The sequence below is a fragment of the Agromyces sp. Root81 genome (assembly GCF_001429165.1).
GTDB lineage: Bacteria > Actinomycetota > Actinomycetes > Actinomycetales > Microbacteriaceae > Agromyces.
Genome location: NZ_LMIR01000004.1, coordinates 1 through 56,862 on the forward strand (window position 1 = coordinate 1; position 56,862 = coordinate 56,862).

General features: G+C 70.3%; 52 protein-coding genes (1 of these 52 only partly in view). 6 read left to right on the forward strand and 46 right to left on the reverse strand.

Going from position 1 to position 56,862, the window contains the following annotated elements:
- Positions 1–393 precede the first annotated feature (393 nt).
- Entirely contained in the window at positions 394–1,683 is a 1,290-nt protein-coding gene (gene tyrS, locus ASE14_RS16845) for a tyrosine--tRNA ligase (protein ID WP_056657834.1), read from the reverse strand.
- Between the two features lie 120 nt (positions 1,684–1,803).
- On the opposite strand from tyrS, the gene ASE14_RS16850 reads away from it, so the two are divergent.
- Together ASE14_RS16850 and ASE14_RS21295 are read left to right on the forward strand one after the other, a co-directional pair.
- Positions 1,804–2,409, forward strand: a complete 606-nt coding sequence (locus ASE14_RS16850; RefSeq protein WP_056657839.1) for a hypothetical protein — start codon at positions 1,804–1,806, stop codon at positions 2,407–2,409.
- Positions 2,406–3,011 (forward strand): hypothetical protein, encoded by a 606-nt coding sequence (locus ASE14_RS21295; RefSeq protein ID WP_056657842.1) that lies wholly within the window; start codon positions 2,406–2,408, stop codon positions 3,009–3,011. Before ASE14_RS16850 ends, ASE14_RS21295 begins: the two co-directional genes overlap by 4 nt.
- 77 nt (positions 3,012–3,088) lie before the next feature.
- On the opposite strand, the gene ASE14_RS16860 is transcribed toward ASE14_RS21295, so the two are convergent.
- The 17 genes from ASE14_RS16860 to infC all read right to left on the reverse strand — a co-directional run bounded on the left by ASE14_RS16860 (position 3,089) and on the right by infC (position 20,316).
- Complete coding sequence (locus ASE14_RS16860; protein WP_056657845.1) at positions 3,089–3,706, reverse strand: DNA-3-methyladenine glycosylase; 618 nt, start codon at positions 3,704–3,706, stop codon at positions 3,089–3,091.
- A complete protein-coding gene (gene argH / locus ASE14_RS16865; RefSeq protein ID WP_056659154.1) occupies positions 3,703–5,163 on the reverse strand; it encodes an argininosuccinate lyase in 1,461 nt (486 codons plus the stop codon). The genes ASE14_RS16860 and argH overlap by 4 nt, the downstream gene beginning before the upstream one ends.
- A gap of 8 nt (positions 5,164–5,171) precedes the next feature.
- Positions 5,172–6,101 (reverse strand): ornithine carbamoyltransferase, encoded by a 930-nt coding sequence (argF, locus tag ASE14_RS16870; protein WP_056657847.1) that lies wholly within the window; start codon positions 6,099–6,101, stop codon positions 5,172–5,174.
- A 31-nt stretch (positions 6,102–6,132) separates the two neighbouring features.
- Complete coding sequence (locus ASE14_RS16875) at positions 6,133–7,320, reverse strand: acetylornithine transaminase (RefSeq protein ID WP_056657850.1); 1,188 nt, start codon at positions 7,318–7,320, stop codon at positions 6,133–6,135.
- The gene (argB, locus tag ASE14_RS16880) at positions 7,317–8,219 is read right to left on the reverse strand and encodes an acetylglutamate kinase (protein ID WP_056657854.1); all 903 of its coding nucleotides are present in this window, start codon (positions 8,217–8,219) and stop codon (positions 7,317–7,319) included. Before argB ends, ASE14_RS16875 begins: the two co-directional genes overlap by 4 nt.
- Positions 8,220–8,221: 2 nt before the next feature.
- A complete protein-coding gene (argJ, locus tag ASE14_RS16885; protein WP_056657857.1) occupies positions 8,222–9,373 on the reverse strand; it encodes a bifunctional glutamate N-acetyltransferase/amino-acid acetyltransferase ArgJ in 1,152 nt (383 codons plus the stop codon).
- Positions 9,370–10,413 (reverse strand): N-acetyl-gamma-glutamyl-phosphate reductase, encoded by a 1,044-nt coding sequence (gene argC / locus ASE14_RS16890; protein WP_056657859.1) that lies wholly within the window; start codon positions 10,411–10,413, stop codon positions 9,370–9,372. The genes argJ and argC overlap by 4 nt, the downstream gene beginning before the upstream one ends.
- Positions 10,414–11,005: 592 nt before the next feature.
- The gene (pheT, locus tag ASE14_RS16895) at positions 11,006–13,546 is read right to left on the reverse strand and encodes a phenylalanine--tRNA ligase subunit beta (RefSeq protein WP_056657862.1); all 2,541 of its coding nucleotides are present in this window, start codon (positions 13,544–13,546) and stop codon (positions 11,006–11,008) included.
- Positions 13,547–13,549: 3 nt separating this feature from the next.
- Positions 13,550–14,590 carry a phenylalanine--tRNA ligase subunit alpha gene (gene pheS / locus ASE14_RS16900; protein ID WP_056657865.1) on the reverse strand — a complete coding sequence of 347 codons (1,041 nt, stop codon included), beginning with the start codon at positions 14,588–14,590 and terminating at the stop codon, positions 13,550–13,552.
- A gap of 60 nt (positions 14,591–14,650) precedes the next feature.
- A complete protein-coding gene (locus ASE14_RS16905; protein WP_056657868.1) occupies positions 14,651–15,589 on the reverse strand; it encodes an amino acid ABC transporter permease in 939 nt (312 codons plus the stop codon).
- The gene (locus ASE14_RS16910) at positions 15,586–16,233 is read right to left on the reverse strand and encodes an amino acid ABC transporter permease (protein WP_056657871.1); all 648 of its coding nucleotides are present in this window, start codon (positions 16,231–16,233) and stop codon (positions 15,586–15,588) included. Before ASE14_RS16910 ends, ASE14_RS16905 begins: the two co-directional genes overlap by 4 nt.
- A 66-nt stretch (positions 16,234–16,299) precedes the next feature.
- Positions 16,300–17,169, reverse strand: coding sequence for a glutamate ABC transporter substrate-binding protein (locus tag ASE14_RS16915; RefSeq protein WP_056657874.1), 870 nt, complete (start codon positions 17,167–17,169; stop codon positions 16,300–16,302).
- Between the two features lie 54 nt (positions 17,170–17,223).
- Complete coding sequence (locus ASE14_RS16920) at positions 17,224–18,012, reverse strand: amino acid ABC transporter ATP-binding protein (RefSeq protein WP_056657879.1); 789 nt, start codon at positions 18,010–18,012, stop codon at positions 17,224–17,226.
- Positions 18,013–18,068: 56 nt separating this feature from the next.
- Positions 18,069–18,881: an RNA methyltransferase gene (locus tag ASE14_RS16925; RefSeq protein WP_056657882.1), complete on the reverse strand. Its 813-nt coding sequence runs from the start codon at positions 18,879–18,881 to the stop codon at positions 18,069–18,071.
- Positions 18,882–19,028: 147 nt separating this feature from the next.
- Positions 19,029–19,415, reverse strand: a complete 387-nt coding sequence (gene rplT / locus ASE14_RS16930; RefSeq protein ID WP_056657885.1) for a 50S ribosomal protein L20 — start codon at positions 19,413–19,415, stop codon at positions 19,029–19,031.
- A 32-nt stretch (positions 19,416–19,447) separates the two neighbouring features.
- A complete protein-coding gene (gene rpmI / locus ASE14_RS16935; RefSeq protein ID WP_056657888.1) occupies positions 19,448–19,642 on the reverse strand; it encodes a 50S ribosomal protein L35 in 195 nt (64 codons plus the stop codon).
- 53 nt (positions 19,643–19,695) lie between these two features.
- A complete protein-coding gene (infC, locus tag ASE14_RS16940; RefSeq protein ID WP_082601005.1) occupies positions 19,696–20,316 on the reverse strand; it encodes a translation initiation factor IF-3 in 621 nt (206 codons plus the stop codon).
- Between the two features lie 263 nt (positions 20,317–20,579).
- Between infC and ASE14_RS16945 the strand changes: the two genes are divergently transcribed.
- Positions 20,580–20,930: a DUF1844 domain-containing protein gene (locus ASE14_RS16945; RefSeq protein WP_056013514.1), complete on the forward strand. Its 351-nt coding sequence runs from the start codon at positions 20,580–20,582 to the stop codon at positions 20,928–20,930.
- A 27-nt stretch (positions 20,931–20,957) separates the two neighbouring features.
- On the opposite strand, the gene ASE14_RS16950 is transcribed toward ASE14_RS16945, so the two are convergent.
- From ASE14_RS16950 to ASE14_RS16990, 9 genes are all read right to left on the reverse strand, one after another.
- Positions 20,958–21,734, reverse strand: coding sequence for a DNA-formamidopyrimidine glycosylase family protein (locus ASE14_RS16950; RefSeq protein ID WP_056657891.1), 777 nt, complete (start codon positions 21,732–21,734; stop codon positions 20,958–20,960).
- The gene (locus tag ASE14_RS16955; RefSeq protein ID WP_056657894.1) at positions 21,721–26,247 is read right to left on the reverse strand and encodes an ATP-dependent helicase; all 4,527 of its coding nucleotides are present in this window, start codon (positions 26,245–26,247) and stop codon (positions 21,721–21,723) included. The genes ASE14_RS16950 and ASE14_RS16955 overlap by 14 nt, the downstream gene beginning before the upstream one ends.
- A 46-nt stretch (positions 26,248–26,293) precedes the next feature.
- Positions 26,294–27,745, reverse strand: a complete 1,452-nt coding sequence (locus ASE14_RS16960; RefSeq protein ID WP_082601006.1) for an aminotransferase class V-fold PLP-dependent enzyme — start codon at positions 27,743–27,745, stop codon at positions 26,294–26,296.
- A gap of 89 nt (positions 27,746–27,834) precedes the next feature.
- On the reverse strand, positions 27,835–28,632 hold the full coding sequence (locus ASE14_RS16965; RefSeq protein ID WP_200953376.1) for an SseB family protein: 798 nt from the start codon (positions 28,630–28,632) through the stop codon (positions 27,835–27,837).
- Positions 28,633–28,640: 8 nt separating this feature from the next.
- Positions 28,641–29,387, reverse strand: coding sequence for a bifunctional 1-(5-phosphoribosyl)-5-((5-phosphoribosylamino)methylideneamino)imidazole-4-carboxamide isomerase/phosphoribosylanthranilate isomerase PriA (gene priA, locus ASE14_RS16970; RefSeq protein ID WP_056657900.1), 747 nt, complete (start codon positions 29,385–29,387; stop codon positions 28,641–28,643).
- Positions 29,388–29,487: 100 nt separating this feature from the next.
- The gene (hisH, locus tag ASE14_RS16975; RefSeq protein ID WP_056657903.1) at positions 29,488–30,126 is read right to left on the reverse strand and encodes an imidazole glycerol phosphate synthase subunit HisH; all 639 of its coding nucleotides are present in this window, start codon (positions 30,124–30,126) and stop codon (positions 29,488–29,490) included.
- Positions 30,123–30,737 carry an imidazoleglycerol-phosphate dehydratase HisB gene (gene hisB, locus ASE14_RS16980; protein ID WP_056657906.1) on the reverse strand — a complete coding sequence of 205 codons (615 nt, stop codon included), beginning with the start codon at positions 30,735–30,737 and terminating at the stop codon, positions 30,123–30,125. The genes hisH and hisB overlap by 4 nt, the downstream gene beginning before the upstream one ends.
- Positions 30,734–31,828, reverse strand: a complete 1,095-nt coding sequence (locus ASE14_RS16985; protein WP_056657910.1) for a histidinol-phosphate transaminase — start codon at positions 31,826–31,828, stop codon at positions 30,734–30,736. Before ASE14_RS16985 ends, hisB begins: the two co-directional genes overlap by 4 nt.
- Positions 31,829–31,882: 54 nt before the next feature.
- Positions 31,883–32,296, reverse strand: a complete 414-nt coding sequence (locus ASE14_RS16990; RefSeq protein ID WP_082601007.1) for a LysM peptidoglycan-binding domain-containing protein — start codon at positions 32,294–32,296, stop codon at positions 31,883–31,885.
- 266 nt (positions 32,297–32,562) lie between these two features.
- On the opposite strand from ASE14_RS16990, the gene lexA reads away from it, so the two are divergent.
- Entirely contained in the window at positions 32,563–33,240 is a 678-nt protein-coding gene (lexA, locus tag ASE14_RS16995) for a transcriptional repressor LexA (protein WP_056659168.1), read from the forward strand.
- Positions 33,241–33,276: 36 nt separating this feature from the next.
- On the opposite strand, the gene ASE14_RS17000 is transcribed toward lexA, so the two are convergent.
- The 4 genes from ASE14_RS17000 to hflX form a co-directional block, all read right to left on the reverse strand.
- A complete protein-coding gene (locus ASE14_RS17000) occupies positions 33,277–34,044 on the reverse strand; it encodes an alpha/beta fold hydrolase (protein WP_056657911.1) in 768 nt (255 codons plus the stop codon).
- An 86-nt stretch (positions 34,045–34,130) separates the two neighbouring features.
- Entirely contained in the window at positions 34,131–36,482 is a 2,352-nt protein-coding gene (gene metE / locus ASE14_RS17005; protein ID WP_056657913.1) for a 5-methyltetrahydropteroyltriglutamate--homocysteine S-methyltransferase, read from the reverse strand.
- The gene (locus ASE14_RS17010; protein ID WP_056657916.1) at positions 36,479–37,465 is read right to left on the reverse strand and encodes a methylenetetrahydrofolate reductase; all 987 of its coding nucleotides are present in this window, start codon (positions 37,463–37,465) and stop codon (positions 36,479–36,481) included. The genes metE and ASE14_RS17010 overlap by 4 nt, the downstream gene beginning before the upstream one ends.
- 308 nt (positions 37,466–37,773) lie before the next feature.
- Entirely contained in the window at positions 37,774–39,303 is a 1,530-nt protein-coding gene (gene hflX, locus ASE14_RS17015) for a GTPase HflX (protein ID WP_056657919.1), read from the reverse strand.
- A 42-nt stretch (positions 39,304–39,345) separates the two neighbouring features.
- Between hflX and ASE14_RS17020 the strand changes: the two genes are divergently transcribed.
- Positions 39,346–39,960 carry a class I SAM-dependent methyltransferase gene (locus tag ASE14_RS17020; protein ID WP_056657922.1) on the forward strand — a complete coding sequence of 205 codons (615 nt, stop codon included), beginning with the start codon at positions 39,346–39,348 and terminating at the stop codon, positions 39,958–39,960.
- Positions 39,961–39,991: 31 nt separating this feature from the next.
- On the opposite strand, the gene dapF is transcribed toward ASE14_RS17020, so the two are convergent.
- From dapF to pgsA, 9 genes are all read right to left on the reverse strand, one after another.
- Positions 39,992–40,873 carry a diaminopimelate epimerase gene (gene dapF, locus ASE14_RS17025; protein ID WP_056657925.1) on the reverse strand — a complete coding sequence of 294 codons (882 nt, stop codon included), beginning with the start codon at positions 40,871–40,873 and terminating at the stop codon, positions 39,992–39,994.
- A gap of 4 nt (positions 40,874–40,877) precedes the next feature.
- Positions 40,878–41,798, reverse strand: a complete 921-nt coding sequence (miaA, locus tag ASE14_RS17030) for a tRNA (adenosine(37)-N6)-dimethylallyltransferase MiaA (protein WP_056657929.1) — start codon at positions 41,796–41,798, stop codon at positions 40,878–40,880.
- Position 41,799: 1 nt separating this feature from the next.
- Positions 41,800–43,377 carry a tRNA (N6-isopentenyl adenosine(37)-C2)-methylthiotransferase MiaB gene (gene miaB / locus ASE14_RS17035; protein ID WP_056657931.1) on the reverse strand — a complete coding sequence of 526 codons (1,578 nt, stop codon included), beginning with the start codon at positions 43,375–43,377 and terminating at the stop codon, positions 41,800–41,802.
- 45 nt (positions 43,378–43,422) lie between these two features.
- Positions 43,423–44,094 (reverse strand): regulatory protein RecX, encoded by a 672-nt coding sequence (locus ASE14_RS17040; protein WP_056657934.1) that lies wholly within the window; start codon positions 44,092–44,094, stop codon positions 43,423–43,425.
- 35 nt (positions 44,095–44,129) lie between these two features.
- On the reverse strand, positions 44,130–45,194 hold the full coding sequence (gene recA / locus ASE14_RS17045; RefSeq protein ID WP_056657938.1) for a recombinase RecA: 1,065 nt from the start codon (positions 45,192–45,194) through the stop codon (positions 44,130–44,132).
- Positions 45,195–45,516: 322 nt separating this feature from the next.
- Positions 45,517–45,762, reverse strand: coding sequence for a DUF3046 domain-containing protein (locus ASE14_RS17050; RefSeq protein ID WP_056657943.1), 246 nt, complete (start codon positions 45,760–45,762; stop codon positions 45,517–45,519).
- 70 nt (positions 45,763–45,832) lie between these two features.
- Complete coding sequence (locus ASE14_RS17055) at positions 45,833–46,141, reverse strand: helix-turn-helix domain-containing protein (RefSeq protein WP_022893434.1); 309 nt, start codon at positions 46,139–46,141, stop codon at positions 45,833–45,835.
- Positions 46,142–46,286: 145 nt separating this feature from the next.
- Complete coding sequence (locus tag ASE14_RS17060) at positions 46,287–46,805, reverse strand: CinA family protein (protein WP_056657944.1); 519 nt, start codon at positions 46,803–46,805, stop codon at positions 46,287–46,289.
- Positions 46,806–46,818: 13 nt separating this feature from the next.
- Positions 46,819–47,421 (reverse strand): CDP-diacylglycerol--glycerol-3-phosphate 3-phosphatidyltransferase, encoded by a 603-nt coding sequence (gene pgsA / locus ASE14_RS17065; protein ID WP_056657947.1) that lies wholly within the window; start codon positions 47,419–47,421, stop codon positions 46,819–46,821.
- A 590-nt stretch (positions 47,422–48,011) separates the two neighbouring features.
- Between pgsA and ASE14_RS17070 the strand changes: the two genes are divergently transcribed.
- Positions 48,012–48,398, forward strand: a complete 387-nt coding sequence (locus ASE14_RS17070) for a hypothetical protein (RefSeq protein ID WP_157373072.1) — start codon at positions 48,012–48,014, stop codon at positions 48,396–48,398.
- A gap of 13 nt (positions 48,399–48,411) precedes the next feature.
- On the opposite strand, the gene ASE14_RS17075 is transcribed toward ASE14_RS17070, so the two are convergent.
- The 6 genes from ASE14_RS17075 to ASE14_RS17100 form a co-directional block, all read right to left on the reverse strand.
- Complete coding sequence (locus ASE14_RS17075; RefSeq protein ID WP_056657954.1) at positions 48,412–51,312, reverse strand: DNA translocase FtsK; 2,901 nt, start codon at positions 51,310–51,312, stop codon at positions 48,412–48,414.
- Between the two features lie 119 nt (positions 51,313–51,431).
- Positions 51,432–51,923, reverse strand: a complete 492-nt coding sequence (locus ASE14_RS17080) for a GNAT family N-acetyltransferase (protein WP_056657957.1) — start codon at positions 51,921–51,923, stop codon at positions 51,432–51,434.
- Between the two features lie 54 nt (positions 51,924–51,977).
- The gene (locus tag ASE14_RS17085; RefSeq protein WP_056657960.1) at positions 51,978–53,219 is read right to left on the reverse strand and encodes an ABC transporter permease; all 1,242 of its coding nucleotides are present in this window, start codon (positions 53,217–53,219) and stop codon (positions 51,978–51,980) included.
- Positions 53,216–53,947, reverse strand: coding sequence for an ABC transporter ATP-binding protein (locus ASE14_RS17090; protein ID WP_056657963.1), 732 nt, complete (start codon positions 53,945–53,947; stop codon positions 53,216–53,218). Before ASE14_RS17090 ends, ASE14_RS17085 begins: the two co-directional genes overlap by 4 nt.
- Complete coding sequence (locus ASE14_RS17095; protein WP_056657966.1) at positions 53,944–55,020, reverse strand: efflux RND transporter periplasmic adaptor subunit; 1,077 nt, start codon at positions 55,018–55,020, stop codon at positions 53,944–53,946. Before ASE14_RS17095 ends, ASE14_RS17090 begins: the two co-directional genes overlap by 4 nt.
- A 194-nt stretch (positions 55,021–55,214) precedes the next feature.
- Positions 55,215–56,862, reverse strand: the 3' portion of a protein-coding gene (locus ASE14_RS17100) for a ribonuclease J (RefSeq protein WP_056657969.1). Its footprint extends 29 nt past the window's final position; the window shows 1,648 of its 1,677 coding nt (coding positions 30–1,677); its start codon lies off the right edge, out of view; it ends in the stop codon at positions 55,215–55,217.

Consider the following 56,862-nt stretch of genomic DNA (forward strand, 5'->3'; position numbering starts at 1 on the left):
TCAATAATTTGGCATTGAACATAGTGCACGCTGTTGAGTTCTCAAGGAACGGACGCACCCGACACACAACCCTCAACGGATCGAGCAGCCGGAGCAATTTCGTTCTCATCCGGCCATCCAAAAGGACGCATCCGAACGCTTCAAACACAAGAAGACGATGTCATCAAGGTTTGGGATCTTCGTGCCACTTGAGGAGGAGAACCAGACGCTTTCTCAGCAGTCCCGCTCTTCCGCTCCTGTGGGGCAACGAGTGATTACATTACGGGGAATCCGACAACCACGCAAACTCCACCAACATCCCGGGCGTGTCGCACCACAAAGCCCCGAAACACCGGGAGCCCCGGCCTCCCACCGAAGTGAGCGACCGAGGCCCCGGAACGCCGTTCCCAGCAACTATTCGACGAAGACACCTGCAAGCGTCTTCTTGCCACGACGAAGCACCGCCATACCGCCGGCACCAACACGACCACCAAGCGTCGCCGCCTCATCGTCGATGCGCACGTTGTCGAGCGACACTCCCCCTTGGGCGATGGCGCGCCGGCCCTCGCTCTGGCTCGAGACCAGCCCGGTGTCGACGAGGAGCTGGATGATCGAGGCATCCGTCGTCGCGGTGGTGTTCGGGAGTTCGCGAAGCGCGGCCTCGAGCGTCGTGCGGTCGAGGCCGGCGAGATCGCCCTGCCCGAACAGCGCGCGCGATGCGGCGATCACGGCTTCCGTGGCATCCGCACCATGCACCAGGGTGGTCACCTCGGTGGCGAGCACTCGCTGCGCCTCGCGCTTGAACGGCTCGGTCGCGACGAGCGCTTCGAGCTGCTCGATGCGCTCCCGGCCGAGGAACGTGAAGATCTTCAGCCGCGAGATGACATCGGCATCGTCGGTGTTGAGCCAGAACTGGTAGAACGCGTACGGGCTGCACATCGCGGGATCCAGCCAGATCGCGTTGCCCTCGCTCTTGCCGAACTTCGTGCCGTCGGAGTTCGTGACGAGCGGCGTGCCGATGGCATGCACGCTCGCGCCCTCGACGCGGTGGATGAGATCCGTGCCGCTCGTGAGGTTGCCCCACTGGTCGCTGCCGCCCGTCTGCAGCGCGCAGCCGTACTGACGGTAGAGCTCGAGGTAGTCGAAGCCCTGCAGGATCTGGTAGCTGAACTCGGTGTAGCTGATGCCGGCGTCGGAGTTGAGGCGCGAGGCCACCGCGTCCTTCTTCAGCATCGTGCCGACGCGGTAGTGCTTGCCGATCTCGCGCAGGAAGTCGATGGCGGAGAGCCCGCCGGTCCAGTCGAGGTTGTTGACGAGCCGAACCGCGTTCTCGCCCTCGCCCGAGAGGAACCTCGAGACCTGCCCTTGCAGGTACCCGACCCACTCGGCGACGGTCTCCTTCGTGTTCAGCGTGCGCTCCGCCGTGGGCCGCGGATCGCCGATCAGGCCGGTGGATCCGCCGACGAGGCCGAGCGGCTTGTGGCCGGCGAGCTGGATGCGACGCATCGTGAGGAGCTGCACGAGGTTGCCGAGGTGCAGACTCGGCGCGGTGGGGTCGAACCCGCAGTAATACGTGATCGGCTCGCCCGCGAGCAGCTCTTTCAGCGCAGCCTGGTCGGTCGACACATGCACGAGGCCGCGCCAGACGAGCTCCTCCCAGACGTCCGCGAAGGAGGCGTCGTTCTGCTGGGTGCTGAGGATCATCGGGTCTGACACTCCGTCAGAGTATCAGCGAGTGGATTAGGTTCCATCTCTAACCCGATCGTGATTAAGGATGTATGCTTATTCACGCCTCGATAAAGTCTGCACACTGAAGGAGCTGACATGATCGTCGTCACGGCCGACCAGGTCTCCAGTCGCACGCAAGCCGATCTCGCCGGCGCCGAGCGCGACCGGATCCAGCGCGAACACGGCGCGAGGCTCCTGCTGCCGGTCGCCCGCAACGCGGGTGACGAGATCCAGCTGCTCACCCGCGACGCCCGGACCGTCGTCGAGGTCGTGTTCGAACTCACCCGCGACGGCGCGTGGAGCGTCGGCATCGGCTGCGGCGAGGTGCGCACTCCCCTGCCGAGCGACATCCGAGAGGCGAGCGGCGAGGCGTTCTTCGCCGCCCGCGATGCGGTCGAGCGGGCCAAGAAGAGTTCGCCGCGCCTCGCGGTCGAGGCAGCGCACGACGACGCCGCGCACGTCGAAGCCCTGTTCAAGCTCGCCCTCCTCCTCCGCGAGCGCCGGTCCGACCAGGGCTGGGAGGTCTACGACCGCATCGTCGCAGGTGCCATGCAGTCGGAGATCGCCGACGAACTCGGAGTGAGCGCGCCGGCGATCAGCTCGCGCATGAAATCGGCCAATATCCGTGCAGAGCTCGACGCCGTGCCGGCGCTCGCTAGGCTGCTCGAGAACCTCGACAGCTCGACGGGAGCCCGCGCATGATCCACTTCGACGTCATCGCCGACGCCATCACCTGGTCGGCTCTCGTGATCTCGCTGGTCGCCGCGGCGGCGCTCTCGGTGCTCGCATACCTGCGCCCGCGCCGCGCGTACATCTGGTTCGCCGCAGGCGCCCTCGGCGTGGCACTGCTCGCGGCGGCATCGGCGGGCGAACCCGCGCAGTTCGGCCTGGCCCCGCTCATCACGGTGCTCGGCCTCACCGTCGCCGTCTTCGGCGGCAGCCCGGCCGCCGCCACCGCGCTCGACCTCGCGATGGGCGGCACCGTGGCACCGGGCCTCCACGGCGGCATCATCGTCGCCGAGAAGCGCTCGGCCGACGAGGAGCACCGCGGCGTGCAGTCGACCGCCAAGCGCGAGGTGCTGCGCGGCGGACTCACGATCGGCGTGCTCGAACGCCTCGCCTCGGCGGGCGCCATCATCGCCGGCTTCCCCGAGGCGCTCGCGATCGTGGTCGCCGTCAAGGGCGTCGGCCGCTTCACCGAACTCGAGGCGCCCGAAGCGCGCGAACGCTTCATCATCGGCACCTTCGCGAGCCTCATCTGGGCGTGTGCCGGCGCACTCGTCGTGCACCTCGCGCTGCGCTGAGTCATCTCGCGCCGCACTGACCAGCGACCATGCCCTGACCGGCATCGAGGGCAGCGGATGCCACGTGGTGGCCGCGGTCACTCCGCTGCGAGCTTGTGCCGCCGATACGGCGAGACGCCCTCGTCACCGGGCAGCCAGAACCGCCACGGATACTGCAAACCACCGCCCGCGCCGCCGACGCCCGTGCGCGGGCCGCTCGCGGCATGGAGCGGCGCCTGCAGCACCTGCAGGGTGAACGGCCGTGCGAGCAGGTCGCTGCCGCCCGCGTCGAGCGGCACTCCGAGCGCCTTCGCGAGCCGGCCCGGCCCCCTCGCGAGGTCGCGATCGTTCACGCCGGGACGACGGCGCCTCGCCAGGTCGAGTCCGTCGACGACCGTGGCCCCGCGCATGAGCACGCCCGACGAGGAGCCCTCGGGTCGCGCGACGATGTTCAGGCAGACGTGCATGCCGTAGCTGAAGTACGCGTAGAGGTGCCCGGGCTCGCCGAACATCACCGCATTGCGCGGCGTGCGACCCCGGAACGCGTGCGAGCCGGGGTCCTCGCCGAGGCCACGGTACGCCTCGAGCTCCGACAGACGGATCGACACCCGCCCGTCGGGCGCGTCGTAGCCCAGCACCGCTCCGAGGAGGAGCGGTGCCAGCACCACGGGGTCCTGCTCGAAGAACTCCCGGCCGGGGGTGACGAGTCCGCTCAGCTGCGCGCCTCCGGAAGGCCCGCCACGAGGTGGCGAACGCGATCTGCGAGGCGGGAGAACTGCTCGGCGACCCGCACGGGGGCGGTGCCGCCGATGCCGTCGCGGCTCGCGACCGATCCCTCGACCGTGAGCACCTCGCGCACGTCGGGCGTCAGGTGCGGCGAGATCGCCGCGAGCGCGGCATCGTCGACGGCGTCGAGCTCGAGCCCGTGCTCCTCGGCGTACCGCACGAGCGAACCGGTGATCTCATGGGCATCGCGGAACGGCACCCGGCGCTTCACGAGCCACTCCGCGACATCCGTCGCCAGCGAGAAGCCGGCCGGCGCGAGCTCGGCCATGCGCTCGGTGTGAAAGGTGAGCGTCGCGACCATGCCGGTGTATGCCGGCAGCAGCACCTCGAGCGTCTCGACGGAGTCGAAGACGGGCTCCTTGTCCTCCTGCAGGTCACGGTTGTAGGCGAGCGGCAGGGCCTTCAGGGTCGCGAGCAGGCCCGTGAGGTTGCCGATGAGTCGGCCGGACTTGCCGCGCGCGAGCTCGGCGATGTCGGGGTTCTTCTTCTGCGGCATGATCGACGACCCGGTCGAGTAGCCGTCGTGGAGCGTGACGAAGCCGAACTCGCGGGTGTTCCAGAGGATGATCTCCTCGGCGAAGCGCGACAGGTCGATGCCGATCATCGCCGTGATGAAGGCGAACTCGGCGACGACATCGCGGCTCGCGGTGCCGTCGATCGAGTTCTCGGCGGGGCTCGCGAGGCCGAGGTCGCGGGCGACGGATGCCGCGTCGAGACCGAGCGTCGAACCCGCGAGCGCTCCCCCGCCGTAGGGCGAGACATCCGCTCGCTTCGTCCAGTCGACGAGGCGTTCGAGGTCGCGCGACAGCGCCCAGGCGTGCGCGAGCAGGTGGTGCGCGAGCAGCACCGGCTGGGCGTGCTGGAGGTGCGTGCGCCCAGGCATGATCGCCGTGCGGTGGGCGTCGGCCTGCGCGGCCAGCGCGTCGATGAGGTGCACGAGATCGCGGCCGATGGTCGCGGCGTGGTCCTTCAGGTACAGGCGCACGAGCGTGGCGATCTGGTCGTTGCGACTGCGCCCCGCGCGGAGCTTGCCGCCGAGTTCGGGGCCGACGATGGCGATCAGCGCGGACTCGAGCGCGCCGTGCACGTCTTCGTCGGCCTCACCGGCGACGATCTCACCCGAGACGACGCGGGCTTCGAGCGTGTCGAGGCCGGCGAGCATGGCGTCGAGCTCGTCCGCCTCGAGGTATCCGGCCGCGGCGAGCGCACGGGCGTGCGCCCGGGAACCCGCGAGGTCGTAGCCCGCGAGCTGCCAGTCGAAATGCGTCGACTTCGAGAGCCGCTGCAGTTCGGGCGAAGGCCCTGATGCGAAGCGTGCGCCCCAGAGCGAGCCTTCGTTGGTGCCGTGCGCCTCGGTCGTGCCGTCGGTGGCGTCGCTGCCTGTCATGTCGCTCATCAGGCGTCCTTCCTCGCGAGCAGCCAGACGAGCAGTGCCTTCTGCGCGTGCAGTCGGTTCTCGGCCTCGTCCCAGATGATCGACTGCGGGCCGTCGATGACGTCGGCGCTGACCTCGTAGCCGCGGTCGGCGGGCAGGCAGTGCATGAACACCGCATCGGATGCCGCGAGCGACATGAGTTCCGCGTCGACCTGGTAGCCGCCGAAGGTGGCGACGCGATGCGCCTTCTCCTCCTCCTTGCCCATCGACACCCAGGTGTCGGTCACGACGACGTCGGCACCGGTCACGGACTCGCGCGCGTCGGTGACGACGGCGACGGAGCCCCCGGTCGTCGCGGCGATGCGCTCGGCATCGGCGACGACGGATGCCTCGGGGGCGAACTCCGCCGGAGCGGCGATGCGCACGTGCATGCCCGCGGTCGCGCCGGCGAGCAGGTACGACTGCGCCATGTTGCTGCGGCCGTCGCCGAGGAAGGTGACCGTGAGTCCGGCGAGCCGGCCCTTGTGCTCGCGGATCGTGAGCAGGTCGGCGAGCAGTTGGCACGGGTGGAAGTCGTCGGAGAGCGCGTTGACGACGGGAACGGTCGTGCCGGCCGCCATCTCTTCGAGCCCGGACTGCGCGTAGGTGCGCCAGACGATCGCGGAGACCATGCGCTCGAGCACGCGTGCGGTGTCGGAGGGCGTCTCCTTGCCGCCGAGCTGGCTGTTCGCGGTCGAGATGATGAGCGGGGAGCCGCCGAGGTCGGCGATGCCGACGGCGAACGAGACGCGCGTGCGCGTGGACGACTTGTCGAAGATCACGGCGACCGTCTGCGGGCCGGCGAGCGGGGTCTGCGACCAGCGGTCGGCCTTCAGCTGTTCGGCGAGGTCGAGGATCTCGGTCTGCTCGGCCTGGGTGAGGTCGTCGTCACGGAGGAAGTGGCGGGTCATGGATGTGGTCCGTTCGTGGAGGTCGGTCGGGTCAGTACGGGTGAGCATCGGCGAGGGCACGCGCGAAGCGCACCTCGAACTCGTCGATCTCGGCGTCGCCGATGATGAGCGGCGGCGCGATGCGGATGGTGGTGTCGTTCGCGGCGTTCACGATCAGGCCGTGGCTCATCGCGTGTGCGACGACATCACCGGCGACCGGATGGGTGAGGGCGACGCCGATGAGGAGGCCGCGGCCGCGCGTGCCTGCGACGAGCGGGGAGCCCATCGCCTCGATGCGGTGCCGCAGCTGCGGGCCGCGCACGGCGGCGTTCTCGACGAGGCCGGCACGCTCGATCTCGCCGAGGACGGCGTTCGAGACCGCGGTCGCGAGCGGATTGCCGCCGAACGTCGAGCCGTGCTGGCCCTTCTGGTAGAGCCCGGAGGCGTGGCCGAACGTCACGAGACCGCCGATCGGCATGCCGCCGCCGATGCCCTTGGCGACGGTGATCGCGTCGGGCGTGATGCCGTCGTGCTGGAAGCCGAACCACTCGCCGGTGCGCCCGGCGCCGGTCTGGATCTCGTCGACGATGAGCAGCGCCCCGTGGCGGAGCGTCAGCTCGCGTGCCGCCTCGAGGAAGCCCTCCGGCAGCTCGACGACACCGGCCTCGCCCTGGATGGGCTCGACGAAGACGGCCGCGACCGCGTCGTCGATGGATGCCTCGAGCGCCGCGATCGTCGCCGGGATGTGTTCCACTCCCCCGGCCATCGGCTCGAACGGCGCCCGCATGTGCGGCTTGCCGGTGAGGGCGAGCGAGCCCATCGTGCGCCCGTGGAAGGCGTCGACGAGAGCGATCACGCGCGTGCGCGCACCGCCCGAGTTGTTCAGCCGGGCGAGCTTGAACGCGGCCTCGTTGGCCTCTGCGCCCGAGTTGCCGAACCAGGCGCGCCCCTCGGGGCCGGCACCGGCGAGCCGGACGAGCCGTTCGGCGAGCTCGAGCGCGGGCTCGGTCGTGAAGTAGTTCGACACGTGTGCGAGCTTCGATGCCTGTGCGGTCACGGCCTCGACGAACACGGGATGGGCGTGCCCGAGTGAGTTGACCGCGATGCCGGCGAGGAAGTCGAGGTACGTCGTGCCCGCGGCATCCGTCACCCAGGCGCCCGAACCGTGCTCGAGCTTCGCGAGCGGCATGCCGATGGAGCGCATGATGCGCTGGTCGAAGCGCTGCTGCCAGTCGTTCATGCGGCCACCACCTCAGTGCCGATGCCGGACTGTGTGAAGACCTCGAGCAGGATCGAGTGCGGGACGCGGCCGTCGATGATGGCGGCCTTCGCGACGCCGCCCTCGACGGCGGCGAGGCACGCAGCCATCTTCGGGATCATGCCCGACTCGAGGCTCGGCAGCAGTTCGACGAGCGAGGGCACGTCGATGACGGAGACGAGCGAGTCGCGGTTCGGCCAGTCGCGGTAGAGGCCGGCGACGTCGGTGAGGATGACGAGCTTCGCCGCACCGAGCGCGACGGCGAGTGCCGCAGCCGCGGAATCGGCGTTCACGTTGAGCGACTGCCCGGTCACATCGCCGTCGGGGGCGATCGAGGAGACGACGGGAATGCGCTCGGCAGCGAGTTCGGCGAGCACCGCGGCGGGGTCGACCGCGACGACGTCGCCGACGAGACCGAGGTCGACCTCTTCACCGTCGACGACTGCGCCGCGCCGGCGCCCGGTGAAGAGCCCGGCGTCTTCACCCGAGAGCCCGGATGCGAGCGGGCCGTGCTCGTTGATGAGCGAGACGAGCTCGCGATTGACCTGGCCCGAGAGCACCATGCGCACGACGTCCATGGTCTCGGGAGTCGTCACGCGGTAGCCGCCGCGGAACTCGCTCGGGATGCCGAGGCGCTCGAGCATCGCCGAGATCTGCGGGCCGCCGCCGTGAACGACGACGGGCTTGATGCCCGCGTAGCGCAGGTAGACCATGTCCTCCGCGAACGCGCGCTGCAGCTCGGGGCTCACCATGGCGTTGCCGCCGAACTTCACCACGATCGTCTCGCCGTGGAATCGCTTCAGCCAGGGCAGCGAATCGATGAGCACCTGCGCTTTCGCGCCGGCCTCGTTGGTGTCTTCGGCTTCTGTGTCGTCGCTCATGCTCAACTCGCGTAGGCGCTGTTCTCGTGCACGTAGTCGTGCGTGAGGTCGTTCGTAAAGATGGTGGCGGATGCCTCGCCGGCGTGCAGCTCGATGAGCACGTGCGTCGCGCGCGGCGTGAGGTCGACCTCGTCTCGAGGGGCGTCGGGACGTCCGGCGTGGCAGACGCGCACCCCGTTCATCGAGACGTCGACGAGGTACGGGTCGAACGGCGCGCTCGTGGTGCCGATCGCGGCGAGCACCCGGCCCCAGTTGGGATCGTTGCCGAAGATCGCCGCCTTGAAGAGGTTGTTGCGGGCGACCGATCGGCCGACCTCGACCGCGTCGTCTTCGGTCACCGCACCGACGACCTCGATCGCGATGTCGTGGCTCGCGCCCTCGGCGTCGGCCTGCAGCTGCAATGCGAGGTTGCGGCAGGCCTCGGTGAGGGCGGCGGTGAAGACCTCGAGGTCGGGCGTGACACCCGATGCACCCGAGGAGAGCAGCGAGACCTGGTCATTCGTCGACATGCAGCCGTCGGAGTCGAGCCGGTCGAAGGTCACGCGAGTGGCGGCGCGGAGCGCGGTGTCGAGGTCGAGCGCCGGCAACGCGGCATCCGTCGTCACGACCACCAGCATCGTCGCGAGGCCGGGGGCCAGCATGCCGGCGCCCTTCGCGATGCCGCCGATCGACCAGCCGTCGCCTTCGACGACGACCTGCTTCGGCGTGGTGTCGGTCGTCATGATGGCGCGAGCCGCGTCGTCGCCGCCGTCGGTCGAGAGTCGGGCGATCGCCGACAGCACGCCCTCTTCGAGCACCTCGCCGTCGAGCTGATCGCCGATGAGCCCCGTGGAGCAGACGAGCACGTCGCCCGCTGCGACGCCGAGGCCCGCGGCCGCGGCCTCGGCCGTGCGGTGCGTCACCTGGAAGCCCTCCGGGCCGGTGAAGCAGTTGGCGCCGCCGGAGTTCAGCACGATCGCCGAGACGATGCCGTCGGCCGCGACCTGCTTCGACCAGATGATCGGATTCGCCTGGGCGCGATTGGAGGTGAACACGACCGCCGCCTGCTGCGCCGGGCCGCGGTTCACGACGAGCGCGAGGTCGAGCGCACCCGAGCGCTTGATGCCCGCGGCGATGCCCGCCGCCTCGAATCCCTGCGGGTGGGTGACGGTCACGGGGCGACTCCGTTCACGGGAAGTCCGGTCGACTCGGTGAGGCCGAGTGCGATGTTGGCGGACTGGATGGCGGCACCGGCGGTGCCTTTCACGAGGTTGTCGACGGCGGCGACCACGACCACACGGCCGGCGTTCTCGTCGATCTGCAGGCCGAGCAGCGCCGTGTTCGCACCGAGCACGTCGGCCGTGCGCGGGAACTGGCCCTCGGGCAGGAGCTGCACGAAGCGCTCGCCGGCATAGGCGTCCTCCCACGCGGCGCGGACCGCAGCGGCATCCGTGCCCGGCACGATGCGCGCGGTCGAGGTCGCGAGGATGCCGCGCGACATCGGCACGATGACCGGCGTGAACGAGATCGTCGGATCCCCGCCGCCCGCCCAGCGCAGCGCCTGCCGGATCTCGGGGATGTGCCGGTGCACGCCGCCCACCGAGTACGGGTTCGCCGAGCCGAGGATCTCGGAGCCGAGCAGGTGCGCCTTGAGGCTCTTGCCCGCTCCCGAGGGACCGACCGCGAGCACCGAGACGATGTCGACGGCCTCGATGACGCCTGCGCGGATGCCGGGCGCGAGCGACAGCGTGACGGTCGAGGCGTTGCAGCCCGGCGCCGCGATGCGCTTGGTCTTCGCGAGCCGGTCGCGCTGCGTGCCAGACAGGCGCGGCAGCTCGGGGACGCCGTAGGTCCACGCGCCGTGGAACTCGCCGCCGTAGAACGCCGCCCAGTCGGCCTTGCTCTCGAGCCGGTGATCGGCACCGCAGTCGATCACGAGGGTCTCGGCCGGCAGCTGCGCGGCGATCGCACCGGATGCCCCGTGCGGGAGCGCGAGGAACACGATGTCGTGACCGGCGAGGTTCGCGGCCGTCGTGTCCTTCAGGGTGAGATGCGTGTAGCTGCGCAGGTGCGGCTGCACCGCGATGAGCGGCTGGCCGGCGTTGGAGTGCGCGGTCACGGTGCGCACGTCGAAATCGGGATGATCGGCGAGGAGGCGAAGGATCTCGCCTCCGGCATAGCCGGACGCGCCGGAAACGGCGACGGTGAACGTCATGGTTCCACCTTAAAGGTCGAAGCGGTCGAGGTTGGCTCCCGGCGGCGCTCGCGACCTGAAAGGTCGAAGCGGTCGAGGGATGGCTCCGGCGACACCTGCTGACGGCCTCGTTGCCGCATGCGGGGTCGCCTAGAGTCGGCGCTCGCCACGACGTCGGCTGCGCACCACGACGACACGCGAGACGCGTGCGGGGGCGGCGAACCGAGCGGCGGACATACAGCGACCCTATCCGGGGCGGGTCGTGCCGCGCAAACGCGCGGTCGCGAGGGCGGAGTCGCGGCGGCGACATGCCGTCGTCGTAGCGGCGGCATCCTGAGCCTGAGTCAACGGGGGCGGCCCAGGGTTCACCGCCGACGCGAGGAATTCGGCCATTCCGAGGGGTGGTCGGGTCTCCACCATCCTCGGGATTGCCGATCTCCTCGAAATCGCGCAGGCTCAGCGGATGCCGCAGGAGTGCTTGGCTCACATCAGAGGTGGGCTTGCCTGCGCCGCCGAAACCCGACACCCCGAACCACGAGCGGCCGACCGGCGAGTCGCGCGGCCACCGAATCGATGGCCGCGACGACGTCGCCGACGGATCGCGCCCTGGCGGTCATTCGCGGATGGTGGCCCCGAAACGGTCGTTCGCGAGCGCGGCGCCCGCGAGCTTCGCCTCGCTCGCCTCCGCAGCGGTGAGCGTGCGGTCGTCGGCGCGGAACCTGAGCGCGAACGTCAGGCTCTTCGCCCCGGCGGGCACACCCTGACCGCGGTAGTCGTCGACGAGCGCGACGTGCTCGAGCAGTTCCCCGGCACCCTCGCGGATCGCGGCGGCCGCCTCGGCCGCGGCGACCTCGACGGGCACGATGAGCGAGAGGTCCTGCGTCGCGGCGGGCATCGTGTCGATCGTTTGCGCTTCGACGGTCGGCTCGGTCAGGGCGATGACCGCGTCGAGGTCGAGCTCGACGACCGCCACGACCCGCGGCAGGTCGGCATCGGCCGCAAGGGCCGGCAGCAGTTCGCCGGCGTAGCCGACGAGCGTGCCGTCGACGCGCAGTTCGGCCGTGCGGCCGGGATGCATCGCCTGGTGCGAACCCTGCGAGATGTCGATGCGGGCACCGGTCGCGAGCTCGACCTGACGCACGACGTCGAGCGCGTCGGCGATGCCGGCGGCCACGGCGGGCTGACGCGGCTGCTTCGCCACGACATCGCCGACGATGAGCGCGCCGAGGTGGCGCGGCTGCGGCGGGATGCCGGCGTCGAGCGCTGCGAGCACCTCGTCGCTCGGCTTCTCGTTGCCGACGGGCAGCTCGAGCGAGCCGTAGGTGCGACCCGGCTCGGGCAGGAAGACCGTGCCGATCTCGAAGAGGTCGAGATCGGTGAGTCCGCGCGAGAGGTTGCGCCGTGCAGCACCGATGAGGCCGGGGACGAGCGAGCGCCGCAGGAACGGCACCGTCTGGTCGAGGGCGTTCGCGATGCGCACGGAGACCACGGGCGCGCCGTCGGCGCTGCCGAACACGGCGTTGTCGGCCTCGGAGACGAACGGGAACGAGAGCACCTCGGTCGACCCGGCCGCCGCGAGCGTGTCGGCGGTGCGCCGACGCAGCCGCTGCGAGCGGGTGAGGCCGCGGCCGGGAGGCGCGACGGGCAGCACCGAGGGGATGCGGTCGTAGCCGATCAGGCGGGCGACCTCCTCAGAGAGCTCTTCGCGACCGGTCAGGTCGGGGCGCCACGCGGGCGGCACGACGGAGAAGCCACCGTCGACGGCGGTGATCGCGCCGCCGATCTCGGCGAGTGCGTCGTGCACCTCGTCTTCGGTGTACTCGACACCGATGATCGACGAGACGAAGCCCTCGGGGAGGAAGATCGCCTCGCGCGCCGGAGCCGTCGAGATCAGGGAGCCCCCCGCATCGGCGGTGCCGCCGGCGAGGTCGACCATGAGCTGGGCGACGCGCGACACGGCCGCGGCCGCGATCTCGGGGTCGACACCGCGCTCGTAGCGCTTGGCCGCCTCGCTCGGGAGCTTGTGGCGACGTGCGGTGCGCGCGATCGACACCGGGTCCCAGTTGGCAGCTTCGACGAGCACGTTGCGCGTCTCGTCGCCCATCTCGGTCTCGGCACCGCCCATGACGCCGCCGAGGCCGATCGGCCCGCGGTCGTCGGTGACGACGAGGTCCTCGACGTGGAGCGTGCGCTCCTTGCCGTCGAGTGTGGTGAACTTCTCGCCGGCCGTCGCGCGCCGCACGACGATGCCGCCGCGGAGCTGGTCGAGGTCGTAGCCGTGGATCGGCTGGCCGAGTTCGAGCATGACGTAGTTGGTGATGTCGACGAGTACCGAGATCGAGCGGATGCCGGCGAGCTTCAGCCGCGCGATCATCCACGCCGGCGTCGGGCGGGCGGCGTCGACGTCGCGCACGATGCGCGTGGCGAAGACGGCGGAGCCGACCTTGCCGCGAATCGGAGCCGCGTCGTCGATCACGACGGAGAACACGGCGGCCGAGCCGGGTCCGGTGGGCACAGGCGCCGGCGCCGACTGCTCGACCGGGTCGCGGAAGCGCGCCCCCGTGGCGTGGGCGTACTCGCGCGCGACACCGCGGATCGAGAAGGCGTAGCCGCGGTCGGGCGTGACGTTGATCTCGATGGCGGCATCGTCGAGGCCGAGCAGCGCGATCGCGTCGGTGCCGACGGGCGCGTCGACGCCGAGGGTCGAGAGGCGCAGGATGCCGTCGTGGTCCTCGCCGAGGCCGAGCTCGCGCGCCGAGGCGATCATGCCGTCGGAGACGTGCCCGTAGGTCTTGCGGGCGGCGATCGGGAACGGACCGGGCAGCACGGCGCCCGGCAGCGTCACGACGACCTTGTCGCCCACGAAGAAGTTGCGGGCGCCGCAGACGATGCCGTGCACGGCTTCGCCGCCGTCGGCCGCCGTCTGTCCTTCAGGGGCGACGCGCACCTGGCACCAGCGGATGGTCTTGCCGTTGGACTGCGGCTCCTCGACGAACTCGAGCACCTCGCCCACGACGATCGGACCCTCGAGGTCGAACGTGTGCACGTCCTCCTCTTCGAGACCGACCTTGACGAGGGCGGCGTGCACGTCTTCGGGCGTCGTGCCCGGCACGAGTTCGACGTACTCGGCGAGCCAGCTCAGTGGAACCCGCATGTCTTAGACCACCATTCCGAACTGCTGGGAGAAGCGGATGTCTCCCTCGACCATTTCGCGCATGTCCTGCACGTCGTTGCGGAGCATGAGCCCGCGCTCGATACCCATGCCGAAGGCGAACCCGGTGTAGACCTCGGGGTCGATGCCGGCGGCCTTCAGCACGTTGGGGTGCATCATGCCGCAGCCGCCCCACTCGATCCAGCGCGCGCCGCCCTTGAAGGTCGGGTGCCAGAAGTCGAGCTCGGCCGACGGCTCCGTGAAGGGGAAGAAGCTCGGGCGCAGGCGGATCTTCGCCTCGTCGCCGAAGATCGACTTCACGAAGTGATCGAGGGTGCCCCTGAGGTGCGCCATCGTGAGGCCCTTGTCGACGGCGACGCCCTCGAACTGCATGAAGACCGGCAGGTGCGTGGCATCGAACTCGTCGGTGCGGTACACGCGGCCCGGTGCGAGCACGTACAGCGGCAGCTCGCGCTCGAGCATCGAGCGGATCTGCACGGGGCTCGTGTGCGTGCGCAGCACGAGGTGCGACTCGGGCGGGTCGACGAAGAAGGTGTCCTGCATGGCGCGCGCCGGGTGGTCGGCGTCGAAGTTCAGCGCGTCGAAGTTGAACCACTCGCTCTCGACCTCCGGGCCTTCGGCGATCTCCCAGCCCATGCCGGTGAAGACGTCGCACACCCGGTCCTGCAGGAGCGAGAGCGGATGCCGCGAGCCCGGCCGGTACCGCGAGGCGAGTGCCGTGACGTCCACCGTCTCGGCGGCGAGCTGCGCGGCGGCCTCGGCCTCGACGATCTCGGCCTCGCGCGCGGCGAACGCCTGGTTCACCCGGCCGCGTGCGCCGCCGACGAGCTTGCCGAGTGCGGCCTTCTGCTCGTTCGGGACGTTGCGCAGTTCGGCGTTCAGGAGCGCGAGGGCGGACTTGTCGCCGGTGTGCTCGGTGCGGACCTGTTTCAGCGCGGCGGAGTCGCCGGCCGACGCGATGGCCGCGAGGGCTGCGTCGACCGCCGCTTGGACGGCGCTCTCGGTGATTTCACGGGGCTCGGACACGAAGACCGAGTCTAGTCGTCCCCGGTGCCGAGCTCGGGCTCGGCGGGCATTCCCACTGCGTCAGAGGCTGCCCGGCTGCACGTACGACTGCTTCGCCGCTGCAGACGCCTGCACGACGAGCAGACCCTGAGTGGGGTCGACCGGCTGGCCGCCCTTCGGGCCACGCCGCCCGCCCCCGCCACTCGCCGTGCGCCGTGAGAGCCAGCGCGCGAACCACGACAGCGAGAGGTTGATGACGAGGTAGACGACCAGCGTCACGAAGAAGAGCGAGAAGAGGTAGCGGTTGCCGTAGAACGCCGAGAGGTTGTACATCGTCGTGCGGATGAGCTCGTTGTACCCGACGATGAAGCCGAGCGCCGTGTCCTTCAGCAGCACGACCAGCTGCGCGACGATGATCGGCAGCATCTGCCGGAACGCCTGCGGGAACTCGATGAGCATCTTGGACTGCATCTCACGCATGCCGACGCTCAACGCGGCTTCACGCTGGCCCCGGGGCAGCGACGCGAGGCCGGCTCGCAGCGCCTCGCCGATGATCGCACCGTTGTACAACGCGAGCGCGCTGACGACGGCCCAGTACTGTCCGGTCGAGGCGACCAACAGGATGAAGAGCATCATGAGCAGCACCGGCATGCCCCGGATGAATTCGAGCAGCACGGCGGTCGGCACACGCACCCAGGCGATCGTCGAGCTGCGCAGCAGGGAGAACACGACGCCGAGGATGAGTGCGAGCACCGCGGCGACCGCCGCCGCCTGCAGCGTTCGGGTGATGCCCCCGACGATCGCGCCCCACACCGCCGGATTCGCGTAGATGTCCCAACGCGTCGGATCGAACTGTCCGGGAAGGACGAGGCCGCCCGACGCCTCGCGCGGTGCGGCGAGCATGCTGATGACCCAGACGAGGCCGCCGAGCACCAGGACTCCGGCGATGATCGAGATGATGAGCGAGCGGCGGCGGGCCCGAGGTCCGGGCGCGTCGAACAGGACGTTGGCTCCGGTCATCGCGCGACCACCCACTTCTTCTCGAGCTGCACGGCGAGGAGGCCGAGCGGAATGGTGATGGCGAGGTAGAACATCGCGACGCCGACGAGGATGGCGATGACCGCGTCGCCGTTCGCGTTCGCGAGTTCCTTGCCGATCGTGAAGAGCTCGGCGACGAAGAAGCCGCCCGCGACCGACGTGTTCTTCGTGAGGGCGATGAAGACGTTGATCAGCGGGGGCACCGTCATGCGGAACGCCTGCGGCAGGATGATGAGCCCGACCGACTGGGAGAATCCGAATCCGAGGCTGCGGGCGGCCTCGGCCTGCCCCACCGGTACGCCGTTGATGCCGGATCGCAGTGCTTCGGCGACGAACGGCGACGTGTAATAGGAGAGCCCGATGATCGCGAGGATCATGTAGTCGAGGTCGACCCCGAAGTACGGGAGGATGAACGCGCAGAAGAACAGCACCAGCGTCAGCGGCGTGTTCCGCGCGAGTTCGGTGTAGGCGGTCGCGAACCAACGCAGCGAGGCGATCGGCGAGATCCGCATGGCGGCGACGATCGTGCCGAACAGCAGCGAGAGCAATCCCGAGGCGGCCAGCAGCGTCAGCGTCTTGCTGAATCCGTCGAGGTACCTCGGAAGATTGTCGATGACGACGTCCACGCACGTCCCTTCGTCGTTCGGTGGAGACGGACGCGGTCCGGGCGGATCGCCCGGACCGCGCACCGATCAGTAGCGGTCGACTGCCGGCGGCTCGACGTAGGGAAGCACGGCGCCGGCCGTGGAGTTCCACGCCTCCTCGTAGCGGCCGTCCTCGTACGCCTCTTCGAGCACGTCGTTGATCCAGTCACGGAACTCGGTGTCCTCGAGCGCGAGCCCGATACCGTACGGCTCCTCGGTGAACGGCTCTCCGACGACCTTGAACTCGCCTTCGTTCTGGGCCGCGAGACCCGCGAGGATGACGTTGTCGGTCGACACCGCGACGACCTGCCCGCTGCGCAGCGGCTCGAGGCAGTTCGAGTAGGTGTCGGTGAGGAACGGAACCGCACCGATCTCGGTGAGCTTCGCGGCCGGGGTCGAACCCGTCACGGAGCAGACCGGCTGACCGACGAGGTCTTCCTCGCTCTTGATGTCGTCGTTGTCGGCGAGCACGAGGATCGACTGACCGGCCATGTAGTACGGGCCGGCGAAGGAGACGACTTCCTTGCGCTTGTCGTTGATCGTGTAGGTGGCGACGACGAAGTCGACCTCGCCGTTCTGGATGAACGGCTCCCGGTTCGCTGAGACCGTCTCGACCCACTCGATGTTCTCTTCATCGATGCCGAGTTCGCTCGCGATGATCTTCGCGATCTCGACGTCGAACCCGACTGGGCTGTTGGTGTTCGGGTCGAGCAGGCCGAAGAGCGGCTGGTCGAACTTCGTGCCGATCGTGACCTCGCCCGCCTCGGCGAGCGTCGCCATCGTGGTGCCGGCCTCGAACGTGGGGGCGGGCTCGGCCGAGGGCTCCTCCGCACCGCCACCGTCACCGCCGGCGCAACCGGCAAGTGCGAGCGCCGACACCGCGGCCGCCGCGACGAGTGCGATTCTCATGCGTTTCATGTCTCTGCCTCTTCTCCTGTGTGGTGGTTCCTCGCCGCTCGTGGCAGCGCAGGTCTAGTGCTCGAGGATCTTCGAGAGGAAGTCCTTCGCACGGTCGGTCTGCGGGTTGTCGAAGAACTCGGCGGGTGCGGCCTCTTCGACGATCTTCCCGTCGGCCATGAAGAGCACCCGGTCGGCCGCCTTGCGGGCGAAGCCCATCTCGTGCGTGACGACGATCATCGTCATGCCGTCCTTCGCGAGGCCGACCATGACGTCGAGCACCTCGTTGATCATCTCGGGGTCGAGGGCGCTCGTCGGCTCGTCGAGGAGGATGAGCTTCGGGTTCATGGCGAGCGATCGCGCGATCGCGACGCGCTGCTGCTGACCGCCCGAGAGCTGGGCCGGCATCTTGTTCGCCTGGTTCGCCACGCCGACCCGCTCGAGCAGCTCCATCGCCTTCGACTCGGCGTCTTTGCGCGACATCCGCTTCACCCGGATCGGCGCGATCGTGATGTTCTCGAGCACGGTCTTGTGCGCGAACAGGTTGAACGACTGGAAGACCATGCCGACGTCGGCGCGAAGCTTCGCGAGCGCGGCACCCTCTTCGGGCAGCCGCTCGCCGTCGATCGAGATCGTGCCCGAGTCGATGGTCTCGAGCCGGTTGATCGCTCGGCAGAGCGTGGACTTGCCCGAGCCGCTCGGACCGATGACGACGACGACCTCGCCGCGGTTCACGACCGTGTTGATGTCGTTGAGCACGTGCAGCTCGCCGAAGTGCTTCTCGACGTGGTCGATGACCACGAGCGGCTCGCCGCGACGCACCGAGATGTTCGAGGTCGGCGGGGCAGGCTGCGTTGGCTCCATAACCCCCAAGTTAGGGCCAGCAACGGCCGGGCGACAAGGAGTTGGGCAGTGGTTACCTAACCGTGATCAGCAGTGCGCTGGGCGAAGGCGCTCTCGTACAGGCAGACGGATGCCGCGGTCGCGAGGTTCATCGACTCCGCATGCCCGTAGATCGGCACCGTGACGACCCGGTCGGCGAGCTCGAGCTGCTCGTCGGGCAGGCCCCGCGCCTCGTTGCCGAACAGCCATGCCGTCGGCCCGGCGAGCACGCCGTCGTTGCGGGCGGACAGCAGGTCGTCGCCCTTCACGTCGGCCGCGAGCACGGTGAGGCCGGCGGCGCGGGCGCGCACGAGCACGTCCTCGAGTTCTGCGCCGATGGCGACGGGGAGGTGGAAGATCGACCCCGTCGAGGAGCGGACGACCTTCGGGTTGTAGAGGTCGACGGTGCGACCGGTGAAGATGACCGCGTCGGCGCCCGCTGCATCGGCGGCGCGCACGATGGTGCCGGCGTTGCCGGGGTCGCGCACCTCTTCGAGGATGGCGACGAGCTTCGGCTTCGCGGCGAACACGTCTTTCACCGCGGTCGGGAACTGGCGGCAGATCGCGATGAAGCCCTGCGGCGTCACGGTGTCGGCCATCGAGTCGAGCACCTCTTCGGTGACGTATTCGATTTCGACGTCGGCCGAGGCGGCGGCCTCGACGATCTCGGCGTGCCGCTCGAGGGCGGTCGGCGTCGCGAACAGCTCGACGACGAGCTGAGGGCGGAAGGTCAGCGCCTCGGCGACGGCCTGCGGGCCTTCGAGCAGGAACAGCCCGCTGTCGACACGTGCCGCCTTCTTGGCGAGCTTCGCAACGGCGCGGACACGCGGCGAACGGGGATTCTCGAGCATGGTCCCAGTCTATTGCCGGGATGCGGAACGGCCCGGCACGCCCCGCTCGTTCGAGCAGAGGGTGCCGGGCCGTTCGAAGCTGAAGTCGCTGCTGACGCGGCGGTCTTCGGAGCCGAGGTGTCGGCTGCCGAAGAATGCAGCGCCTTCTTACGCTGCGGTCTTCGGAGCCGAGGTGTCGGCTGGGAGGGCCTTCTTGGCCGACTCGACGAGCGCGGCGAACGTCGCGGGCTCGTTGACCGCGAGGTCGGCGAGGATGCGACGGTCGACCTCGATGCCTGCAAGGCCGAGGCCCTGGATCAGGCGGTTGTACGTGAGGCCGTTCGCGCGCGACGCGGCGTTGATGCGCTGGATCCAGAGACGACGGAAGTCGCCCTTCTTCTGGCGGCGGTCGCGGTACGCGTAGACGAGGGAGTGGGTGACCTGCTCCTTGGCCTTGCGGTACAGACGCGAACGCTGGCCGCGGTAACCCTCGGCGCGCTCAAGGATGACCCGGCGCTTCTTGTGGGCGTTGACCGCCCTCTTCACTCTTGCCATGACTCTGTTTCTTCCTTAACGGGTCTCGCGGCTCAGTGGCCGAGAAGCTTCTTGATGACCTTGGCGTCGGGGGCCGACACGACCTTGTCCTGGTTCAGACGGGCCTTGCGCTTCGAGGACTTGACCTCGAGGTTGTGGCGCATACCGGCCTGCTGCTTCTTGATCTTGCCGCTTCCGGTGATCTTGAAGCGCTTCTTGGACCCGGAGTGGGTCTTCTGCTTCGGCATCTCGTATTTCTCCTTGGTTCTGCCGTCACGAGTGACGGACGGGGATGTTTGGCTCAGCCCTCGACGGGCTCTGCCGTCTGCGCGTCACCCTCGGCCGGGGCATCCGCCGCCGGTCGGGACTTCGTCGCAGCACGCTGTGCGTTCGCCTCGGCCTTGGCCTCGGACTTGTTCTTGAGCGGCGCGATGACCATGACCATGTTGCGGCCGTCGATCGTGGGGTTGTGCTCGACGGTGCCGTACTCGACCACGTCTTCGGCGAAGCGCTGCAGCAGGCGGACGCCCATCTCGGGACGCGACTGCTCGCGACCGCGGAAGAGGATCATCGCCTTGACCTTGTCGCCGGCCTTGAGGAAGCCGATGGCGCGCTTCATCTTGGTCTCGTAGTCGTGCTTGTCGATCTTGAGACGGAACCGCACCTCTTTGAGGATGGTGTTCGCCTGGTTGCGCCGGGCCTCTTTCGCCTTCTGCGCAGCCTCGTACTTGAACTTGCCGTAGTCCATGATCTTCGCGACCGGCGGCTTCGAGTTCGGAGCGACCTCGACGAGATCGAGATCGGCCTCCTGCGCGAGCCGCAGGGCCACCTCGATCTTCACGACGCCGACCTGCTCTCCGGCAGGCCCCACGAGTCGAACCTCGGGGACGCGGATACGGTCGTTTGTACGGGGATCGCTGATGCGTGTTCTCCTCTACTCAAGCTGTTTCGCTCTGTCGGAAGGCGGTTGCCGCCCGACGACGAAAGGAGAAATTCACGCATCCGCGCACGGAATCCCACCGTGCATCTCATGCGGCACCCTACCTACTCTCACGTCTTGCGACAGGAGAGCGGAGTGCAATCGACCCGGTAACCTTGATGAAGCGGTATGCGCGGGTGGGAGAATCTCCACTTTCGTACCGGGGTGAAGCCCCGGAGCCCGAAGTAGTCTAGCAGAGGAAGTCCGTGAACAGTAGTTCAGACGAAACCACGGTCGAGGGCGCCACCCGCGACATCGCCGAGGTCCCCGCAGTCGAGATCATCACGACCGCCGCAGTGCACCTCATGAGCGCCGCCGCCGTGAAGGTCGGACTGGCCGAAGACCCCGAAGACCAGATCGACCTCGACGAGGCGCGCAAGCTCATCAACGCCCTCGCGGGGCTCATCACCGCCGGCGCGCCCGAGATCAGCGACATGCACGCGCGCTCGCTGCGCGACGGGCTCCGTTCGCTGCAGCTCGCGTTCCGCGAGGCATCCGTCATCCCCGACCCCATCGGCAAGGGCCCCGGCGAGAAGTGGACCGGTCCGGTCAGCTGAACCGACCCGACCTGATCCGCCCGTGCACTAGCGCTGGCAGTTCGGGCACCACCAGGTCTCACGCAGTTCGAGCTCGGTGCGCCCGAGCCTCCCGTGCTCGATGAGCGTGCCGCAGCGGCGGCAGGCCTCGCCGCCTCGGCCGTGGACCCAGAGCTGCCGGCCTCGATGGGTGTCCCCGGTCGTCGTGCGCGCTGCGCGATCGCGATTGGCACGGATGACCCGGCTCGCGAGCGCCACGAACGGCTCGAGTTCGACTTCGCCGACGGGCCGGTCCGGCAGGATGCCCCGGAGGAAGCAGACCTCGTTGACGTAGACGTTGCCGAGCCCGGCGAGGTTGCGCTGCTCGGCGAGTGCGACCGCGATCGGCATCTCGGGCGCGCTCGCGAGCCGGCGCACGGCCTCCGCGGCGTCCCAGTCGGGGCCGAGCAGGTCGGGGCCGAGGTAGGCGAGCCGCCGCGCTTCTTCGGCCGCACCGAAGAGCTCGAGGGTGCCGAGGTCGAAGCCGACGGCCGTGGCATCCGGTACCTCGATGATCGCCCGCGCCTGCCATGCCGGCCGTCGCCACGCCTCGCCGTGTCCGAACACGCGCCACTCCCCCTCCATCTTGAGGTGCGAGTGCACGACGACATCGCCGATGCGCATCAGCAGGTGCTTGCCGCGGCTCGCGACGGAGTGCACCGGCTCACCGGCGAGATCGATCTCGGCGAGCGCGGGCACCCGGAAGTCGGTGCGGGTGACCGTGCGCCCGGCGAGGGCTGCGTCGAGCAGTCGCGCGGCCCGGAAGACGGTGTCACCCTCTGGCATCGAAGCGGAGCCCTCTCGGCGTCTCACGGAAGCCTGCGGCGCGGAGCGGCCGGTCGAGTACGGAGCCGAAGACCGCCGCGCCGTTCACCGTCTCGACGCGGAGGCGCTCGGTGCGGCCTCGGGTCAGCGCGGCGGCGAGCGCCGCGGCCCCTGCCTCGAGCGATGCCTCGTCGTCGGTGAAGACGAGCGTCGTGCGCCCACCGCGTTCGAGGTAGAGCACCGTCTCGCCGTCGACGATGACGACGAAGGCGCCGGCCTTGCGCCCGGGCCGGTGCGCACTCTCGCCGGCGAGCTCCGGCCAGTCGAGTGCGGCGCCGAACGGATTCGCCGGATCGGTCGCGGCGAGTGCACGGGCCTCGCCCTTCGGCGCAGCCCGGAGCCGGTCGACCGCCGCACCGGTCGCGAACTGCGCACCGCCCTGGCCGTCGATGAAGTAGCCGCGGCGCACCCGCCCGGAGTCTTCGAAGCCCGAGAGCGTGCGGTAGGCGAGCGCGAAGCCGCCGACGTGGGCCTCGGCCATGACCGAGCCACGCGTGACGATGCCGTATCGCTCGAGCAGCGCCTCGCCGAGCGCATGCGCCCGGGGCGTCGCCGCCGAGCTCGCGAGCGGCAGCACCGACCATCGGCCGGCCGCCCGAGGCGGATTGGCGCGCGCCGCTGCCGTGCGGCCGGCCTGTACGCTCGCCGCGAGCGAGCGTCGTGAGAGCGATCCCGCCCTGAGCCGGGCCCGTGGGGTCGGCGCCGCGGTCTTGTGCGCTCCCCCGCCCGCGAGCAGGCCGCGCACCGGCGCGAAGGTGTCGTTGGTGACGAGCCCGGCCCAGACGAGCCGCCAGAGCGCGTCGGCGAGCGCGCGGTCGTCGTCGGAGCCGACCGCCTCGGCGAGCTGCCGGAAGAAGAATCCGCCTCCGCCGCCGAGCACCGCGATGAGCTCGGATTCGAGCGGATCGAGCGGCGCGGCAGCGGGCGCCGGCAACGTGAGCTCGGCCGTCTCGGCGAGGTGCAGGCTGATCCAGCCGTCGTCGCCGCCGAGTGCCCCGTTGCCGGCCCAGAGCACCTCGCCCGAGGCGGTCAGCTCGTCGAGCATGCCCGGCCGGTAGTCGGCGACACGTGCGGGCAGCACGTACGCCTCCCACGCCGAGGCGGGGATGCGTGCACCCTCGAGCTGCTCGATCACCGCGGCGACGCCGTCGACCCCCGCGAGGCCGCCGCCCACGTGCTGCCACGCCGGCAGGAAGCGCGCGAACTCGCGGGGCTCGACCGGTTCGACCTCGTTGCGGAGCACGGCGAGCGAACGACGCCGGATGCGCCGGAGTACCCCGCTGTCGCACCACTCCATGCCCGAGCCGTGCGGCAGGAACTCGCCTTCGACCACTCGGCGCTCTCCGCCGAGTCTCGCGAGTGCAGCGGATGCCACGACCTGGCCGATGCCGAAGCGTGACGCCACGGACTGCGCCGTGAACGGCCCATGGGTGCGGGCGAACCTGGCGACGAGATCGCCGAGCGGGTCGCGCACCGCCTCGCCGAACACCTCGGGCAGCCCGGGCGGGATCGGCACCCCGAGGGCGTCGCGGAGCCGACTGACGTCTTCGACGGCGACGAACCACGACTCCCCCGCGAAGCGCACGGGCGCCGCCCGACGCGCTGCGATGAGCGCATCGAGGGCCGCGGCGGCATCCGTCTCGTCGTCGACCCGGGCCGCTACCTCCTCGCCGGTGAGCGGCCCGAGATCGCCGAGCAGGTCGGCGACCCCCTCTTCGCCGCGCGCGACGCGCTCGGGGTGGAGCCGCTGGAGCATGCGCTCGACCTCGTCGACCACCTCGGGGTCGAGGAGCTCCCGCAGCTCGACCGTGCCGAGCAGTTCTGCCAGGAGTGCCGGGTCGAGCGAGAGCGCCGCGGCACGCCGCTCTGCGAGCGGCGCGTCGCCCTCGTACATGAACGCGCCGACGTAGCCGAAGAGGAGGCTCGAGGCGAACGGGCTCGGCGACTCGGTCGTGACATCGACGAATCGCAGCTCGCGGCGCTCGATGCGCTCGGTCAGCCGCGTCAGTGCCGGCAGGTCGTAGACGTCCTGCAGGCACTCGCGCACCGCTTCGAGCACGATCGGGAACTCGGGGAAGTCGCGCGCGACCTCGAGCAACTGCGACGCCCGCTGGCGCTGCTGCCAGAGCGGCGACCGCTTGCCGGGGTTCGAGCGCGGCAGGATGAGCGCCCGCGCCGCGCACTCGCGGAACCGGGCCGCGAACAGCGCTGAGCCGCCGACGTTGGCCGTGACGAGCTCGGTGAGCTCGGCCGGTTCGAAGGCGAACAACTCGGCGCCGGGAGGTTCGTCGCCCGTGTCGGGCATGCGCAGCACGATGCCGTCGTCGCTCGCGACGGCGTTGGCATCGACGCCGCTCTGTTCGCGCACCCGTGCCCCGATCGCGAGCGCCCACGGCGCGTGCACCCGCATGCCGTACGGCGAGTGCAGCACGATGCGCCAGTCGCCGAGCTCGTCGCGGAACCGTTCGACCACGAGATTCGTCGCGTCGGGCACCACGCGGGTCGCGTCGCGCTGGTCGTCGATGAACTTCACGAGGTTCGCCGCGGCTCGTTCGTCGAGTCCGGCTGCGCGGCTGCGGGCGAGGGCGCCGGATGCCGGTGCGCCCGAGAGCTCGGCGATGAACCCGCCGATCGCCGCCCCGAGCTCAGCGGGGCGGCCGATGCCGTCACCCCTCCAGAACGGGAGCCGCCCGGGCTCGCCGAACGCGGGAGCGACGAGCACCCGATCGTGCGTGATCTCCTGAATGCGCCAACTCGTGGCGCCGAGTGCGAAGACGTCGCCCACCCGCGACTCGTAGACCATCTCCTCGTCGAGCTCGCCGACGCGGCGGCCCGGGCCGGCCTCGCCGACCATGAAGACGCCGAACAGGCCCCGATCGGGGATCGTGCCGCCGCTCGTGACCGCGAGGCGCTGCGCCCCGCGACGGCCCACGACGGTGCCGGCGTCGCGGTCCCAGACGATGCGCGCACGCAGTTCGCCGAAGCGATCGGACGGGTACCGCCCCGCGAGCAGGTCGAGCGTGGCGTCGAACGCCGACCGGGGCAGCGCCGCGTAGGGCGCCGCCCGTCGCACGAGCTCGAACCAGGCCTCAACGTCCCACTCGTCGAGCGCCGTCGCGGCAATGGTCTGCTGCGCGAGCACGTCGAGCGGATTCGCCGGGATGCGCAGCTCTTCGATGGCCCCGCCGATCATGCGTTCGGCGACGACCGCCGAGTGCAGCACGTCGGCGCGGTGCTTCGGGAAGATGAGCCCCTTCGAGACCTCCCCGACCTGATGGCCGGCTCGGCCGAGTCGTTGCAGGCCGCTCGCGACCGAGGGGGGCGATTCGACCTGCATGACGAGGTCGACCGCGCCCATGTCGATGCCGAGCTCGAGGCTCGAGGTCGCGACGACGCAGCGTAGCCGACCCGACTTGAGGTCGTCTTCGACGAGCGCGCGCTCCTCTTTGCTCACCGAACCGTGATGCGACCGCGCGATCACGGGCGGCGCCCCACCCGTGATGCCCGAGGCGCCGACCAGGTCGGCCGGCGTCCGCTTCGCAGCAGCCGCGGGCACGGCGAGCGCCTCGACCGGCACGGCCGTGCGATCGGCCCACAGCTCGTTGAGTCGCGCCGTCAACCGCTCGGCGAGGCGACGGGAGTTCGCGAAGACGATCGTGGAGCGATGCGCGAGCACCTCGTCGAGGATCGCCTCCTCGACGTGCGGCCACACCGTGCCAGCCCCCGTCTCGCCGGCGAGATCGGAGAGGTCGTCGACCGGCACCGTGACCCGGAGGTCGAACCTCTTGCCGGAAGCCGGCGCCACGATCGTGACCGCTCGCGTGCCGCCGAGGAACCGGGCCACCTCTTCGTGCGGACGCACCGTCGCCGACAGGCCGATGCGCTGCACAGGCTCGGCCGTGAGCTCGTCGAGCCGCTCGAGCGAGAGCGCGAGATGCGAACCGCGCTTCGTGCCGGCGAGCGCGTGGATCTCGTCGACGATGACCGTCTGCACGCCGCGGAGGGTCCCACGGGCCGCCGAGGTGAGCATCAGGAAGAGCGACTCGGGCGTCGTGATGAGGATCTCGGGCGGGTGCGTGACGAGCCGACGCCGTTCGGCGGGTGGCGTGTCGCCCGAGCGCACCCCCACCGAGACCTCGGGCACCTCGAGGCCATGTGCGGCGGCCGTGCGGGCGATGCCGACGAGCGGCGCCCTGAGGTTGCGTTCGACGTCGACGCCGAGGGCCTTCAGCGGCGACAGATAGATGACGCGCGTGCCGGTCGTGGCCGCCTCCGCCCCCTCGTGATGCAGCCGATCGATCGCCCAGAGGAATGCGGCGAGCGTCTTGCCCGAGCCGGTCGGTGCGACGACGAGCGAATGCTCGCCGCGCGAGATCGCCTGCCACGCGCCGTTCTGCACCGTCGTGGGCGCGTCGAAGGACTCGGTGAACCACGCCCGTGTCGCGGGCGAGAACGCGTCGAGCGCCTCAGTCATGCCTCCATTCAAGCGGATGCCGCCGACGTCGCGTCCGCCGGAGGGTCTACGACTCTCGGGCCGGGCCGGGCTCCGCCTGGACCACGGCGAGCGCTCGAGCGACGGCGTCGACCGTGCGTCGCACCTCTGCGGCATCCGTTCGCCAATTGCTCACCGAGAACCGTACGACGGCGCGGCCCCGCCAGCGGGAGGTCATCGCGAGCACCTCGCCCTCGTTCCAGAGCCGCTCGCTGAGCGCCTCGGTCGCCTCGTCGCTGTCGAGGGCGATGCAGACCTGGGTGAAGACGACCTCGTTCAGCACCTCGACGCCCGGCAGCGCGCCGACCCCGTCGGCGATGCCGCGTGCCGCCTCGGCGAGGCCGTCGACGAGTCGCGCGACACCGTCGCGGCCGAGCGAGCGGAGTACCGCCCACGTCGGCACGCCGCGGGCACGCCGCGACAGCTCGGGCGCCTTCTCGTGCGGGTCGGCGCCGACCTCGGTGGCCTGCAGGTAGCTCGCATGCATGCCGAGAGCGCGGCGCATCGCCGCAGGGTCGCGGACGATCGCGATGCCGCAGTCGTACGGCACGTTCAGAGTCTTGTGCGCATCGGTCGACCACGAGTCGGCGGCCTCGAACCCGAAGGTCAGGTGCCGGAGCCTCGGCGACGCCGCCGCCCACAGTCCGAACGCGCCGTCGACGTGCACCCACGCGCCGGCCGCGTGCGCGACCTCGATCGCGGCCGCGAAGTCGTCGAACGCGCCGGAGTGGATGTTGCCGGCCTGGAGCGCGACGATCGCCGGGCCCTCGCCCGAGGCGAGCACCGCCGCCAGCTCGTCGACGCGGATGCGCCCCTGCTCGTCGGCCGGCACCGTGATCGGGGCGCCGAGACCGAGGTAGCGCGCCGCGAGATCGACCGTGCCGTGGCGCTCCTCGCCGGCGATGTACCGCACGGCCGGCGCCCCCGCGAGCCCATCGGCCTCGACGTCCCATCCGACCCGGTGCAGCACCTCGTTGCGCGCGGCCGCCATGCACGAGAACTGCGCCATCGTGGCACCCGTCGTGAAGCCGACATCGCTCTGCGTCGGCAGGCCGAGCAGCTCGAGCAGCCACTCCCCGGCGAGCTCCTCGACGGCGACCGCGCCCGGCGTGATCGCCCGCAGCCCCGTGTTCTGGTCCCACGCGGAGACGAGCCAGTCGGCGCCGAGTGCGACGGGCTGCGTGCCGCCGATCACCCACCCGAAGAAGCGCGGCGAGCCGATCGCGATGAGCCCGGGCTCCACGCTCTCGGCGAGCCGGGCGATCACCTCGAGGTCGGGCTCCCCCGCCTCTGGCAACTCACGACCGAGCCGGTCCTTGATGTCGTCGGCGGTCGCCTGCGGAGGGATCGCCCGTTCGCGCACACCCGACAGCCACGCCCGTGCGTGGCGGCCCGCCGCCGCGATGACTGCGTCGTACGAGGCATCCGCTGCTGGAGCGGCCTCGACGAGGCCGCCCGTCGTCGTGTCCTGATCGCCCATGACCCACCTGGATTCCGTGCGCCGCGCGCACACCACCGATTGTGCGCCGCTTCGCAGGCGTGGTCAACGGCCGATCGACCGCGGCGGAGCTAGTGCGCCGGTGTGCCGACGAGCTTGACCGTGAGCGAGTCCACCGACGTGGCGATGACGTCGTCGGCCGCCCAGCGCCTGGCGAGTCGTGCGGTGATCGCGTCGAGCTCCTCGCGGCTGAGCCCGCCGACGAGTTCGAGCCGCACCACGAGCTCGGGCCCGGTCAGGCGAGCGGTCGGATCGCCAGGGAGCAGGGTCACGCCGAGCACGGCGAGTTCGCGCTCGATCGAACTCCGGAACGCCGCACCGACCGTCGGCGATTCGAACGGCGGCTGCCAGTCGTGGGACTGCGCGACCGACCAGACCGCGGGGCGCCGAAGCACGAACTCGGTCGGCGAGCCCGGGTCGAGCACGACGAGGTCGGTGCCGTCGTCGGCGGCCGCGAGGGCGACGCGCACGCCGTCGGCGGGTACGGGCCGTGCGAGCGGATTCCAGCGCGACATCGCCTCGACCGAGGCGAACACGGGCAGCACCTTGCGACCGTCGGGACCCTGCACGGTCACGATCGAGAGCTCCTGGCTCTTGTCGACCGCGAGGCCGTGGGCGCCGACCTCCGACCCGCCGTCGCCGAGTTCGGCGAGCAGCGGGATCAGGAGGCGTGAACGGGCGAACTCCGCGACGACGGGCGCCTGACCGGCTTCGCCGGAACGGAACGCGTCGAGCGCGGCGAGGAGGGCCTCCGGCGCCCTGCCGTCGTCGGAGGCGTGCGTGTTCGGCTGGAACGAGCGCCCCGCCCACGGCACTCCCGCCGAGTCGGCGGCCGCTGCGGCGTTGTCGCCGGGGTGCCCATCGCCCACGTCGCGGCTCACTGCGAAGCGACGTCCAATGCCTCGACGAGCGTGAAGGCACCTGCGTACAGGGCCTTGCCCACGATCGTGCCCTCGAGGCCGAGCGGTACGAGCTGGCGGAGCGCCACGATGTCGTCGAGGCTCGAGATGCCTCCGGATGCCACGACCGGACGGTGCGTGCGCTCCATCACCTGGCGGAGCAGGTCGAGGTTCGGGCCCTGCAGCGTGCCGTCCTTCGTGACGTCGGTGACGACGTAGCGGGCGGCGCCGGCCTCTTCGAGCCGCTCCATGACCTGCCAGAGGTCGCCGCCGTCCTTCGTCCAGCCGCGGGCGGCGAGCGTCGTGCCGCGCACGTCGAGTCCGACCGCGATCGCCTCGCCGTACTGCGCGATGACGGAGGCGGCCCACTCGGGGTTCTCGAGCGCTGCGGTGCCGAGGTTGATGCGCTTGGCGCCGATCTCAAGTGCGTGCTCGAGCGACTCGTCGTCGCGGATGCCGCCGGAGAGTTCGACGTTGACACCGCGCACCTGACGGATGGTCTTCTTCAGCACGCTCGCGTTCGAGCCGCGTCCGAACGCGGCGTCGAGGTCGACGAGGTGGATCCACTCGGCGCCCTGATCGGCCCACTCGACCGCAGCGTCGACGGGGTCGCCGTAGCTGGTCTCGGTGCCGGCCTCGCCCTTGGTCAGGCGCACCGCCTTGCCGCCGGCGACGTCGACCGCCGGAAGCAGCACGAGGCGGAGGGTCTTGTTGAATTCACTCATTCACTGTCCTAGTCATCGCGGTCGCGCCTTGCGAGTCGGCACAGTCACAGCATCCTAGTCCCGCCGGTTCGGAGCGGACTGCACATGACGGCCGAACGGCTCAGCCGAGGGTCCCGATCCAGTTGGCGAGCAGGCGGATGCCCGCCTCGGCCGACTTCTCGGGGTGGAACTGGGTGGCCGTCAGCGGGCCGTTCTCGATGGCGGCGAGGAATCGACCGCCGTGTTCGGCCCAGGTCAGCGTGGGCGCGGGGAACGGCGGCTCGACGTCGAGCAGCCACTCCTGCGCCGCGAAGGAGTGCACGAAGTAGAACCGTTCGTTTTCGATGCCGGCGAAGAGCGCCGAGCCTTCGCCTGCCTCCACGGTGTTCCAGCCCATGTGCGGCAGCACCGGCGCCGGCAGCTCGGTGACGGTTCCCGGCCACTCGCCGAGGCCCTCGGTGTCGACGCCGCGCTCGACGCCGCGCTCGAACAGCACCTGCATGCCGACGCAGATGCCGAGCACCGGACGCCCGCCGGCGAGGCGGCGATCGATGATCTCGCCGCCGCGCACCGCGTGCAGCTGGTCCATGACGGCCTTGAACGCGCCGACGCCGGGGACGAGCAGCCCGTCGGCTTCGAGCGCCGCGGTGCGGTCGGCAGTCACCGTGACCTCCGCGCCGGCGTGCTCGAGCGCCTTGGCGGCCGAGTGCACGTTGCCCGAGCCGTAGTCGAGCACCACGACACGAGGGCTGCGGGTCACAGCGCGCCCTTGGTCGACGGCACGCCCGACACCAGCGGGTCGAACGCCTTGGCCTGGCGGAAGGCGCGTGCGAAGGCCTTGAACTCGGCCTCCGCGATGTGGTGCGGGTCACGGCCGCCGAGCACCGTGACGTGCACGGTGAGCGCCGCGTTGTAGGCGATCGCCTCGAAGACGTGCCGCACCATCGAGCCGGTGAAGTGGCCGCCGATGAGGTGGAACTCGAAGCCGGCGGGCTCGCCCGTGTGCACGAGGAACGGGCGACCCGAGATGTCGACGACGGCCTGCGCGAGCGCCTCGTCGAGCGGCACGAGCGCGTCGCCGTACCGGGAGATGCCGCGCTTGTCGCCGAGGGCCTGCCTGATGGCCTGCCCCAGCACGATGCCGACGTCTTCGACCGTGTGGTGCACGTCGATCTCGAGGTCGCCGCTCGCACGCACCGTCAGGTCGGTCAGCGAGTGCTTCGCGAACGCCGTGAGCAGGTGGTCGTAGAACGGAACGCCGGTCTCGATGTCGCTCGTGCCGGTGCCGTCGAGGTCGATCGAGAGGTCGATGCTGGATTCGCTCGTCTCGCGCTGCACCCGGGCAGTGCGCGAAGGGCTCGATGCGGTCATGGATCCATCCTATTCGGGGCCGAAACGGCGATCGCTTCGAGGAACGCGGTGGTCTCGGCCTCGGTGCCCGCCGTCACGCGCAGGTGGCCGGGAATGCCGATCTCCCTGATCAGGATGCCGCGCGCGAGCAATTGCTCGAAGACGGCGTGGGGGTCGTCGACCCCGCCGAACAGCACGAAGTTGGAGCCGCTGCGGTACGGACGGAACCCGAGCCGGGCGAGCTCGTCGGAGATGCGCTCGCGCTGCCCCCTGATCTCGTCGACCATCGCGAGCATCTCGGCCGAGTGCGCGAGGGCGCCGAGCGCCGCCGCCTGGGTCAGGGCCGACAGGTGGTACGGCAGTCGCACGAGCCGGAGCGCGTCGATCGCGGCGGGGTCGCCGGCGAGGTAGCCGACGCGGGCACCGGCGAAGGCGAAGGCCTTGCTCATCGTGCGCGAGACGAGCAGGCGCGGCCGGCCCGCGAGCAGCGTGAGTGCGCTCGGGGTGCCTGGGGCGGCGAACTCGATATACGCCTCGTCGACGACGACGATGCCGCGGGCGGCGTCGGCGACCGCTTCGATCGTCTCGATCGAGAGCGGGGTGCCGGTGGGGTTGTTCGGTGCGCAGAGCAGCACGATGTCGGGGTCGTGCTCGCGCACCGCCGCGACGGCGGTCTCGGGGCTGAGCTCGAAGTCGTCGTCGCGGTCTGCGGTGATCCACTCCGTGCCGGTGCCCGAGGCGAGCAGTCCGTACATGGAGTACGTCGGGGCGAAACCGAGGACCGAACGGCCGGGTCCGCCGTACGCCTGCATGATGTGCTGCAGCACCTCGTTGGAGCCGTTCGCGGCCCAGATCTGCGCCGGGTCGAGCCCGTGCCCGAGATATCCGGCGAGCGCTCGGCGCAGGGCGCTGAATTCGCGGTCGGGGTACCGGTTGAGCGTCAGGATCGCTGCGGCGACCCGGGCGACGACATCGTGAGCGACGTCTTCGGGGATCGGATGCGTGTTCTCGTTGACGTTGAGCGCGACCGGCACGGCCTGCTGCGGAGCCCCGTACGGGGTGCGACCACGGAGGTCGTCGCGGATGGGGAGGTCTTCGAGACTCGTCACCATGCAAGCCTAACGAGGCTCACCCGAGTGTTTCAGCCGGTCGTCACGGAGCGGTCGTCACTGGGCGAGCGGCAGCGCGAGCCGCTGTCCGGGCTCGACCACGGCATCGTCGAGGCCGTTGAGCAGGATGATCTCGTCGATGACCTCGCGCACGTCGCCGCTGGGATCGATCGACTCGGCGATCGCCCAGAGCGAGTCGCCCTGACCGACGGTCACGTACTCGAAGACCGCGCCGGCGGAGTCGACATCGGCGGCAGCAGCCCCCGAGCCGAGCACGACGACGAACGCCCAGATGACGAGCGGCAGGGCCGCGAGGCCGGTGAAGACGATGCGCCCGCGGCGGGTCAGACGGAGTCGGGTGCGCACCACCGCCCTCTGCAGCTGCGCCGTCTGCACCTGCGCTGTCTCCACCTGCTCACGCGGGAGTGCCCGCGAGGGCTGGAAACCGGTCGTTGCGATCGCTGCGCTCATCTCACACCTCCTGTAGGAGTCGCATCCGGCTCTCGGCCGGGAGAGCCGGATGCGAAACTCTGTTCCGAACATACATTCGAATTTCGTGCATTGCAAGGATGAAACTCCGGAAACCCGGGAAACCGGATCTCCGACACACTCGAACAGATGTTTGCCGCACGCACGCGAGACGGATACAGTTTCGAATGTCTGGGAGACAGTCGACCAGACACCACCGACATCCGGCCGCTTGGCCGTTACGAGGGGCGGAGACGTTGAGCACCGACATCGACGACGTGCAGGCAGCAGGCAGGCCCCGCCGCCGCAAGAGTCTGAGCGCCAAGCAGATCGCCATCCTCGAAATGATCCAGCGCTCGGTCTCGAGCCGGGGCTACCCGCCGAGCATGCGCGAGATCGGCGACGCGGTCGGCCTCTCCTCGCTCTCGAGCGTGACCCACCAGCTCAACCAGCTCGAGCTCGCCGGCTACCTGCGTCGCGACCCCAATCGCCCTCGCGCCCTCGAGGTGCTCATCGAGCTGCCGGGCGTCACCGACCGCACGGCGACGTCGTCCGATCCCACCCCGGTCGGCGACGCGGCGATGGTGCCGCTCGTCGGGCGCATCGCGGCGGGCGTGCCGATCACCGCCGAGCAGCAGGTCGACGAGGTCTTCCCGCTCCCCCGCCAGCTCGTCGGCAAGGGCGAGCTCTTCATGCTCAAGGTCGTCGGCGAATCGATGATCGACGCCGCGATCTGCGACGGCGACTGGGTGGTCGTGCGTTCGCAGCGCACCGCCGAGAACGGCGAGATCGTCGCCGCGATGCTCGACGGCGAGGCCACCGTCAAGGTGTTCCGCCAGCGCGATGGCCACACCTGGCTGCTGCCGCGCAACAGTGCGTTCGAGCCGATCGTCGGCGACCACGCCGAGGTGCTCGGCAAGGTCGTCGCCGTACTGCGCGCGGTCTGACGCCGCGGCGTCGGTCGAGCGAGCGGATGCCGCCCGCTACGCGGCGGAACGTGCGACCGCGTGCGTGCCGTCGCCGCCGGCCGGCGCGTGTTCGCGCAGCCACCCGAGCACAGCGTCCATGAAGCCGGCGTGATCGTCGCGGAACACGGTGTGCCCGGTGCCCTGCACCGTCTCGACGGTCATGCCCTGGCGCCGCAGCTGCCGGGCGACCTTCGCCGTGATGAGCAGGCTCTTCTCAGCGAGCACGACGAGCGTCGGCGCCACGAGCCGCGCCGGCGGCACGAGCGGCCGGGTGTCGGTGAAGCCGAGGATCGTGCGCTTGTCCCAGTCGCGCAGCGTCGCGAGCTCGATGTCGACGTCGGCGGCGCTCCACTTGGGGTTCATCCGCACGAGCGCGGAACGGCGCGGCCTCGGCGCCACGGCGAAGAAGGCCTTGAACGCCCAGCCCTTCACGCCCTTGGGGAACGAGAACGCGGGGTCGATGTAGATCGCCGCGCGCGGCGCGAGTCGATCGGCCACGATGCTCGCGACGAGTCCGCCGAGCGAGTGCCCCATGACGATGTCGGGCGGGCCGTCGAGGAGCGGCTCGAGCGTCTCGACGACGTCACTCGCCCAGGCGGCGGGCGAGTAGCGCACCGCGCGGGGGCTGCGCCCGTGTCCGGCGAGGTCCACCGCGAGCACGCGGAATCCCTGCGCCTCGAGTTCCGCGGTGACGCGATGCCAGGCTCGCGAGTCCGACATGATGCCGTGGATGAGGATCGCGGTGCGCGCGCCCCCGCCGGATTCGTGGACCGCGAGTTGCATGGCCCCGACGATACGTGCCGCTCCTGTGCATCGCCCCGGCGGGAGCCGAGCGGATGCCGCGAGCCGCGACATCCGCTCGACCGTCGTCACCCGACCGGAACGGGTGACGCGATGCTCGCCCGCACGGCCCGCGTCGCCTGGACGATGTGCCGCAGCGATTCGACGGTCTCGTCGTACCCGCGCGTCTTCAGTCCGCAGTCGGGGTTGACCCAGAGCCGCGTGGCCGGGATCGCCCCCGCCGCTCGCTCGAGGAGCGACTGCACCTCGGCGACGCCGGGAACGCGCGGCGAATGGATGTCGTAGACGCCAGGGCCGATGCCGTGATCGAAGCCGCTCGACTCGAGGTCGTCGACGACCTCCATGCGGCTCCTCGCTGCCTCGATCGAGGTGACATCGGCGTCGAGGTTCTTGATCGCGTCGATCACGACGCCGAACTCCGAGTAGCAGAGGTGCGTGTGCACCTGCGTCTCGGGAACCGCACCGCCCGTCGCGAGGCGGAACGAACCGACCGACCAGTCGAGGTAGGCGGGCTGGTCGGCGCGCTTCAGCGGCAGCAGCTCGCGCAGCGCCGGCTCGTCGACCTGGATGATGCGGATGCCGGCGGACTCGAGGTCGGCGATCTCGTCGCGCAGGGCGAGCGCCACCTGGCGGGCGGTGTCGCCGAGCGGCTGGTCGTCGCGCACGAACGACCAGGCGAGGATCGTGACCGGTCCGGTGAGCATGCCCTTCATCGGCTGCTCGGTGAGCGACTGGGCGTAACTCGACCACTCGACCGTCATCGGCGCGGGCCGCGAGACGTCGCCCCAGAGGATCGAGGGCCGAGTGCAGCGCGAGCCGTACGACTGGACCCAGCCGTGCTTCGTCACCGCGAAGCCGTCGAGCAGTTCGGCGAAGTACTGCACCATGTCGTTGCGCTCGGGCTCCCCGTGCACGAGCACGTCGAGGCCCAGGTCCTCCTGCAACCGCACGACGCGTTCGATCTCGTCGCGCATGAGACCCGTGTACTCGGCGGTCGACAGCTCGCCCTTCACGAGACGGGCCCGTGCACGGCGGATCTCGGTGGTCTGCGGGAACGACCCGATCGTCGTCGTCGGCAGTTCGGGCAGCCCGAGGGTCTCCTGCGCGGCGACACGCTCTTCGTAGCCGACTCGGGCGAAGTCCTGCTCGCCGAGCCCGGCGAGCCGGTCGCGCACCGAGGGCACGCGCACGCCGGGTGCCCCGTCGCGATCGGCGAGGGCAGCGGATGCCGCGGCCAGCTCGTCCTCGATCGCGTCGCGCCCCTCGACGAGGCCGCGACCGAGCACGGCGACCTGGCCGACCTTCTGATCGGCGAACGCGAGCCAGGAGGCGAGGCGGGTGTCGAGCTCGTCCTCGTCGGCGACGTCGTGCGGCACGTGCTGGAGCGACGTCGAGGTCGACACGGCGACAGCCGACGAGAGGTGCTGCAGCGCCGTCACGCGGTCGAACGCGGCAGCGAGGTCGCCGCGCCAGATGTTGTGGCCGTCGACGACGCCGGCGACGAGGGTCTTCGCGGCGAGCGACTCCGCCGTCGCGGGGTCGAGCCCGCCCGGCAGGCCGCCGCGCACGAGGTCGAGGCCGATCGCCTCCACAGGGGTCGCCGCGAGCGCCGGCAGGGCATCGTCGAGCGAACCGTAGGGCGCGGCCACGAAGATCGCCGGACGGCGCTCGAGCGCACCGAGGGCGTCGTAGGCGACGGCGACCGATTCGACCACGCGGGCGCGATCGACGTCGATGCTCTCGCTCACGAGGGCGGGCTCGTCGAGCTGCACCCACTCCGCGCCGGCCTCCGCGAGCTGATCGAGCAGCGCCGCGTAGACGGGCACGAGGTCGGCGAGCCGCTCGATCGGTTCGAAACCGGCGGCGGCGCCGTCGGCTGCCTTCGCGAGGAGGAGGAACGTCACCGGGCCGACGACCACGGGACGGGTCGTGAAGCCGGCCGCCTGCGCCTCGGCGAACTCGGCGAGGATGCGCTCGGCGTGCAGCGTGAACTCGGTGTCGGGGGCGATCTCCGGCACGAGGTAGTGATAGTTCGAGTCGAACCACTTCGTCATCTCGAGCGGGGCGTCGTCGCCGACGCCGCGGGCGATGGTGAAGTACCCGGCGAGGTCGACTCCGCCGTGCTCGTCGGCCAGCCCGGCGAATCGGGTCGGCAGCGCGCCGACCGTGACAGCCGTGTCGAGCACCTGGTCGTAGTACGAGAACGTCTCGGGGATCGCCGAGTCCGTGCGGCTGAGGCCGAGTGCAGCCAGGCGCTCACGGGTCGCTGCTCGCAGTTCGGACGCTGTGCGTTCGAGCTCCTCGGCCGTGATCGATCCGGCCCAGAACGACTCGACGGCGCGCTTCAGTTCGCGGCGGCGCCCGATGCGCGGGTACCCGAGGATCGTCGCGTTCGGGAATGCGGGTGCAGGGGTGGTCATCGTGCGGTGTTCCTTTCGTCGGCGAGCCGGTGTGCTCGAAGCCCGAGGCGGTCGACGACGTCGAGCACCGCCTCGTGGCGGTTGAAGGTGTACAGGTGCAGTCCGGGTGCGCCGCCCTCGATGACGTCGGAGGCGAGGCGGGTGGCGAAGGCGATGCCGAGTTCGGTTTGCGCCGCGGCATCCGGCTCGATCTCGAGGTCGATGGCGAGCTCGGCCGGGGGCTCGACGCCCGTCAGCTCGGTCAACCGCGCCAGCCGTGCCGGGGTCGTGACCGGCATGATGCCGGGCAGGATCGGGATCGTGACCCCGCCGGCGCGGGCGCGCTCGACGAATCCGAGGTAGTCGTCGGCGCGCCAGAAGAGCTGGGTGATCGCGAGGTTCGCCCCGGCGATCTCCTTTGCGAGGAGCGTGTCGACATCGTGTCCGAGGTTTCGCGACCGCGGATGCCCCGTCGGGAACGTGGCGACCGCGACCCGCTCGGGACGCGGTCGCGCCCTGATCCGCGACGCACCGGGGTTGCCGGGCACGTCGACCTGCCCGAAGGGCTCCCGCTCCTCCTGCACCCGGTGGATGAGCTGCACGAGCTCGGCTGCGCTGCCCAGGTCGCCGATGCCCGCGTCGGGGTCGGCGTCGGCCGGCGGGTCGCCGCGCAGCGCGAGGAAGCTCGTGATGCCCGCGTCGAGGAACTCGCGCACCAGCCGGTTGGCCTCCGCGTGGGAGGAACCCACGCAGGTCAGGTGCGCCATCGGCTCGACGTGCGTGTGCTCGAGCATGTAGCGGAGCACGGTGAGGGAACGCTCCCGCGAGCTGCCACCCGCCCCGAAGGTCACGGAGATGAACGCCGGGTCGACCTCGGCGAGCCGGTCGATCGTGCGGCCGAGGGCGAGCGCCGCCGCATCGGTTCGCGGCGGGAAGAGCTCGAAGGAGAGCGGCAGTCGGGGGCGACAGTCGGCGCCCGCTGCGTCGGTTGCGGTCGATGCCATGGTGCTCCTGCGTGGCGAGCGGCAACGGGAGGAACACGGCAGGCCGCGTTCCCCCGGGCCGGAACGGCGGGTGGATGTCGCGGGCGGGTGCCGGGCTCGGCGGTCGCTCCATGTGATCGGCATCGGCCGGTCACAGATCGATCAGGTGCGACGATACGCCGCGGCGGGAAGCGCCGCACGACTGTGACGCACGGTGACGACGAGCGGTCGCCGAATCAGCGTCGCCGAGGCATCCGTCGCCGGATCACGGGTCGCCGAAGCCCCGCTCCTGACGCGCGCGTGCGGGCTTCGAGAGCGGATGCCCCGGGTCAGGCCCCTGCGGATGCCGCAGCGAACTCCTCGAGCTGGCCGGCCAGCTCGGGCGACGCGAGGGCGCGCACGCGGGTGCCCTCCTCGTCGTACTCGATCGAGAGCACCCGACCGGTCTCGTGCAGGTTCGACACGACGTCGCCACGGTCGTAGGGCACGAGCAGGTCGATCTCGACGGCGGGGTCGGGCATCAGCCGCGCGATCGCCTCGAGCACCTCGGGGATGCCCTCGCCGGTGCGCGCCGAGGCGAAGATCGCACCTGGTTCGAGGCCGCGGAGCACGAGGCGGTCTTCGGGAGTCACGAGATCGGCCTTGTTGAAGACGATGAGCTCGGGGATGTCCCGCGCGCCGACCTCGCCGATGACGTCGCGCACGGTGGCGATCTGGCCGGCGGGGTCGGGGTGGGCCGCGTCGACGACGTGCACGATGAGGTCGGAGTCGCCGACCTCTTCGAGCGTCGACCGGAACGCCTCGACGAGCTGGTGCGGGAGGTTGCGCACGAACCCCACGGTGTCGGCGATCGTGTACACCCGGCCGTCGGCCGTCGTGTTGCGGCGCACGGTCGCGTCGAGGGTCGCGAAGAGGGCGTTCTCGACGAGCACGCCGGCTCCCGTGATGCGGTTCAGCAGGCTCGACTTGCCGGCATTCGTGTAGCCGGCGATCGCCACGGAGGGCACGGCGTTGCGCTTGCGATTGGCCCGCTTCGCCTCGCGTGCGGGCTTCATGCCCGCGATCTGCTTGCGGAGCTTCGCCATGCGCGAGTGGATGCGGCGGCGATCGAGCTCGATCTTCGTCTCACCGGGGCCGCGGGAGCCCATGCCCGCGCCGGCGCCGCCGACCTGGCCACCGGCCTGGCGGGACATCGACTCGCCCCAGCCGCGCAGGCGCGGCAGGAGGTACTCGAGCTGCGCGAGCTCGACCTGCGCCTTGCCCTCGCGGCTCTTCGCGTGCTGGCTGAAGATGTCGAGGATGACCGCGGTGCGGTCGATGACCTTGACCTTGATGGCGTCTTCGAGGGCACGCCGCTGGCTCGGAGCGAGCTCGGTGTCCGCGACGACCGTGTCGGCGCCGAGCGAGGCGACGATGTGCCGGAGCTCGTCGACCTTGCCGCGGCCGAGATAGGTGCTGGGGTCGGGATGCGGCCGGCGCTGCAGCACGCCGTCGAGCACCCGCGCACCCGCGGTCTCCGCGAGGGCGGCGAGCTCGCGCATGGAGTTCTCGGCCTCCTCCTGCGATCCCTGCGAGTACACGCCGATGAGCACGACGTTCTCGAGCCGGAGCTGCCGGTACTCGACCTCGGTGACGTCTTCGAGTTCGGTGGAGAGTCCGCCGACACGGCGCAGGCCCGCCCGCGCCTCGCGGTCGTACTGCTCGCCGTCGGAATCGGAGCCCGCTGCGGCTGCCGAATCGGGCGACATGAGCGCCTCGGCGGCGTCGGATCCGAAGCGGGTCACGCCGGCCTTGGTCTCCGCACCCCTGAGCACCCGCTCGACGGCGTCGTCTGCGGCAGTCTGTTCGGCATCATTCATCGCATTAACCCTAGTTCCCATCGCTGCGATAGGTTCCCCTGTATGGCCTCCGAGCACTACTTCTCCTCTCGACCGGGCGGCGAGGCCACTCTCCGCACCATCACCGTGACCCTCGCGGGGCGCGAGCTCTCGCTCTCCACCGCGGGCGGGGTCTTCAGCCCCGAGCACCTCGACACCGGCACCCGCATCCTGCTCGACCGCGCTCCGGCGCCGCCGGCGAGCGGTGATCTGCTCGACCTCGGCTGCGGCTGGGGGCCGATCGCGATCTCCCTCGCGCTTCGTGCGCCGGATGCCACGGTGTGGGCCGTCGATGTCAACGAGCGCGCGCTCGACCTCGTGCGCCGCAACTGCGCTCGGGTCGGCATCACGAACGTCAACGCGGTGCTGCCGGGCGACGTTCCCGACGACGTGCGGTTCGGCGGCATCTGGTCGAATCCGCCCATCCGCGTCGGCAAAGCCGAGCTGCATGCGCTCCTCGAACGCTGGCTCCCCCGGCTCGACGACGACGCGAGCGCCTGGCTCGTCGTCGCCAAGCACCTCGGTGCGGAGTCGCTGCAGCGCTGGATCGGCGACGAGCTCGGCTTCGACATCGACCGTGCCGCCCAGGACAAGGGCTTCCGGGTGCTCGAGGTGAGCGCCGCGGCATCCGCTCGCTGACCGACTGACCGCAGGTCGGGCGGACCGCGGATCAGGCGAGGCTGAGCACTCCGTCGAAGACGAGTTCGGCCGGCCCCGAGAGGGCGACATGCTCGCCGTCGTCGGCCTGGAACATGCGCACGCCGAGCACTCCGCCCGGCACCTGCACGCGCCAGCGGTCGGGGGCGGCTTCGCCGGCCCAGTACCGCACGGCGAGGGCCGAGGCCACCGCTCCGGTGCCGCAGGAGAGCGTCTCGCCCGAGCCGCGCTCGTGCACGCGCATGCGGATGCGCCCGACGCCCTCTTCGACGAGCGGCTCGGCCGGCACGACGAACTCGATGTTGGCACCCGCCTCCGGTGCGGGCTCGATGACCGGCTGGTAGGCGAGGTCGAGTCCGTCGAGCTCATCGTCATCGGCGAGGGCGACGACGATGTGCGGGTTGCCGACGTCGATGCCGAGGCCGGGCCGGGCGACCGGCAGGCTCTTGCCGCGCACGAGCGGCTCACCGCCTGCGAGGCGCCAGAGCCCGAGGTCGGCCTCGAAGCCCGCCACCGTGCGCCGCACGGTCCGGACGCCGGCGCGTGTGCCGATGGCGATCGAGTCGTTCGCACCCAGGTCGGCGAGGCCCTGGTCGATCAGGTAGCTCGTGAAGACGCGGATGCCGTTGCCGCACATCTCGGAGACGGTGCCGTCGGCGTTCCAGTAGTCCATGAACCACACTGCGTGCGGATTCTCGGCGAGGGCGGCAGCGCCCGCCTCGAGGTTCGCCGAGCGCACGGCGCGGATGACGCCGTCACCGCCGACGCCGAACCGGCGGTCGCACACCGCGGCGATCTGGGTCGGGGTGAGTTCGGACTCCCCCTCGGGATCGCTGAAGAGCACGAAGTCGTTGCCCGTGCCCTGGCCTTTGGTGAACCGCAGATCGAACGCCATCGGATCAGTCTATGGCCGCGAGCCGGGCGAGCTCGGTGCCCCTGGCGACGGGGTCGTCGGCGTCGATCGTGACGGCGTCGCGGTAGCGCTTGAACCAGCTCACCTGACGGCGGGCGTACGTGCGGGTGAGCTGCTGCGTCTCGGCGATGGCTGCCGACCGCTCCAGCCGGCCCGTGATCTCGCCGAGCGCCTGCGCGTACCCGATCGCCTTCCGCGCGGTGGTGCCGCGCTCGATGCCCGCGGGGATCAGCCCGCGCACCTCGTCGACGAGGCCGTCCCGCCACATGCCCTCGACACGCTCGTCGAGGCGTTCGACGAGCGTCGCCCGGTCACTGCGGAGGTGCACGATGCCGTGCGCGCGCCACGGCACGGGTTCGTCGGGCAGACGAGCGGCCTTCGGCTCTCCGGTCACCTCGATCACCTCGAGGGCGCGCACGAGCCGGCGTCCGTTCTGGGCGTCGACGCTCGCGGCCGTCACGGGGTCGATGTCGCGGAGGCGCGCGTGGAGCAGTCCCGGGCCCTGCTCGGCGAGCTCCGCCTCGAGCCGCGCGCGCACCGCGGCATCCGTGCCCGGAAAGCGGAAGTCGTGGATGACCGACGAGACGTAGAGACCCGAGCCGCCGACCAGGAGCGCGACCGCGTCGCGGGCGAGCACCTCGTCGACCGCGGAACGGGCCGCCGACTGGTACTCGGCGACGGATGCCTCGTCGACGACGTCGAGCACGTCGAGCAGGTGATGCGGCACGCCGCGTCGCTCGCCGAGCGGCAGCTTGGCCGTGCCGATTTCCATGCCGCGGTAGAGCTGCATGGCATCCGCGTTCACGACCTCGGCCGCGCGGCCGACCCTGCCGTAGGCCTCGGCCAGGTCGAGGGCGAACGCGGACTTGCCCGTGCCGGTCGCCCCGACGATCGCGATGAGCGTCACGTCAGCGTTGGCCGTCGGTGGGGTCGTAGATCGGCATCGTGCCGACGCCCGGCGAGACGAGCGGCTCGGCGCCGCGAGCCCGCAGGGTGGGCAGGCCGAGGGAGACGCGGCCCGCGACGGATGCCCCCGGCTCTGCCGGCACGCCGCAGCTCTCGGCCTGCGCACGATCCCAGGCATCGCCCGCACGGGTGCGCCGGATGCGCAGCGGCGCATCGTCGAGCGAATCGGCGATGAGATGGAACGGTGCGGCCTGGGTGATCGTCACGGAGACGACGTCCCCGGGTCGCGGCAGTTCGGACCCCGCCGGAACCTCGAAGTGCACGAGACGGCTGTCTTCGGCGCGACCGCTCAGGCGGTGCGTCTCCGCGTCCTTCTTGCCCTCGCCGGTCGCGACGAGCACCTCGACGGGGCGGCCGACGAGGCGCTGGTTCTCCTCCCACGAGATGCGGTCCTGCAGGGCGGCGAGGCGTTCGTACCGCTCCTGCACGACCTCCTTCGGGACCTGGTCCTCCATTGTGGCCGCGGGAGTGCCGGGGCGGATGGAGTACTGGAAGGTGAACGCCGAGGCGAAGCGCGCCGCCTCGACCACGCGCAACGTCTCTTGGAAGTCCTCTTCGGTCTCACCGGGGAAGCCGACGATGATGTCGGTCGAGATCGCGGCGTTCGGGATGCGGGCGCGCACCCGGTCGAGGATGCCGAGGAACTTCTCGGAACGGTACGAGCGACGCATCGCCTTCAGGATGCGGTCGGAGCCCGACTGCAGGGGCATGTGCAGCTGCGGCATGACGTTCGGCGTCTCGGCCATCGCGTCGATGACGTCGTCGGTGAAGGCGGCGGGATGCGGACTCGTGAAGCGGATGCGCTCGAGGCCCTCGATCTGGCCCGCCGCGCGGAGCAGCTTGCCGAACGCCTGACGGTCGCCGAACTCGACGCCGTAGGAGTTGACATTCTGGCCGAGCAGGGTGATCTCCATCACGCCGTCGTCGACGAGCGCCTGCATCTCGGCGAGGATGTCGCCGGGCCGGCGGTCCTTCTCTTTGCCACGGAGCGCCGGCACGATGCAGAAGGTGCACGTGTTGTTGCAGCCGACCGAGATCGACACCCAGCCGCTGTAGCTGGAGTCGCGCTTGGTGGGCAGGGTCGATGGGAAGACCTCGAGCGAGTCGAGGATCTCGAGCTGCGCCTCGTCGTTGTGGCGGGCTCGCTCGAGCAGGCTCGGGAGGGCTCCCATGTTGTGGGTGCCGAAGACGACGTCGACCCATGGCGCCTTCTCGAGGATGACGTTCTTGTCCTTCTGGGCGAGGCATCCGCCGACGGCGATCTGCATGCCGGCGTGGCGACGCTTGACCGCGGCGAGGTGGCCGAGGTTGCCGTAGAGCTTGTTGTCGGCGTTCTCGCGCACCGCGCAGGTGTTGATGACGACGATGTCGGCTTCTGCGCCGTCTGCGGGCACGTAGCCGGCGGCTTCGAGGGATCCCGAGAGCCGCTCGGAGTCGTGCACGTTCATCTGGCACCCGAAGGTGCGGACCTCGTACGTACGCGGCGACGCTGCCGCTTCAGCGACCTGGTCGCGGGGCATCTCTCGAATGGAGACGTCGTGATGGGTGCTCATGATCGCACCAGTTTACGAGCCTTCCGCTGCGAGTGCCGCCGTCACCGCCTCGCGCACGACGTCGCCCGGGTAGCCTCGCCGCTGCAGGAACGCCGACAACCGGCGTTCGGCGGTCTGCCGGTCGAGGCCGTGCAGCTGACGTGCCCGGCGCTCGGCCACTGCACGTGCGTTCTCGAGTTCGGTCTCGGGGTCGAGGTCGTCGACCGCCGCCCGAGCGAGCGCACTGTCGACGCCGCGACGCCCGAGCTCCTGCATGATCGCGCCGCTGCCCTTGCCGCGGCGCACGCCGTGACTGTGCACGAGCTGCTCGGCGAGCTTGGCGTCGTCGAGATAGCCGAGTCGCTCGTAGCGCTCGATCCACTCCTCGACCTCGATGTCGTCGAGTCCGTGCTCGACGAGCACCGCTCTCACCTCCGACACCGAGAGCGCCGAGCGGCGCAGGCGGGAGATCACCAGCCGGTCGATGCGCTCATCGCGCTCCGGCCCGGTCTCTTCGGGCTCCGACTGCTCGCCCGGCTCGTCGTCGCCCGACGCGCCTTCGACCGACACCGGGCGAAGTCGCCCGCGCCCGCCGTCGGACTTCGGACGACGCCGTGGCGCCGCAGCCGGCGGCGCCTCGGGCTCCGCCTTCGCCCACGGCAGGTACGTGACCGGGGCGAGTCGTTCTGTTGATGCGTCGCTCATTTCAAGCTCACCCCGATCATGCTCGTTGTGGGAACTCAGGCGCCCTTGCGGCCGAGCTTCGGTGCGATGGGTTCGACATTCGCCGGCGCCGCCGCACCCGCCGGCTGCCCGATGCCGAGCTTGACGAGGATCTTCTGCTCGATGTCAGCCGCGATATCGGGGTTCTGCAGCAGGAAGTTGCGGGCGTTCTCTTTGCCCTGGCCGAGCTGGTCGCCGTCGTAGGTGTACCAGGCACCCGACTTCTTCACGATCGCCTGGTCGACGCCGTAGTCGATGAGGCTGCCCTCGCGGGAGATGCCGACACCGTAGAGGATGTCGAACTCGGCCTGCTTGAAGGGCGGCGCCATCTTGTTCTTGACGACCTTGACGCGCGTGCGGTTACCGACCGCGTCGGTGCCGTCTTTCAGGGTCTCGATGCGACGGATGTCGAGACGCACCGAGGCGTAGAACTTCAGCGCCTTGCCGCCGGCGGTCGTCTCGGGGCTGCCGAAGAACACGCCGATCTTCTCGCGCAGCTGGTTGATGAAGATCATCGTGGTGTTCGTCTGGCTGAGACCACCCGTGAGCTTGCGGAGCGCCTGCGACATGAGGCGGGCCTGGAGGCCGACGTGCGAGTCGCCCATCTCGCCCTCGATCTCGGCACGGGGCACGAGCGCCGCGACCGAGTCGATGACGATGAGGTCGATGGAGCCGGAGCGCACGAGCATGTCGGCGATCTCGAGCGCCTGCTCACCCGTATCGGGCTGCGAGACCAGGAGCGCGTCGATGTCGACGCCCAGCTTCTTCGCGTACTCGGGGTCGAGCGCGTGCTCGGCGTCGATGAACGCGGCGATGCCGCCGTTGCGCTGCGCGTTGGCGATGGCGTGGAGCGTCAGCGTCGTCTTACCCGAGGACTCGGGACCGTAGATCTCGATGATGCGGCCGCGCGGGAGCCCGCCGATGCCGAGCGCGACGTCGAGGGCGATCGAGCCCGTGGGGATGACCTCGACGGGAGCGCGGTCTTCACTGCCGAGGCGCATGACCGAGCCCTTGCCGAACTGGCGGTCGATCTGCGCGAGGGCGGTCTCGAGTGACTTCTCGCGGTCTGCTGGTGATGCCATGGGTGGGGCTCCTTCGATGCTCGATTGCTGCTGCCTCTAGGCTGTCGTTCCACGTTGCGGGCGCTGACCGATCGGTGCTGACCCGCGGCGTCGTGCGACAAGGCGGTTGCGGTGTGTTCCGACGCATCGACCGTATGGCCGGCCACCGACATCCGACGCCGATCACGACGAGGATGTGGACAGCTGCGCTGTTCCTCCTGCTGTTGAGGAGCCTATCGCAGTCTCCGAACGCATGTTCGAAGAACCGCCCGCGTGTCGAACACGTCTTCGGACGCGATGACGAGTGCGGTCGAGGCTCCAGCTGGGGGCCAAACCGCCGTCGCTACGGCTGCCGCGGCGCGCGCGACTCCCCCGGCACCGGTCGCCCGGCGCCGTGCCGGCGCTCCTCTGGGACATCCGTCGCCTCGCAGAGCGCGAGCCAGACCTCGCGGGGCCGAACGCCCGCCGCGAGCGCCTCGCGCGCCGTGCGGCTGCCGAGCGACGTGAGCACGAGGTCGCCCACGATCACGCCCCCGTACCCGGGGCCGAACTCATCGGCGACCGCGGCCTGGAACTCGCTCAGCTTCACGGGGCACCTCCGGACAGACGATCGGCCGGTCCGAGGACCGGCCGATCGGCGTTGCAATGTATGTGAGTGGTCAGCGGACCATCATGTCGGCGTCGAACTCGGCGACGAGCTCGTCGGGCAGACTGTCGGGCACCACCGAGAGGCCTTCGAGCACCGCGATGCGGTCGCCGACCTCGTGCATGATCACCGAGATGGGCGTGTCGAGCGCGTCGGCGACGGAGGCGAGGATCTCGGAGGACGCCTCTTTCTGGCCTCGCTCCACCTCGCTCAGGTAGCCGAGCGCGACGCTGGCCTTGGACGCGACCTGACGAAGGGTGCGACCCTTCTGCAGACGGAAGTCCCTCAGCACATCGCCGATCTCCTGTCGAACCAGGACCATCGGGAACCTCCTTCTCTCTGCCTGCGGCTCCCCCGGAGCCGGAAACGGGAGCGTCAGTCTAGCCGACTCTCCGTTGTACCAATCTAGCGTTGCACACTGGGGCTTTCGTGTGAACCTGCCACATGTAACAGGGTGTTCACGAAGACTATTCCGCGTCCTGCGGAGAAGATCGCTCGACCCGGGCGAGGGCCGCGTCGATCGCCGCCCGCACGGTCGCGATTCGGATCTCGGCACGCGTGCCGCGGAGCGAGAGCTCGAGCACCTCGACCTCGCCGTCGAAGGCGATGCCGACGAAGACGGTGCCCGGCGGCTTGCCGTCCTGATCGCTCGGGCCGGCGACTCCCGTCGTCGCGATGCCGAGATCGGCGGGCCGGCCGTCGACCGCGAGCACCCCCCGCACACGATCGGCCATCTGCCGGACGACCTCGGGATGCACGGCCCCCTCGGAGGCGAGCAGTTCGGCGGGCACACCCAGCACCGAGTGCTTGACCGACGTGTCGTAGGCGACGACGCCGCCGTGCACCACGACGGATGCCCCCGGTACGCTCGTGAGCTCGGCCACGACGAGCCCGCCCGTCAGCGACTCCGCGACGGCGACCGTGAGGCCGCGAGAGGTGAGCCCGGCGATGAGCCGGGTCGCGGGGTCGACCGTGGCGCGAGGCATCCGCTCGGTCGTCTCAGCTCGCGTCTCGGGGAGCGCGAGCCAGGCGCACGGCGTCGCGCACGTAGAGCAGGCCCGACCAGAGGGTGAGCACGAGGGCGACCGCCATCGTCGCCCAGTTGAGCCAGTAGATCCAGTCGCCGACGATCGTCCACAGCGGCAGGAGCGCGAGGGAGATCGCGACCGACTGCGCGAGGGTCTTGAGCTTGCCGCCGGATGACGCGGGCACCACGTTGCCGCGGCGCAGCTCGACGAGGCGCCACACGGTGATGCCCACCTCGCGCACCACGATGACGATCGTGACCCACCACCACAGTTCGCCGAGGATCGACAGACACACAAGGGCGCCGCTCGTGAGGAGCTTGTCGGCGATCGGGTCGAGGATCTTCCCGAGGTCGGTGACGAGTCCGCGAGAGCGAGCGAGCCACCCGTCGACCCAGTCAGTCGAGATCGCGACGATGAAGATCACGGCGCCCCACCAGCGCATCGGACCGTCGGCTCCCGCGTCGGCGAGGAGCAGCCAGAAAACCAGCGGCGCCATGAGGATGCGGACGACGGTGATCGCGTTCGGAAGGTTCCAGTTCGCCGATCGCGCGGGCGTGCCGGCGGAAGAGGTCATAGGCACAGACTACCGGCCGGGCGGCCTCGCGGACCCGACGGGCCGCAGCCAGACGGGCCGTCCACACGAGCCCTTGCCGTGCAACCGATCTCCCGGCCATGCTGATCGGATGACACGACCATCCCCGGCTGCCGACGACCAGCGCATCGCCCTGATCCAGAAGCACGCGATCCGAGCATTCCGTGCTGCAGGGGTGGACGGCCCGGTCGTGCCGGACCCAGGTGATGCGCTGAACACCTCGATCCGTTCGACCGCGGGCGCCGAGTACGGATTGGCCAACCTCACGTTGACGTGTCTGTCTCTGCCGCGATGGCGATGGAAGGGCCGGATCCGATTCCATGTCGCCTCGATCGTCTCTGGAACGGCCGCGCAACAGCCCTTCGATCTGACCGACCCTGAGACGCGGGTGGGCCTCAGGTCTCGTCTCATGCCGGACGACGGTCTCCCCAGGACGTTCGACTATGCGCGCCGAATCGCGCCGGGTCTCAGGGAGGCGTTGTGCGTCGACCTGCCGACCACTGTCGGGTTCGTCAGCGATGAATCGATCGCAGGGCACGATGCCGAGGCGCTGTTCGCTGGGGCGGTCGCAGTTGCAGTTCGAACGCATCGATTCGCGCGAGGAGATCGCGCCCGGGGTGACGGGGATCACCGGCGAATCGTTCTTCATCGCAAGCCGCGTACTCGACCCCCGATTCATGGCAGCCCAGCTCGCTCAGGCTCCGCGAGGCTTGGTGTTCTTCGCGCCCAGCCGTCACGAGCTCTTCATCGCCCCGATCCGCGGCGCCGAGTCGGTGGAACCGATCTCGAACCTCGCCCGCCTCGCGGGCCGAATCGACCCGGCTTCTCGTCCCGGTTCACTCTCGGGATCGCTCTACTTCACAGATGGCGTGCAATTCCAGCTCATCAGCGATGCGGGCGAGAGCGGTGACGTCGCCGTCATCGCGGACGGGCCGTTCCTCGACGCGATCAGCGTCTGAGGGCTCATTCGGCTCAGTCCCGCCCGGTGAGGCCCCAGGCGTCTTCGTCGGTGTCGCCCTCGACCTCGGGGAGCCCCTCGCTCATGCGGGCGACCGGGTCGTCGTAGCGGGAGTCGGGAGCGTCGTACGCCTCGGTGGCCGCGATACCGCCGCCGAGCGGACCGGCCTGGGCCGCAGCGGGCGCCGCAGCAGGCCGGGCAGCAGGCGCAGCGACCGGCTCCTCGCCGCGGAGCCGGGCGAGCACGCCGGGCAGCTGCTCGGCGGTCACGAGCACGTCGCGCGCCTTCGAACCCTCGGACGGGCCGACGATCTCGCGCGACTCGAGCAGGTCCATGAGGCGGCCGGCCTTCGCGAAGCCGACGCGGAGCTTGCGCTGCAGCATCGAGGTCGAGCCGAACTGGGTCGACACCACGAGCTCGGCGGCGGCGAGCAGCAGCTCGAGGTCGTCGCCGATGTCGGAGTCGATCTCCTTGCGGGGGGCGGATTCCGCGACATCCTGCCGGTACTCGGGACGAGCCTGCCGGGTGACGTGCTTGACGACCCGCTCGATCTCGTCTTCGCTCACCCAGGCGCCCTGCACGCGGAGCGGCTTCGACGCCCCCATCGGCAGGAAGAGCGCGTCGCCCTGGCCGATGAGCTTGTCGGCGCCCGGCTGGTCGAGGATGACTCGCGAGTCGGTGACGCTCGTCACCGCGAACGCGAGCCGCGACGGCACATTCGCCTTGATGAGGCCGGTGACGACGTCGACCGACGGGCGCTGCGTCGCGAGCACGAGGTGGATGCCGGAAGCGCGGGCCAGCTGCGTGATGCGCACGATCGAGTCCTCGACGTCGCGTGGCGCGACCATCATGAGGTCGGCGAGCTCGTCCACCACGACGAGCAGGTACGGGTACGGCTTGAGCTTCCGCTCGGAGCCGGCCGGCAGCACGATCTCTTCATTCACGACGGCCTTGTTGAAGTCGTCGATGTGACGGAAGCCGAACGACGCGAGGTCGTCGTACCGCATGTCCATCTCCTTCACGACCCACGAGAGCGCCTCTGCGGCCTTCTTCGGGTTCGTGATGATGGGCGTGATGAGGTGCGGCACGCCCGCGTAGGGGGCGAGCTCGACGCGCTTCGGGTCGATGAGCACCATGCGCACGTCGGAGGGCTTCGCCCGCATCAGGAGCGAGGTGATCATCGAGTTCACGAAGCTCGACTTGCCCGAACCGGTGGAACCGGCCACGAGCAGGTGCGGCATCTTCGCGAGGTTGGCGACGACGTAGCCGCCACCGACGTCTTTGCCGACGCCGATCGTCATCGAGTGCGTCGCGTTCGCGGCGTTACCGGAGCGCAGCACGTCGCCGAGCGTCACGATCTCTCGGTCGGCGTTCGGGATCTCGATGCCGATGGCGCTCTTGCCGGGGATCGGCGAGAGGATGCGGACCTCGTTGGAGGCGACGGCGTAGGCGAGGTTCTTCGACAGCGCGGTGACCCGCTCGACCTTGACGCCGGGGCCGAGCTCGATCTCGTACTGCGTGACGGTCGGGCCGCGGGAGAAGCCGGTGACCTTCGCGTCGACCGAGAACTGGTCGAGCACGCCGGTGATCTGGCGAACGACGTCGTCGTTGGCCTGGGAGCGCTTCTTGGCGGGCGCGCCGGCTGCAAGGGTCGACGCAGCAGGCAGATGGTACGGACGATCGGGTTCGGATGCCCCGTCGGCATCGAATTCGGAGGGCTCGGCGCCTGCGCCGCCGCCCGCCGGGCCGACGGGCACGTCACCGGCGTCGTCGAACACCGCGAGCACGTTCGTGGCCCCGGCGTCGTCGCCGCGCAGACCGGTGCCGCCGCGCGGCACGTCGCCCGTGAACTGCTGCAGGGCGGATTCGGCGCGCTCGAGGTCGCCGAGCACCTCGGTGTTGTACGTGGCGGGGCCGCCCGTGCCCTCGATGGCCGACTCGAAGCTGCCTGCCGCAGAGCCTGCGCCGAACACCTCGGTGAGCCCTTCGACGCCCTGGGCCTCGAACGCGGGATCCTCTTCGCGGTTCGATTCGTTGCGGCGCCACCACGGCAGCATGCCGCCCTTCGGCTCCTCGTCGTCATCGCCGCCGAGCGCGTCGATGCCGTCGAGTTCGGTCTGCACCGACTTCTTGCGCTCGCGCTTGGTCGGCTTCGGGCCGACCTCGGTCACGGGTTCGTCGTGCGTCGCTCCGAACAGCCACTCGTAGAGCTCGCGGAAGCGCGCCGGGATGCGGTTCGGCGGGGTCTTCGTGATGATGAGCAGCGACAGGACGAGCAGCACGATCACGACGATCGTGGCGCCGGCCTGCGTGATGAGCGCGGTGAGAGGCGCGGCGACCATCCAGCCGAGGATGCCGCCGGCACGGGCCAGCACGGCCATGCCCTCGCGCGGCTCGGGCTGGCCGCCGAAGATGTTGCAGAGCGCCGAGACCGTCAGGAGCAGGAGGCCCAGCCCGATGCCGATGCGCGTGTTGTCGTGCACCGAGCTCGGGTGCCGGAACAGCCAGACCGCGAACATCAGCATGACGACGGGCAGGGCGAAGGCCACGCGGCCGAACAGGAGGCCGAAAGTCCACGAGTCGAGCGTCTGCGCAACGGGTTCGTTGATGAGGAACCACTCGATCACCGCGCCGATGATCGCGAGCACGACGATGAAGAAGGGCAGGCCGTCGCGCCGCTCCTCCTTGGAGAGCGTCTCGGGTCCGAGCGCGCGCGCCGCACCACCCGTCAGGTGGGCGAGCCCCATCCACGCACGGACGAGGAGGTTCGGTCCTTCGGGGGTCGGGGGCGCCTTCTTGGCGGCCGCGCCGCGGGTGCTCGCCGCCGGCAGCTTCTTCGTGGGTGCAGTGCGGGCACTCGAAGCACGCGAGGACGCGCCCGAGGCACGCCCATTCGACCTGGTGCTCGTAGCCATGTGCATAAGGCTACGGCCGCGCGCCCACACCGGGCGACAGCGCGGCGCGAGTGTTCGGGATCCGCCGCGCCGTCGGTCTCCCCGGCGCGCAGCGGAGTCGCGGCATCAGCCTCGCGACATCAACGCAGCGAACGCACCATCGTGTCGCGTCCGGCGGCGGAGTCGACCACCACGAACCCTTCGGAGCGGTACAGCGTCTCGGCGAAGTTGCCGTGCTCGACGCTGAGCGCGAGGCGAGCGAAGCCCGCCGTGCGCGCCGTCTCGGCGAGCGCCTGCATGAGCGCCCGGCCGACTCCCTGTGCCCGCCAGAGCGGCCGAACGCCGATGATGAGCTCGGGCACGCCGACCGCGACGAAGCCGTGAGCGGCCGCATCCGCGGCGAAGAGCCGGTACCAGGCCGCGCCGACCGGTCTGCCCTCGCCGTCGAGGGCCACGACGCCGCGATCGGCCGGCCGTTGCCAGCCGGCGACGTACCCGCGCGACGCGGGATCGGCGAGCACCGTCGGCCGCGGCCGGGTGCCTCCCGACCGCCAGTTCGCCGCCTCGACCACCATGTCGGCGAGGAAGGATCCGTCGTCGGGGATGGCCGGCCGCACCGTGAACGCCGCCATGCGCGGATGCTACGCGCGGGGTGTTACGGCGGTGTTTCGCGCCGCCCCCGCGCCTCAGAACCTGATCGCATCGATCACCTTCACCCGAACCGCGCCGAGCGCCGGCAGGAGTCCGGCGAGCGCCCCGACTGCAACGGCGGCCGCGATGCCGATCAGTGCCGCCTCGACCGGGAACCCGGGCATGTCCTGCACCTCGGCGCCGCCGAGCGCCATGCCCATGAGCGGGCTCCGCACGAGCGCGATCGCCGCGCCCACGCCGACGACTCCCGCGACGAACGTGCCGACCACGGTCTCCATCAGCACCGAGAAGAACACCCGCCCGGCCGTGGCACCGAACGACCGCCTGATGCCGATCTCGCGGATGCGTCCACGCACCGTGACGAGTGCGATCGTGAGGAGGCCGAGTGCACCGAGCAGCAGGATGACGACCGCGACGCCGATGACCATGAGCTTGAGTGGCAGGAACGGATCGCCTTCTTGAGCGGCGTAGTCGCTGCGCCATCCGTCGACCGTGGCGCCCTCACCGAGCTCGGACTTGAACGTGCGCTTCACCGACTCGGTGAGCTCCTCGGCCGAGCCGTCTGGAATCCACATCTCGTACGACGGCATGTAGGGACCCGTCATCGGATCAGGGGTCGCGGGCTGCAACGGAAGGAAGGAGTCGGTCAGCATGAACCCGGTCGGTTCGGAATCCCATTCGCTCTGCGCGGGCGTCACACCCGTGATGACGCCGGTGACCCGCCCGTTGCCGACCAGCTCGATCGTGGGGTGCGTCGAGAGCGCTGGGCTCCCCAGCCGCTTCCAGAAGGCTTCGTTGACGATGACGGCAGGCGCCAGACGATCGGCATCGCGTTCGGTGAACCAGGCACCCTCTGCCAGGCGGACACGGTGCATCAGCCCGTAGTCGGGATCGACGACCTGCATGGCCACCGGCACCGCGCCATCGGCGAACTGCACCGTGAGGTTGCCGTACCCCGACCGGCTCGCGTACTCGATCCCATGCCGCTCGAGCGTGGTCTGCCACGCGGCGGCCACCGCCTCGTTGTCGGGCGTTCCACTCCCGGTGCTGACGTTCATCGACACGGTGGCGGGTCGGCCGCCGAATCGCTCCGACGTCTCACGACCCGCCTGTTCGGCGATCGCGCCCGCCCCGACGACGGTCGTGAGCGCGCACACCGCGACTGCGACGCCGATCAGCGAGAGCAGCACGCGTCCGCGGTGGATGCGAAGTTCTTCGAGGGCCTCGACGATGGTGCTCACGATGCCCGTCGCCATGCGCGCGAACCAGCCGGTCATGCGGCGGCCTCGGCTTCTGCCTCGACGGTCGTGCTCGCGTCAGCGGCATCCGCTGCCTCGAGCCTGCCGGCCTGCAGCAGGAAGTGCCGGTTCGATCGCGCCGCGATCGCGGGGTCGTGCGTGATCGTCACGAGCGCGGCGCCCGTCTCGGCCGCGACGGCCTCGATGAGCGCCATCACTTCGGCGCCCGTCTCGAGATCGAGGGCGCCCGTCGGTTCGTCGGCGAGGATGAGCCGCGGCTTGCGCACGAGCGCCCGCGCGATCGCCACGCGCTGCTGCTCGCCGCCCGACAGCCGTTCGGGCTTCGTCGTGAGCCGTTCGCCGAGTCCGACGCGTTCGAGCATGTCCCGGGCGATGCGCTCGCGCCGCCAGAACTCCCGGCCGCCCGAGTAGAGCAGCGGGGTCTGCACGTTCTCGAGCGCGGTGCGGCCCGGCAGCAGGTTGAACTGCTGGAACACGAAGCCGACCTCGCGACCGCGCAACCGATCGCGAGCCCCGCTGCCGATACGGCGCACATCGTGGCCGAGGAAGGCGAGCTCGCCCTCGGTCGGGGCGTCGAGCAGGCCGAGGAGATTCAGCAGGGTGGACTTGCCCGACCCTGAGCGGCCGACGATCGAGACCCGGTCGCCCTCGGCGACCGTGAGGTCGACGCCCGAGAGGATCGTGAGCGGACGCCCGTCGGGCAGCTCCACCGTGCGGCCGACGCCGCGTGCTTCGACGAGCGTCATTGGGTCGGGGTTCCGCACATCATCGAACCGTCAGGACCCTGCACGCAGGTCTCCTGTCCGGTCTCCCCCGGCGCTCCGGGCACGAACTGCAACACCTGGTCGCCCTCGGCGACGCCCTCGACGACCTCGACCTGCGTACCGTCGCTGAGGCCGAGTTTCACTGGCTGCTCGACGCGCTCGCCGTCGGGCGTCACGAGCCAGACGACGCCCGTCTCGGCACCGCCCTCGACCGCGGTGATCGGCACCACGAGCACGTCGGCTGCACTGCCCGCCGAGATCTTCACCTGGGCCGAGAGTCCGGGGAACACGCGCACGTCGCCCGGCACCGCGCAGCGCACGGTCGTACCGCCGCCGGATGCTTGGCCGCCCGTGCCGCCCGCACCGCCATCGCCTCCCGCTCCGGCGCCGGCGCCGGTCGAACTGCCGGCACCCGACAGCGGCGTGGTGATCACGAGGCCGCCGCACGTGAACGGCGCCGGGCCGCCCGCGATCGTCACGAGCGCCTCGGTCGGCGCGCTCGTCAGCCGGTACTGCTGCTCGGGGCTGAGCGTCGCGGTGACGTTGAAGCTCGGCGGCGCCACCTGCCCCGTGACATCGCCTGTCGCGACCGGCTGACCCGTGATGACGTCGAGCGAGGACAGCACGCCCGCCGACGGCGCCAGCACCTTCTCGAAGTGGAACGAGGGCTTCGGCGTCGTCATCGTCGGCATGCCGTCGGGCCCGACGGTCTCGACCGGCTCGACCTTGTCCTCGACCTTGATGTCGTAGAGCTTCTGCCCGGCGGAGACCTGCTGCCCCGCGGCGACGAACACCTCATCGACCGCACCCGTGCCGGTCGCCTTGACGGGCGCCGACGCATCCGCGTTGACCGTGCCCGTCAGCACCACGTCGTTCGCGATCGAGCCGCGCGCGACCGCCACCTGCGGTTCGGACACGCTGCCGGTCGGCATGATCGCCTCGGCGTCGGCCTCGGCGCGATCGGGGAAGAAGGCGAGCTTCGCGAGCGCGATCGCGATCACCGCCACCAGCACGATTCGAACGGTCGGGAAGATCCACTTGCGCCAGACGCCCACGGCACTCCTTGTCGGGTCGCCCGGGCGGGAAGGGTCGCCCGGGCATCTTTCCCACCCTATGGAGTCGACCCGACTCGCGGAATCCCCCTCAGGGAGGATTCGGGGTCATCCCCGAGTCCCGGCTTCCGCGAAGCACCGGAATGCGGAACGGCCCGTCCGAAGACGGGCCGTTCTGCGGTGTCGTGAACGCCGGACTACGCCTCGATGACGAGTGGCACGAGCATCGGCCGACGACGCAGGCGACGGTTCACCCAGCCGCCCATCACCCGCCGCACGATCTGCGACAGCGCGTGCGAGTCGCGCACGCCGTTCTGTGCGGCCTCGGCGAGGGCGTCGATGATCTTGGGCTTGACGTCGTCGAAGACCGAGTCGTCCTCGGCGAATCCGCGCGCGTGGATCTCGGGACCGGTGATGACGCGGCCCGTCGAGGCGTCGACCACGACGATGACCGAGATGAAGCCCTCCTCGGCGAGGATGCGGCGGTCCTTCAGGTCGGCGTCGGTGATCTCGCCGACGGTCGAACCGTCGACGTACACGAACCCGAGGTCGAGCTGGCCGACGGCGCTCAGCACGCCGCCGCGCAGGTCGTACACCGTGCCGTTCTCGCCGATGAAGGTGTTCTTCTCGGGGATGCCGGTGTCCTGCGCGAGCTTCGCGTTCGCGAAGAGGTGGCGGTACTCGCCGTGGATCGGGAGCACGTTCTTCGGCTTCAGGATGTTGTAGCAGTAGAGCAGCTCGCCGGCGGCCGCGTGGCCGGAGACGTGCACCTTCGCGTTCGCCTTGTGCACGACGTTCGCACCGAGCTTCGTGAGTCCGTCGATGACGCGGTAGACCGCGTTCTCGTTGCCGGGGATCAGGCTCGACGCGAGGATCACCGTGTCGCCCTCGCCGATCTCGATCTGGTGGTCGCGGTTGGCCATGCGCGAGAGCACGGCCATCGGCTCGCCCTGCGAACCGGTCGACATGTAGACGATCTCGTCGTCGGGGACGTTGCCGGCCTTCTTGTAGTCGATCAGCACGCCCTCGGGCACCTGCAGGTAGCCGAGCTCGGCAGCGATGGTCATGTTGCGCACCATGCTGCGGCCGAGCAGCGCGACTCGACGGTGATTCGCCCACGCGGCGTCGAGCACCTGCTGCACCCGGTGCACGTGGCTCGAGAAGCTCGCGACGATGACGCGGCGCGGTGCACGGTTGATGACCTCGTCGAGCACGGGGCCGATCGAGCGCTCGAGCGGCGTGAAGCCCGGGACATCCGCGTTCGTGGAGTCGACCATGAAGACGTCGACGCCCTCTTCGCCGAGGCGCGCGAACTCGCGCAGGTCGGTGAGGCGGCCGTCGAGCGGCAGCTGGTCCATCTTGAAGTCGCCCGTCGCGAGCACGGTGCCCGCGTCGGTCTTGATCGCCACGGCGAGCGCATCGGGGATCGAGTGGTTGACGGCGATGAACTCGAGACGGAACGGGCCGATCTCTTCGCGCCCGCCCTCTTTCACCGTGAGGGTGTACGGCTTGATGCGATGCTCTTTGAGCTTCGCCTCGATGAGCGCGAGCGTCAGCTGCGACCCGATCAGGGGGATGTCGCCGCGGAGCTTCAGCAGGTACGGCACGGCGCCGATGTGGTCCTCGTGACCGTGGGTGAGCACGACGCCGACGATGTCGTCGAGGCGGCTCTTCAGGAAGCCGAAGTCGGGCAGGATCAGGTCGACGCCCGGCTGGTGCTCTTCGGGGAAGAGCACGCCGCAGTCGACGATGAGGATCTTGCCGTCGATCTCGTAGCTGGTCATGTTGCGGCCGACCTCCCCCAGGCCGCCGATGGGGATGATGCGGAGCGTTCCGGCCTCGAGC

Bases quoted from the DNA above. Each gene is read 5' to 3' on its own strand.
- tyrS (WP_056657834.1), bottom strand. From the start codon at position 1,683: ATGATCCTCAGCACCCAGCAGAACGACGCCTCCTTCGCGGACGTCTGG.
- ASE14_RS16850 (WP_056657839.1), top strand. From the start codon at position 1,804: ATGATCGTCGTCACGGCCGACCAGGTCTCCAGTCGCACGCAAGCCGAT.
- ASE14_RS21295 (WP_056657842.1), top strand. From the start codon at position 2,406: ATGATCCACTTCGACGTCATCGCCGACGCCATCACCTGGTCGGCTCTC.
- argH (WP_056659154.1), bottom strand. From the start codon at position 5,163: ATGACAGGCAGCGACGCCACCGACGGCACGACCGAGGCGCACGGCACC.
- argF (WP_056657847.1), bottom strand. From the start codon at position 6,101: ATGACCCGCCACTTCCTCCGTGACGACGACCTCACCCAGGCCGAGCAG.
- ASE14_RS16875 (WP_056657850.1), bottom strand. From the start codon at position 7,320: ATGAACGACTGGCAGCAGCGCTTCGACCAGCGCATCATGCGCTCCATC.
- argB (WP_056657854.1), bottom strand. From the start codon at position 8,219: ATGAGCGACGACACAGAAGCCGAAGACACCAACGAGGCCGGCGCGAAA.
- argC (WP_056657859.1), bottom strand. From the start codon at position 10,413: ATGACGTTCACCGTCGCCGTTTCCGGCGCGTCCGGCTATGCCGGAGGC.
- pheT (WP_056657862.1), bottom strand. From the start codon at position 13,546: ATGCGGGTTCCACTGAGCTGGCTCGCCGAGTACGTCGAACTCGTGCCG.
- ASE14_RS16905 (WP_056657868.1), bottom strand. From the start codon at position 15,589: ATGACCGGAGCCAACGTCCTGTTCGACGCGCCCGGACCTCGGGCCCGC.
- ASE14_RS16915 (WP_056657874.1), bottom strand. From the start codon at position 17,169: ATGAAACGCATGAGAATCGCACTCGTCGCGGCGGCCGCGGTGTCGGCG.
- ASE14_RS16920 (WP_056657879.1), bottom strand. From the start codon at position 18,012: ATGGAGCCAACGCAGCCTGCCCCGCCGACCTCGAACATCTCGGTGCGT.
- ASE14_RS16925 (WP_056657882.1), bottom strand. From the start codon at position 18,881: ATGCTCGAGAATCCCCGTTCGCCGCGTGTCCGCGCCGTTGCGAAGCTC.
- rplT (WP_056657885.1), bottom strand. From the start codon at position 19,415: ATGGCAAGAGTGAAGAGGGCGGTCAACGCCCACAAGAAGCGCCGGGTC.
- rpmI (WP_056657888.1), bottom strand. From the start codon at position 19,642: ATGCCGAAGCAGAAGACCCACTCCGGGTCCAAGAAGCGCTTCAAGATC.
- ASE14_RS16950 (WP_056657891.1), bottom strand. From the start codon at position 21,734: ATGCCAGAGGGTGACACCGTCTTCCGGGCCGCGCGACTGCTCGACGCA.
- ASE14_RS16955 (WP_056657894.1), bottom strand. From the start codon at position 26,247: ATGACTGAGGCGCTCGACGCGTTCTCGCCCGCGACACGGGCGTGGTTC.
- ASE14_RS16960 (WP_082601006.1), bottom strand. From the start codon at position 27,745: ATGGGCGATCAGGACACGACGACGGGCGGCCTCGTCGAGGCCGCTCCA.
- priA (WP_056657900.1), bottom strand. From the start codon at position 29,387: ATGAGTGAATTCAACAAGACCCTCCGCCTCGTGCTGCTTCCGGCGGTC.
- hisB (WP_056657906.1), bottom strand. From the start codon at position 30,737: ATGACCGCATCGAGCCCTTCGCGCACTGCCCGGGTGCAGCGCGAGACG.
- ASE14_RS16985 (WP_056657910.1), bottom strand. From the start codon at position 31,828: ATGGTGACGAGTCTCGAAGACCTCCCCATCCGCGACGACCTCCGTGGT.
- ASE14_RS16990 (WP_082601007.1), bottom strand. From the start codon at position 32,296: ATGAGCGCAGCGATCGCAACGACCGGTTTCCAGCCCTCGCGGGCACTC.
- ASE14_RS17000 (WP_056657911.1), bottom strand. From the start codon at position 34,044: ATGCAACTCGCGGTCCACGAATCCGGCGGGGGCGCGCGCACCGCGATC.
- metE (WP_056657913.1), bottom strand. From the start codon at position 36,482: ATGACCACCCCTGCACCCGCATTCCCGAACGCGACGATCCTCGGGTAC.
- ASE14_RS17010 (WP_056657916.1), bottom strand. From the start codon at position 37,465: ATGGCATCGACCGCAACCGACGCAGCGGGCGCCGACTGTCGCCCCCGA.
- hflX (WP_056657919.1), bottom strand. From the start codon at position 39,303: ATGAATGATGCCGAACAGACTGCCGCAGACGACGCCGTCGAGCGGGTG.
- ASE14_RS17020 (WP_056657922.1), top strand. From the start codon at position 39,346: ATGGCCTCCGAGCACTACTTCTCCTCTCGACCGGGCGGCGAGGCCACT.
- dapF (WP_056657925.1), bottom strand. From the start codon at position 40,873: ATGGCGTTCGATCTGCGGTTCACCAAAGGCCAGGGCACGGGCAACGAC.
- miaB (WP_056657931.1), bottom strand. From the start codon at position 43,377: ATGCCCCGCGACCAGGTCGCTGAAGCGGCAGCGTCGCCGCGTACGTAC.
- ASE14_RS17040 (WP_056657934.1), bottom strand. From the start codon at position 44,094: ATGAGCGACGCATCAACAGAACGACTCGCCCCGGTCACGTACCTGCCG.
- recA (WP_056657938.1), bottom strand. From the start codon at position 45,194: ATGGCATCACCAGCAGACCGCGAGAAGTCACTCGAGACCGCCCTCGCG.
- ASE14_RS17055 (WP_022893434.1), bottom strand. From the start codon at position 46,141: ATGGTCCTGGTTCGACAGGAGATCGGCGATGTGCTGAGGGACTTCCGT.
- ASE14_RS17060 (WP_056657944.1), bottom strand. From the start codon at position 46,805: ATGCCTCGCGCCACGGTCGACCCCGCGACCCGGCTCATCGCCGGGCTC.
- pgsA (WP_056657947.1), bottom strand. From the start codon at position 47,421: ATGACCTCTTCCGCCGGCACGCCCGCGCGATCGGCGAACTGGAACCTT.
- ASE14_RS17075 (WP_056657954.1), bottom strand. From the start codon at position 51,312: ATGGCTACGAGCACCAGGTCGAATGGGCGTGCCTCGGGCGCGTCCTCG.
- ASE14_RS17080 (WP_056657957.1), bottom strand. From the start codon at position 51,923: ATGGCGGCGTTCACGGTGCGGCCGGCCATCCCCGACGACGGATCCTTC.
- ASE14_RS17085 (WP_056657960.1), bottom strand. From the start codon at position 53,219: ATGACCGGCTGGTTCGCGCGCATGGCGACGGGCATCGTGAGCACCATC.
- ASE14_RS17090 (WP_056657963.1), bottom strand. From the start codon at position 53,947: ATGACGCTCGTCGAAGCACGCGGCGTCGGCCGCACGGTGGAGCTGCCC.